This is a genomic window from Hyphomicrobium sp. (genome assembly GCF_041659645.1).
Taxonomy (GTDB): Bacteria; Pseudomonadota; Alphaproteobacteria; order Rhizobiales; family Hyphomicrobiaceae; genus Hyphomicrobium_B.
In genome coordinates, this window is sequence record NZ_JBAZXX010000003.1 from 681,717 (window position 1) to 739,387 (window position 57,671).

The following is a 57,671-nucleotide window of genomic DNA, read 5'->3' on the forward strand; positions in this document are numbered from 1 at the left end:
TGAGAAAGTGCGGCCCCGTGTCTATCAGATGGCCTTTGCGAAGACAAAGTCCTGAAATCAAATAGTAGATGCCCTTTTGTCGGGCACATCGTCTGATCCATGCTCGAACGCGGGGGCTACGAGCTGTTCCAAATGACTGAATTCGCCACCACAAATCGGAAGCGCGCCAAGTTTGGGCTTGTGGGGCTGGGGCTCGCGGCCGCCTTAGGCCTCGCCGCCGTTGCGGTGTTCAGCGCCGGCGTCCCGGCGCTGGCCGACGATTCGCCGCCCATCGTCGGGAGCGGCTTGCCGGTGCCGCGATTCGTCAGCCTCAAGTCCGATCGGGTGAACCTCAGGAACGGCCCCGGCACCGATTATCCGACGGGTTGGGTGTATCGGCGCGCAGGATTGCCGGTCGAGGTCATCAAGGAATTCGAAACGTGGCGGCAGGTGCGCGATTCCGATGGCGCGACGGGCTGGGTTCTGCAGTCGCTGCTATCCGGGCGGCGGACGGGGCTGGTGCTGCCGTGGGAGCGGAAATCGGGGTCTACGCCGCCGCTCGTGCCGATCATGGCCAGCGACAGCGGGCGCTCGGGCGTTGTCGCTAATGTCGAAGCTGGAGTGATCGCTGATTTGCACTCATGTGACGGACGCTGGTGCCGCGTGACCGTCGACCAGTATAGCGGCTACGTGGAGCAGAAGAAGCTCTGGGGCGTCTACGAAGGCGAGACGTTCAAATAATACGGCGATCAAGCTTGATCGCTAGTTGGATATATTGCGCTCAAATCTTAGCGAGGCGCACGACGACATCGACGTGGGTGATCTTCATGCCTTCGGGTGGTTCGGGAAGGCCTTCGACCGAGATCGCGTCGCCGGAAATGTCCATCAGCTCGCCGTGCGGTTCGAGCAAAAAGTGATTGTGGTTCGAGGTGTTGGTGTCGAAGTAGGCCTTCGAGCCTTCGATCGCCAATTCGCGCAGCAGCCCGGCGCGTTTGAATTGGTGCAGCGTATTATAGACGGTTGCTAGCGAGACATGCTCTCCGAGGCCCGCGACCTCGGCATGAAGCTGCTCTGCGGTGACGTGGCGGTCGCCGCTTTCGAACAATAGCCGACCGAGCGTCATGCGCTGCCTGGTCGGGCGCAAACCCGACTTTCGGAGCAGCTCGGAGGTGGTCATCGGCGCTTCAATTTCCATCGCGATCGGGGATTTCTCGGACATTTCCGTTTGCAGAACCGTGTTGACGCCCCCACGTTGAACCGACGGCATTTTGCCTGCGACGCAACGTGCTTATCGGTGCGACTATAGTCTCTTGCTCGAAAACCCGCAACTTGCGTCGAAAACGAGCTTTAAGCCTGCGGGAGGCCCTGGTACACGCACCGGCTGGCCGTGCTAGGCGACGAGGCGGGCGTGTGTTAGGACGCGCTGATCTTGAGCGCCGGAGCTTCTTGTGAGGGAGCTCGCCTCCATCGGCCATGAAACGAGGGGATACATGGCGGAACGCCGTTCTAGCTACGAATTCGACGATCTACTTGCCTGCGGCCGCGGGGAGCTTTTCGGGCCGGGAAATGCCCAATTGCCGCTGCCTCCGATGCTTATGGTGGACCGAATTGCGCAGATTTCGGAAACCGGCGGCGCGCACGGCAAAGGACTGATCGTCGCCGAACTGAAGGTGGCTGGGAACGAGCGCCTCGATTGGCTGTTTGCCTGCCATTTCAAGGGCGATCCGGTGATGCCGGGCTGCCTTGGTCTCGATGCGCTGTGGCAGCTGACCGGTTTTTTTCTGGGCTGGCTTGGACTTACGGGGCAGGGCCGGGCATCGGGCGCGGGCGAAGTGAAGTTCATGCGTGAAGTGACGCCGGACGTAAAGCAGCTCGAATATGTCATAGACATCAAGCGGGTCATTGCCCGAAAGCTCAAGCTCGCCGAGGCGGACGGTGTCCTGAAAGCCGACGGCGAAGTGATATACACAGCCAAGGACCTGAGGGTCCTACTCAAGTCGAGCGAAGGTCCTTAAGCGTTTGCGCATAGGGCCCGCTGCCAAAGGCGGGTGGGCAGCAGGAACCGCGGGAGTGAAGGAGCGCATGCGGCGCGTAGTTGTGACTGGAATGGGCGTTGTTTCCTCGATCGGGAACAACACTCAGGAAGTTCTTGCTTCGCTGAGAGAAGCGAAGTCCGGCATTTCTCGTGCCGAGAGATATGCTGAGCTTGGATTCAAGTGCCAGGTCCATGGTGCTCCCGCTATCGACTGGGAGGTCATGGTGCCGCGCAAGCCAAAGCGGTTCATGGGCGCGGGCGTCGGCTGGAACTGGATTGCGATGGATCAGGCCATTCGCGATGCGGGCCTTGAGCCGTCGGACGTGGTGAATGAGCGCACCGGCGTGATTGTCGGCTCCGGAGGGCCGTCGACGCGGGCCATTGTGGATGCGGCGGAGACGACGCTCAGATCCGGCGGCCCGAAGAAGATCGGGCCGTTCGAGGTGCCGAAAGGTATGTGTTCGGGTCCATCGGCGGCGCTCGCGACCGCGTTCCAGATCAAGGGCGTGAACTATTCGATCGCGTCGGCTTGCGCCACGAGTTCTCATTGCATCGGCAATGCCGCCGAGATGATCCAATGGGGCAAGCAGGACGTGATGTTCGCTGGCGGCTGCGAGGAACTCGACTGGACGCTTTCAGACCTGTTCGACGCCATGGGCGCCATGTCGACGCACTTCAATGACACGCCCACACGGGCCAGCAGGCCGTTCGACAAGGACCGTGACGGGTTCGTCATCGCGGGCGGCGCCGGTGTCGTGGTGCTTGAAGAACTTGAGCATGCCAAGGCACGGGGTGCCAAGATTTATGGCGAGTTGAAGGGCTATGCCGCGACGTCGGACGGCTACGATATGGTCGCACCGTCGGGCGAAGGCGCGGAACGTTGCATGCGGCTGGCGCTCCAGGGCTTCGACGGCAACGGCTTGCCGGCCATCGACTACATCAATCCGCACGGGACGAGCACGCCGGTGGGCGATGCCAAGGAGATCGAGGCGATCCGCGCCGTCTTCGGGGACAAAATTCCGACGATCTCGGCTACCAAATCCTTAACCGGACACTCTCTTGGGGCCATCGGCGTCCAGGAAGCGATTTTCTCGCTTCTGATGATGAACAACGGCTTTATCTGCGAAAGCGCCAATATCGACGAACTTGACCCAGCCTTCGCGGATGTGCCAATCGCTCGCAGTCGTATCGACAACGCAAGCCTTAACTGTGTGATGTCGAACAGCTTCGGTTTCGGCGGCACCAATGCCACTCTCATCTTCTGCCGGCATGATGCCTGATTAACCGAAGCTTTCCTGGTCGCCGCTAGGAGTGCGTAGCGGCGGACGGTCGAGGGCTATGAGAGTATATAAACGCGGTGCTGGTTGGTTTGACGTACGCGGGCGTACATTTGGTGACAAAACGAGGCTTCCTATGACCGACTTCGATATCGCTAAGCCAGGTCCGATCATGGCCGGCAAGCGGGGCCTCGTTATGGGTGTCGCCAATGATCGCTCGATCGCGTGGGGCATTGCCCGCGTTCTTGCGGGACAGGGCGCCGAACTCGCATTCACGTATCAAGGCGGCGCATTTGGCCGCCGCGCCGCGCCGCTGGCGCAGTCGATCGGGTCGAAGATCATCGAGGAATGCAATGTTCTCGATATCGAAAGCGTCGACCGCGTTTTCGACCGCATCAAGAGCGAATGGGGCAGCATCGATTTCATCGTCCATGCGCTTGCCTATTCCGATCCGAAAGAGCTGGCCGGCCGCTACGCCGACACCACGCGCGAGAACTTCATCAATTCGATGGTGATCTCATGCTTCTCGTTCACCGAAATCGCGAAGCGGGCCGCAGCACTGATGCCGAACGGCGGTTCGCTCATCACGCTGTCTTATGGCGGCGCGACGCGCTGGGTTCCGTCCTACAACGTCATGGGCGTTGCGAAAGCCGCGCTCGAAGCCTCTGTGCGTTATCTCGCGGCCGATCTCGGCCCGCAGGGCATTCGCGTCAATGCGCTGTCGGCTGGACCGATGCGCACGCTTTCCGGCGCTGGTGTTTCGGATGCGCGCGTGATCTTCAATTTCCAGCGCGATAACTCGCCGCTGCAGCGGACGCCGACGCTCGACGATGTTGCGGGTTCGGCGCTTTATCTGCTCTCGCCGATGTCGGGAGCGGTGACGGGCGAAGTTCATTTCGTCGATTGCGGCTATAACACCGTGTCGATGCCGTCGCTCCAAAGCCTCAAGGAGCAGGACGCCGAGGCCAAGCCCGCGGCTAGCGCTTCGCCTTCCGCCGCGGCGGAGTAATGCGCGGAGCCTGTTGACGTCCACAATTGGGCGTCGCAAACACTCCGGGCATGATCGGGGTGTTTGATTCAGGGCTGGGCGGATTGACGGTGCTTCGCGCACTCGTCGAGCGATTCAAGACCGTCGATTTCGTCTATCTCGCCGATCACGCGCACGTTCCCTACGGCAATCAGCCTTCCGAAGACATCGTCGGTTACACGCGCGCGTGCGTCGAAGAGCTGTTTTCGCGCGGAGCGAAGCTGACGCTTCTCGGCTGCAATACGGCGACGGCGGTGGCGCTCCGGCGGCTGCAGCAGGACTGGCTGCCGCAAAGCCGCTGGGTCGCAGGTCACAACGTCCTCGGCATCGTCGCGCCGACGGTCGAGGGCGCGACGCAGACTCCGTGGGCGGTGACGTCGCCGCAATATCCGCAGAAATACAATACCGACACGATCGCCGTCTTCGGGACGACGCGGACGATCACGTCGGGCGTCTATCCGGAAGAGATCCGCAAGCGCTGTCCGAAGGTGACGGTGGTGCAGCAGATCTGCTCAGAGCTTGCGGGGGCGATCGAGAACAAGCGGCCGGAAGCCGAACTCGACGCGCTTGTTCGCGAGGGTGTCGAAGCCATGCTTGCGAACAACGGAGAGATGCCACCGCATCGCGCCATTCTCGGGTGTACGCATTTTCCTCTCGTCGAGCATCTGTTTCGGAAATATCTGCCGCCGTTCACGCGCATTCTTTCGCAGCCGGAGGTCGTCGCCGATAGCTTCGAGGATTATCTGGCGCGGCGATCGAATTATCTGAACCGCGATGAACGCGGAAAACTAACGCTGCTGACGACGGGCGACCCGGACGACGTGAGCGAAAAAGCCCGTGTGTTCTGGCCGGACGTACCGGCGTTTGCCAAGGCCTGACGCGCGGCTGCAACGCTCACGCATCATCGCGCGCTTTTTCCCATTGATCCGTTGGCGGATGAGACGCCCCGCTGTTAGCGTCGTGCTCGTGAGACGCTGGCAAGTCGGGGCGCGTGCCCCCAAGGGGACAGGAGAACTACCGGATGACAAGAAAGCTTTCGTTTGCCGCCGCAACACTTGCAGCGGGGCTGTTGTTGGCAAGCGCGTCGGGTATGGCGACGACGGCGGGCCCGCTCGGTGCCCTCAAAGGCGTCGGCGCCGCGCAATCCAATGTCGAGAAAACGCACGGCTGGCATCGGACCTGCCGCAGGGGGCTCAACGGTTATCATAAGCATGTGCCGGGCGTCGGCCGCGTGCAGTGCACGGCGCACAAGTGCTGGACGAACAGCTGGGGCGTCCGTCGCTGCCGGTGGTTCTGAACTCCCATCATCAGGCGATGGTCGGGATGACGGTGTGAGATGACGTGTCGATTGATCAAAAAAAGCCGCCGGATCGGGTGATCCGGCGGCTTTGCTATTTCAGCGCTGAGGCGGCGTCTTAGCTGCGTTCACGACGGGGACCGCCGCGACCGCGATCGCCACCGCGGCCACCTTCACGGCGGGGCGGACGGCTCTCGAAGACTTCTTCCGGCTCGCCTTCGGCGCGCGGGATTTCCAGACCGGTCGTCTGGTCGACGATCTTCATCGACAGACGGGTCTTGCCGCGATCATCGAAGCCGAGAAGTTTGACGTAAACTTCCTGGCCTTCCTTCACGACTTCGCCGACCGTTTCAGGACGGCCCTGTGAGAGCTGCGAAATGTGGACGAGGCCGTCCTTCGATCCGAAGAAGTTCACGAACGCGCCGAACTCCATGATCTTCACGACCTTGCCCTTGTAGATCAATCCGATCTCGGGTTCCGACGTGATGCCACGAATGCGTGCGAGCGCCTTGTCGATCGACTCGCGGTTGGCGGAGGCGATCTTCACGGTGCCGTCGTCTTCGATGTCGATCTTGGCGCCCGATTCCGCGACGATCTCGCGGATGACGGAACCGCCCGAACCGATGACTTCGCGAATCTTGTCGACCGGGATCTTGATCGTCTCGATGCGCGGAGCGTACTCGCCGAGTTCCTGACGGGCGCCGGTGAGCGCCTTCGACATTTCGCCGAGAATGTGCAGACGCCCGTCCTTAGCCTGGTCGAGCGCGATGCGCATGATCTCTTCGGTGATGCCGGTGATCTTGATGTCCATCTGCAGCGACGTGACACCCTTGTCGGTGCCTGCCACCTTGAAGTCCATGTCGCCGAGGTGATCTTCATCGCCCAAGATGTCGGAGAGAACGACGTAGTCGTCGCCTTCCTTGATCAGGCCCATCGCGATGCCGGCGACAGGTGACTTCAGCGGTACGCCGGCGTCCATCAGTGCGAGCGAGGTGCCGCAGACAGTTGCCATCGACGACGAACCGTTCGACTCGGTGATTTCCGAGACGACGCGGAGCGTATAGGGAAACTCTTCCTGCGACGGCAGCATCGGACGGATGGCGCGCCAAGCAAGCTTGCCGTGGCCGATTTCGCGGCGTCCGGGCGAACCCATGCGGCCAACTTCGCCGACCGAGTATGGCGGGAAGTTGTAATGCAGAAGGAAGCGCTCTTTCTTCGTGCCTTCGAGGCTGTCGATGTACTGCTCGTCTTCGCCGGTGCCGAGTGTCGCGACGACGAGGGCCTGCGTTTCACCGCGCGTGAATAGCGCAGAGCCGTGCGTGCGCGGCAGGACGTGAACTTCCGAGAGGATCGGGCGAACCGTCTTCAAATCGCGTCCGTCGATGCGCCGTTTCGTCTTCAAGACGTCGCCGCGCATGATGTCCATCTCGAGCCCCTTGAAGGCGTCGCCGAGAAGAACCTTTTCGTTCGGGTCGTCGGCCGGAATAGCGATACCCGCGCCGATTGCCTTCTTGGCCGCGGCAACGAGATCCTGGCGCTTGCCCTTTTCCTTGGTCGAGAAAGCTTCCTTGAGGGTGCTTTCGGCGATCTTCTTGACGTCGGCCGCGTACTTCGCCTTGTCGGGGATTTTGATGTCCCACGGCTCTTTCGCGGCCTTCTCGGCGAGCTTGATGATCGCCTGGATGACGGGCTGCATGTGCGTGTGGCCGAACATCACGGCTTCAAGCATCTGCGACTCGGGAAGCTCCTTGGCTTCCGATTCGACCATCATCACCGCATCGTTCGTGCCGGCGACGACGAGATCGAGGACGCTGTCCTTCATCTCATCGACCATCGGGTTCAAGACGAACTCGCCGTTGATGATGCCGACGCGTGCACCGGCGATCGGTCCGAGGAACGGCAGGCCCGAGAGCGTGAGAGCAGCCGACGCGGCCACCAAGCCCAAAATGTCGGGATCGTTTTCGAGGTCGTGCGACAGGACCGTTACGACAACCTGGGTTTCGTTCTTGAAGCCTTCGACGAAGAGCGGGCGGATCGGGCGATCGATCAGGCGCGACGTCAGCGTTTCCTTCTCGGTCGGGCGGCCTTCGCGCTTGAAGTAGCCGCCTGGGATCTTGCCGGCGGCGTAGGTGCGTTCCTGGTAGTTGACCGTGAGGGGGAAGAAATCGATGCCCGGCTTGGCGGAGCGTGCGCCGACGACGGTCGCAAGAACGGTCGTGTCGCCGTACTGCGCCATGACGGCAGCGTCTGCCTGGCGCGCATAATGGCCGGTTTCGAGTTTCAGCTTTCGGCCACCCCAGTCAATTTCGACGCGATGGATGTCAAACATGTTTGATCTTTCGCTTTTGCTTTTCTGTTCGGTCGGTCAGCTCATCGGCCTCATGCCGCATGAGCGCATATCGCGCCGGCACCGATCGTGGCGCCGACGTCTCGGTCGTTCATTGAGTCGTGCGACTGGCCATTGGGCCCGTCCTGTCTTGAGCGCTGAAACGAGCGCGCACTAGCGGCGGATGCCGTTCTTCTCGATGATTTTCTGGTAGCGAGCGTTGTCCTTGGCCTTGACGTAATCAAGGAGCTGGCGGCGCTGGCTGACCATCTTCAGAAGGCCGCGACGCGAGTGGTTGTCTTTCTTGTGCTCTTTGAAGTGATCGGTCAGCTCGTTGATGCGGTGCGTGAGCACGGCGATCTGAACTTCCGGCGATCCGGTGTCGTTGTCTTTGGTGGCGTTGTCTTTGATGACAGCCGTCTTGGCCTCACGGCGGTGAGGTGCGATCTGCGACATCTGTTGCTCCTTTCGAATTGGAGTTTGAAATGAAGCGGCCACGGCCGGGATGTCGTCCAGCGGGGTCGCAAACGAAAGCCGCGCGGGAACGAGGCCCGCGCGGGTGGGGTACTTATACACGAACTCCCGCCAAACGCGAGGCGGATTTCCCGTGAAATTTCGTCATTTTCTTCAATGCATTAAGCAAATTCAGCCCAGATTGAAGACCCGCGTCGGGTGCAGTGCGCCCTTGGCCAATTCTCCGAGTGCGATCAGGCGACCCTTGGACGTCGCATAGGCGGGGCCGGTCAAAATCGGGGCATCGCGGCCACGAATGAGGACAGTCTGCCCGCGCGCGAGCGTTGCGGCGTCAGTTTGCGAGACCAGAAGCTCCGGGAGGTCGACGAGTGCGGATTCGACCGGCAGGAGCAATTTGGTGATTTCGTCGGGATCTTCCGATTGCGCGGCGGCAAGCAGCGTTTCCATGCTGACCGCACGGGCTTCGTCGAACGGTCCGACTTCGGTCCGGCGTAGGGCGATGACGTGGCCGTAGCACCCCATCAGGCGGCCCATATCGCGCGCCAGAGCCCGCACATAGGTGCCCTTGCCGCAACGAGCTTCGAACACGCTTGTTGCTTCGTCGGGCATGTCAACGAGAGCCAGCTTTTCGATGAAAACCGGCCGTGGCTCAATCACAACGGTCTCGCCTCCGCGAGCAAGGTCATAGGCGCGTTCGCCATCGATCTTGATTGCGGAATAGGCTGGCGGCGCCTGCATGATCTCGCCGTGGAAGCGCGGCAACAGCGCTTCGATGTCGGCTTGCCCGGGACGCTTATCGCTGGTTTTCGCGACGTCGCCTTCGGTGTCGTCCGTCTCCGTTTCGGCGCCCCAACGGACGGTGAAGCGATAAGCTTTCTCGCCGTCGACCGCGAACGAAACGGTTTTCGTCGCTTCGCCGAGCGCGATCGGCAGGATGCCGGTTGCGAGTGGGTCGAGCGTGCCGGAGTGTCCGGCTTTTTGCGCGTTAAACGCGCGCCGCACCGCGCCGACGGCTTGCGTCGATGTGATGTTGATCGGCTTATCGAGAACGAGCCAGCCGTGAACGGCGTTGCCTTTTTTGCGTCGTGCCATGTTATTTTTTCTGTGTGTCCTGACGTACTCTATCGCTGTCCAGAAGACGGTCGATACGGGTCGCTTCCTCGAACGTCGCGTCTTCCTTGAAGCGAAGATCTGGGGCGTAGCGAAGGTTCAGCGTGTGCGCAACTTCGGTGCGGATGTATTTCTTGTTTCGCGTCAGCGCCTCGATGACAGGCTTCAGGTCGTCGCCGCCGAGCGGCATGACGTAGACCGTCGCGAGCTTGAGGTCCGGCGAGAGCCGCACTTCGGGAATCGTGACGACGTGCGCCGCTAAAACATCATCGTGAATCTCTCCGCGCGCGAGCAATTCCGAAAGTTTGTGCCTGATGAGTTCGCCAATTCGCAGCATGCGTTGCGATGGCGCTTTCGCGGATATTGTCTTTGATTTCGATCGCACGGCTAAAATCCTCGTTCACACATCGCCGTCGGCCCGCAGCGACAGCGTTTCTGATAAATCGGCGAAGGCGCGCATGTCATCCATCGAGTGAAACGCCCGCAGCGGTACGATGACCGCGTTTCGTGGCGTCAAACACAAGAATACGTGGCGCGGGGTTTCAATGACGCGGGCGATGTTGCTCCATTCGACAGTTCTCGGCGGGCGGCCATCTCTGACGCTGAAATCGGCCTCCGACACGTCGATTTCGGTTTCACTGGGCGGAAGTTCGGCGCGGGAGACGCGCCAGTAGGCGAGCAGCGTCAACGCAAGCGTTACGATGCCATAGGCGAGCGCTGCCGCGATGATGACCGAGATGATTTCGTAATATGCTGTGAGCGTCTCCGGCGTCACCTCGCGGACTTGGTCTTCGAACATCGCGAGGATCATTCCCGTTACGAAGAACGTAGCGAGGAAAGCGAGCGTACCGGATCGGGAGAATTCGCGTGGGAGATGCTCGAACGCTGCGATGTCATCGCGCGTCAGGTTAAACGAGAGCTTCAGTGGCAGCCTGGTCGTTGCGTTCATTCTGTTCCGACCGCCGCGGGATGGGACCGCGCGAGGCCTCTTCAATTCGAGTTTGATAACGCATTCGCCTCAGCACGCGGCTGAAGCAAAGAAAGAACCGCGCGGAGCCAATCCGCGCGGAACCATCAGTGAGGTCTTAGAGGCTTCTCGCAATCGTCTCGACCTGGAAGCATTCGATCTGGTCGCCTTCGCGAATGTCCTGGTAGTTCGCGAAGGACATGCCGCATTCCTGACCCGAGACGACTTCCTTGACGTCATCCTTGAAGCGCTTGAGGATCGCAAGCGTGCCTTCGTGAATGACGACGTTGTCGCGCAACAGGCGGACCTTGGCGCCGCGTTCGACCTTGCCTTCGGTGACGACGCAACCGGCGACCTTGCCAGCCTTCGTGATGGTGAAGACCTGCTTGATCGTGGCGTAGCCGAGGAAGATTTCGCGCTTCGTCGGCGCGAGAAGGCCCGACATCGCCGCTTTCACTTCATCCACGAGATCGTAGATGATGTTGTAATAGCGGATCTCGACGCCCTGGACTTCAGCGGCCTGCTTCGCCTGCGCGTTGGCACGGACGTTGAAGCCGATGACGACGGCCTTGGCGGCGGCGGCGAGCGCAATATCGGACTCGGTGATGCCACCGACGCCGGAATGCACGAGGCGGGCTTCAACCTCGTCGTTGCCGACTTTCTTCAAAGCTCCGACGATCGCTTCAAGCGAACCCTGCACGTCGCCCTTGACGACGAGCGGGAATTCCTTGCGGCCAGCGTCCTTGAGCTGCTGCATCATCTGCTCGAGCGTGCTCTTCGTTCCTGCCGATCCAAGCGTCTCGCGGCGCTTTCTGACGCGATAATCCGTGATTTCGCGGGCACGAGCATCGTTCTCGACGACGGCGAATTGGTCGCCGGCTTCGGGGGCCGAGTCGAAGCCGAGAACTTCGGCCGGAACCGAGGGACCGGCCGCCGGAATGTTCGCGCCACGATCGTCAAGCAGCGCTCTGACGCGTCCCCAGGCCATGCCGGCAACGATGATGTCGCCGACTTTCAGCGTTCCGCGCTGAACGAGCACGGTGCCGACCGGACCGCGGCCACGCTCAAGCTTCGCTTCGATGACGACGCCGTCAGCGGTGCGGTTGGTGTTGGCCTTGAGGTCGAGGATTTCGGCCTGCAAGTGGATCGCTTCCAAGAGCTTATCGAGGTTGGTGCGCTTCAACGCCGATACCGACACTTCGAGCGTATCGCCGCCCATGCTCTCGACGACGATCTCGTGCGAGAGGAGTTCGGTACGGACGCGGTTGGGATCAGCTTGCGGCTTGTCGATCTTGTTGATCGCAACGATGATCGGCACTCCAGCGGCCTTGGCGTGATTGATCGCCTCGACCGTCTGCGGCATGACACCGTCGTCGGCTGCAACGACGAGAATGACAATGTCCGTCACCTTGGCGCCGCGGGCGCGCATGGCCGTGAAGGCTTCGTGGCCGGGCGTATCGATGAACGTGATCTTGCTGCCGTCGGGAGCGGTTACCTGATAGGCGCCGATGTGCTGCGTGATGCCGCCGGCTTCGCCGGAGACGACGTTCGCCGAACGAATGGCATCGAGCAACGACGTCTTGCCGTGGTCGACGTGGCCCATGATCGTGACGACGGGCGCGCGCGATTCCAGAGTGGCGTCTTCGGCATCCTTGTCGCCGACGAACCCGATTTCGACGTCGGCTTCCGACACGCGCTTCGAGACATGGCCGAATTCCTGGACGATGAGCTCGGCCGTATCGGCATCGAGAACATCGGTGATTTTGTGCATCGCGCCTTGCTGCATCAGGTACTTGATGAGGTCGACGGCCCGCTCGGCCATACGGTTCGAGAGTTCCTGAATCGTGATGGCTTCAGGAATGGTCACTTCGCGAGCGATCTTTTCACGCGGCTGCTGAATGCCCATGGCCTTCAGCTTTTCCTTCTCGCGCTTGCGCTTCAGAGAAGCGAGCGAGCGGACCTGGGCTTCGCGATCGAAGTTCGTGATCGTCAGCTTCTGGCGCTGGCGGCCATCGTCGTTGGCCTTGACGGCCGGGCGCGCCACCTTGACGCCGCCGGGTCCGCGCTTGCGGGCATCGTCTTCTTCGACCTGCACGCGGGCGACAATCGGGCGCACGGGACGTGAGGGCTTTTCGATCGTCGAAGCGTCGGGCGCGGTCGGCGATGCGCCGCGCCGGGCGGGAATAGGAAGCTCGATCTCGCGCGGACGTCCGGCTTCACGCGGCATAAATGCCGTGTTTCCAGACGGGCGCGGGGCTCTGTTGAATTGCGGACGGGCGCCGTCACCACGCGGAGCCGGGGCTTGACCGGAATCGCGTCCTGAATCGCGGCGGGCATCACGCGGCGGGCCGTTGTCGCGCCCAGCAGGCCGGTATGCCGGAGAGCTGGCGGGACGTGCGGCGGCAGGCGGCGGAGTCGAGGTTTCGGCCGGAGCACGAATTGGTGCGGCGGGCGCTACAGCGGGCGCTGCTGCGGCAACAGTTACTGCGGGTTCGCTGTGCGCAGGTTGTGGCTCGGGCGGGCGAGCGACCGGTTCAAAGCGAACCTGCTCGACCACTTCGGGAACACGGTTGGCATCTTCAGCGCGCGCGGCGGCAAGCGCGCGATCACGAGCGGCGCGCTCTTCGTTCGAGAGGACGCGGCCCGGCGTGCGATCGGCGGACGAATGATGAGATGGCGGCGGCGGCGGAATGCGCGTCGACTGCTGAGTTTTCTCGATCGTCACCGTGGCGGCGACAGGAGGGGCTGCTTCGCCTTCCGGACCAAGCTTACGAGTCTTTTTCTTTTCGACGACAACAGACTTGGAACGCCCATGGCTGAAGTTCTGCCGCACGTGGCCAGACTCGACCGTTCGCTGCAGCGATAGTGGCTTTCGCGCTCCGACCCGGATGGTCTTATCGGTCTGGTCGTTCGAATCCGTCATGCGTTATCCGTTCAGCCTTCAGCTAGAAAATTCAGAAAATTCGTTCGCCGCCCCGGGGGCGGCTTCAATCATGGAGTGCCGGTAGCGCGCAAGCCGCTCCGCTTCCTCCAGAAACCGATCCGACAGTCCTCCGGGTGTAAGCGCAGCATGTACCACACTTCCGCGCCCAATGGCCAAGCTCATTTGCGCGATCGTCAGAACATTGACGATGGCGGCGGGCTTGCCCCGATCGGCCTGAATTGCCTTGTATTTTCGATCAATTTTCGAACGACCGTCGACGGCCGCATCGGCGCCATGCAGCACGGCGCGAACCGGCCCTTTCTCAAGAGCCGCGAAAACCTTCTCGAAACCGGCCACCGCCAGTCCCGCCTTGTTGGCCAGGGAAAATGCTCCGGTCACACGCTTAACGATAAGACCATCAACCCGATCGGCAAGGTCTGCCGGGGCTTCGGCCTTCATCTTGAGACTTTTTGAAAAGGCCTGCGTTGCGACGGCCTTTTCCACTAACTTCCTGTCGCAGCCAACCCAAACGCCGCGTCCGGGCAGACGCCGGTCGAGGTCGGGGACGATGATACCGTCAGGCGACAGGACGAACCGGATCAGCTCTCGCGCGTCACGGTTTTCCCGCGTGACGGCGCACAAGCGCTCGGGGCCGACGCCGGAAGTCACTTCCGGTTCGTCCTGCATGAGCCGATCTTGCCGCTTTGCCATCACGCGTGTTTGTCGCCTTTCCGGTCATCACCGTCAGCCTTCGGCGCCGACGCCACCGGCGTCAGCATCGACTGCTTCAGGTTCGCCCTCGGCGGGCTTTTCGAGGTCTTCCGCCTTGATCCAGCCAAGTTGGACGCGGGCCGCCATGATCATGTTCTCGGCATCGGTGCGCGAAAGCTCGAAGCCGTCGAGATAGCCCTTGTGACGGACAGCCTCGGAATCCTTCTCTTTTTTGCGCTCGGTCCAGCCGACGAGTTCGTCGGTGGCGCAGTCAGCAAAATCTTCTACGGTTTTGACACCGTTCTCGCCGAGCGCGACCATCATCGCGGTGGTGATGCCGGGGATCTCAGCCATTTCGTCGGCAACGCCGAGTTCGCGGCGCTTGGTGTCGCGTTCCGTCTCTTGCTGCTCAAGATGTTCGCGGGCACGGCTCTGGATCTGTTCGGCCGTGTCCTCGTCGAAACCTTCGATGTGGGCGATTTCCGCGAGATCGACGTACGCGACTTCTTCGACGGTTGCGAAGCCTTCGGTGACGAGAAGCTGGGCGATAACCTCGTCGACGTCGAGCGAATCCATGAGCAACTGCGTGCGCTCGGCGAATTCCTTCTGGCGGCGCTCGCTTTCTTCCTGCTCAGTCAAAATATCGATATCCCATCCGGTCAATTGCGATGCGAGGCGCACGTTCTGGCCGCGGCGGCCGATGGCAAGCGAGAGCTGCGCTTCCGGAACGACGACCTCGATGCGGTTTGAATCTTCGTCGAGCACGACTTTCGTGACTTCGGCGGGCGCCAGAGCGTTGACGATGAAGCTCGCGGCATCCGGGTTCCACTGGATGATGTCGACCTTCTCGCCCTGCAGTTCGTTGACGACGGCCTGGACGCGCGCGCCTCGCATACCGACACAGGCGCCGACCGGATCGATCGAGGAATCTTTCGAGATAACGGCGATTTTCGCGCGGCTGCCGGGATCGCGAGCGACCGACTTGATTTCGACGACGCCGTCGTAGATCTCAGGAACTTCGGCGCGGAACAGCATCGACATGAATTCCGGGCGCGCACGCGTCAGAAAAATCTGCGGACCGCGTTGCTCGCGGCGAACTTCGTAGATGTAGGCGCGGATGCGGTCGCCCAAGCGGACGTTCTCACGCGGGATCATCTCGTCGCGGCGAATGATGCCTTCGGCGCGGCCAAGATCGACGATGACGTTGCCGTATTCGACGCGCTTCACGGTGCCGTTGATAACGTCGCTGGTGCGGTCCTTGTACTCGGCGAACTGGCGGTCACGCTCAGCCTCGCGCACCTTCTGCACGATGACTTGCTTGGCGTTCTGCGCGGCGACGCGGCCGAATTCGAGGGGGGGAAGTGTCTCGGCGATCATGTCGCCGGCTTTCGCATCCGGGTTGCGCTTCTTGGCGTCCGCGACGTTGATCTGCGTGGCGTCGCTTTCGACCTGTTCGACGACGGCGAGCACGCGCGTCAGCTTAGCCTCGCCCGTTTTGGGATCGATTTCGCAGCGGATGTCGTTTTCCGCTCCATAGCGCGACTTCGCAGCCTTCTGGATCGCATCTTCCATCGCCTCGATGACGATCTTTTTGTCGATCGTCTTTTCGCGGGCGACGGCGTCTGCGATTTGCAGAAGCTCAAGCCGGTTGGCACTGATGCCTGCCATGGCCATGTGATCAATCCTCCAGATCGTCTTCGTCGAGTTCGGCGCCGTCGCCGGGCCGGGTGGAATGGCGCTCTTTGGCGCGTTGAAGTGCTTCGCGAACGAGTTCGTCCGTCAGTACGAGCTTGGCGTCCGAAACCAGGTTGACGGGAAGCCCCAAGTGCTGAATGCCGTGTTCGCCGGTGTCGGCCTTGATGCGTACTTCGCCGTCCTCGAAGCCTTCGAGAATGCCTTTGAAGCGTTTGCGCCCGTCGATCGCTTCGCTCAGCTCGATCTTGGCTTCGTGGCCGGCCCAGTCTTCGAAGTCGCTTGGGCGAACGAGCGGGCGATCGATGCCGGGCGAGGAAATTTCAAGACGGTAAGCGCCGGAAATCGGGTTCGCGACATCAAGAACCGGCGAGATGCCTTTCGAGATCGCTTCGCAATCGTCGACCGTGATCGATCCGTCGGGGCGTTCCGTCATCAACTGCACGCTGCGGTCGCGGCCTTCGCCCTGGATTTTCACCCGCACCAAGCGAAACCCCAAGTCGACGAGAACCGGCTCGACAATTGCGGCGATTTCAGCTGCAACGCCGGTCTCGCGCAAAAAGCGCGTCGTGTCGGCGCTCTCAGTCGCGGTGGAAGCCGTGTCGTTGGCGGTCGTTTCTTGCAAAGGCGTTTCCGAGCTTAAAGTCCGTCCGGAGCGGGCCTTGCGGTCCACTCTCCAATCCGTCCGTCGTGTTATTGGAATAGCAGCTAAATAGGCGAGTTTCGCCGGTTGCGCAAGGCTCGAGGATGATCAAGCGCGCAGAAATCTCAAATAATAGCGTTTACGACCTTCGCGTACGGCCTTCGCCTCGTAGCGCGTCTCCGGCCAATCGGATGGACGGATGCGCCAGTCGTCGGGGCTGGCCGCCTGCCAAATAAAGCGCGGCTCCAGCGCAAAAGCTTCAAGCATTGAGCGGGCATAATCGCCGATATCGGTGCCGATCCGAAGCTCGGCGCCGGGCCGCATGACGTTGGCCAGAAGTATCAGCAACGACGAATTAACGAGGCGGCGTTTGCGATGTTTCCGCTTCGGCCAGGGATCGGGAAACAGGATGAAGGCGCGATTAAAGGAATTTGGCGCCGCCGACCGGAGGATCTCACGGACATCGCCCATATGCAGGCGGATGTTCTTCAGGTCTTCGGTCGTTATGGCGGTCAAGACCTTGATGACACCGTCTTCGAAGGGCTCGCAGCCGATCAGTGCGACGTCGGGATTGTGGCGTGCCTGCCAGAGCAAATGCTCGCCGCCGCCAAAACCGATTTCGAGCCAAGTCTGTTTGAAACCCTCAGGCGGCGTTGCGGGATCGAACGTGAGACGGGGCAGATCATCGCGAAGGAGCGCGGATTGTCGAGGGCTCGGCTTGCGGCCTCGCCGCCGTCCGAATGATCTCAGCTCGTGTTCGCCGTCGGACATTAATGCGCTTCATCAAAAGAAAACGGCCGCTGTCGCGGCCGCTTTATAGGCCAGTGATCGCGGGAAGCCGTTAGGAAATGGCTTTAGCGATCTTGGAGGCGAGGTCGGTCCGTTCCCATGAAAAGCCGCCGTCTGCCTCTGCCGGGCGACCGAAGTGGCCATAGGCTGACGTGCGCGAATAGATCGGCTTGTTGAGGTCGAGCTGATTGCGGATGCCGCGCGGCGTCAGATCCATGACCTCGCCGAGAGCCTTCTCGATGACGGCTTCGTCGACTTTGCCGGTGCCGTAGGTGTCGACGTAGATCGACAGCGGCTTGGCGACGCCAATGGCATATGAAAGCTGGATCGTGCAGCGGTCGGCGATGCCAGAGGCAACGACGTTTTTCGCCAGATAGCGAGCGGCATAGGCTGCCGAGCGGTCAACCTTCGTCGGGTCTTTGCCGGAGAATGCGCCGCCGCCGTGGGGTGCCGCTCCGCCGTAGGTGTCGACGATGATCTTGCGGCCGGTAAGGCCGGTGTCGCCATCGGGGCCGCCGATGAAGAACTTGCCCGTCGGGTTGATGTGCCAGATGACGTCCTTGTCGATCCAACCTTCGGGAAGCGCCTTGCGCACGTAGGGCTCAATGATGTCGCGAACCTGTCGCGAACTCAAATCTTCTACGATATGCTGGTGGGAAACGACGATCTGTGTGACGCCGACGGGTTTTCCGTCTTCGTAGCGGACCGTGACCTGGCTCTTGGCGTCGGGGCCGAGCATCGCGGCGTCGCCGACTTTGCCTTTGCGGGCGGCGGCAAGATCGAACAGGATTTTGTGAGCGTAGTAGATCGGGGCCGGCATCAATTCCGGCGTTTCGTTGCAGGCGTAACCGAACATGATGCCCTGGTCGCCCGCACCTTCTTCCTGGTTCGTCGGCTGCAAGGCGTCGACACCGGCCGCGATGTCCGCCGACTGCGAGTGCAACAAAACTTCGATGTTGCAGTTGGCCCAGTGGAAGCCGTCCTGCTCGTAGCCGATGTCCTTGATGGCTTTGCGCGTCAGGTCTTCAATCGCGGCGACGGTGACGCTCTTGGGGCCACGCGATTCACCCGCGATGATAACGCGATTGGTCGTCGCCAGCGTTTCGCAGGCGGCGCGGATGCTCCACGGATCGATGCCTTCCTTAGCGCCTTCGCGATAGAACGCGTCGACGACCTCATCGGAAATGCGATCGCAGACTTTGTCGGGATGGCCTTCGGAGACGGATTCACTCGTGAATAGGAAGGACTTGCGCGCCACTTTGGCCCCCATGGTGAGAAATTTAGTCCGGTAATTGCTGCTTTAGCTCAATGCGGACTTCGACAATTCCGGTCGGTGAAAAGCGCCGGTTTGTCGCAATCTTGTTGGATTCGGTCAAGCGACGGCGTGCTTGCGCGGACGAAACAGCCCGCGACCTAGCGCCCCTTTCCGCTAAATTCGCCAAAACCGGCGCTGTCACAAAATTGATAGATTCAGCTCTCTTCGCCGGCGAGAGCGCGTACGAGATCGACGATCGAACGGCGGACCTTGGGATCGCTGACGCGGGCAAAAGCCTTGTTCAACTCAAGGCCTTCGCGGGTGCTGAGAAAATCGACGACATAGCTTTCGTCGGGCTGCTCGGCGAAGCCGGGGATGGTGGCGCCGGCACTTTGGGCGCCCGACGGCGCTTCGTCATAAAAGAACTGGACGGGAACGCCGAGGACCCTCGCGAGGTCGAAGAGGCGGCTGGCGCCGATGCGGTTGACGCCCTTCTCGTATTTCTGAACCTGCTGGAACGTCAGCCCCAGGTGCTCGCCGAGCTTTTCCTGGCTCATGCCCAGGAGCATGCGTCGCAGCCTTACGCGCGAGCCGACATGAACATCCATGGGGTTGGCGCGGCGAGATCCCTTCGGAGACTCTTCGCTCTGGTCTTCTCGGATAGATATTTGGTCCACCATCACTCGTACAGCCAGCAGTTCCATAGATAAAGGGTCTGCACTTCGTAGGTGCACGCGCGCGAGGCGTCAATGACCGACCGCTTCCGCGACAAGTTGACGTCAAGACTTTGATTAACGGCCGTTTTTGCGGAGCGCGACGGTCAACCCCGCATAAAGTGCTAGAATAATCACGAGCATCCAGTCGCCAAGCCTGGCGTAGAGCGGAGGCGGTACGGCTTTCGGCAGTCGGCTGTCGATCTGCCCGCGGACGTCGATGCCGAGCGATGTGAGGACGCGCCCGAATGGGTCGACGACCGCCGAGATTCCGTTATTGGCGGCCCTGACCAGCGGCGCGCCTTCCTCGATGGCGCGGACGCGGGCTTGGTGGAAATGCTGATAGGGGCCGGTCGTTTCGCCAAACCAGCCGTCGTTCGTGACGTTGATCATGACGCCGGGATGTTCTGAGCCTTGAACGACGTTGCCGGGAAAAAGCGCCTCGTAGCAGACGAGACCGAGCGCTGGCGGCAAGCCGGGAATAATCATCAGCTGGCGCGGTTCCTTGCCGGTGCCGAACGAGCCGCGTCCGTGTGCGAGCCGTTCGATGCCGATCGATGAAAGCGTCGCTTCGAAGGGCATATACTCGCCGAACGGCACCAGATGCGTTTTGTCGTAGGTCGCGATCGGCTGGGCCTTCTCATTCAGGACCAGGATGCTGTTGAGCGTTTTCGTCTCGGGGGTGAAGGGCGCGCCGGGCGCCAGCGCCGGGTCATGGCGAAGAGCGCCGGTGATCAACGTCGTGCCGGCCGGCAGAATGTTTGCAAGGATGTCGAGGGCGATGGGCGACTCGAGCGGAAAGAACGGCATCGCCGCTTCGGGCCAGATGAGGTGGGTAATTCCGGCGAGAGAATCCGACTGGCCCGCGGGGTTCGTCAGCGACAGCGCGATGTGGTCGTCAAAGATCCGGCGCTGATATTCGGCCATCCACTTTTCGCGCTGGGGAACGCTCGGCTGCACGATCCGAAGTTTCACATTCGGAACGAACTCTTGCGGCGTTTGCAGCCGCCAAGTGCCATAGGTCCAGAGGCCGCCCATCGGCAGGGCCGCGAGCAGCAGCGCGAAGGCTATGAGGCGCGGCGTGGTGGTCCGGCCGGAACAATCGCCGAGGGTCACGAGCGGCGCGGAAAATACGAACAGCGCAATTGCTGTCAGGCCATAGGCGCCGACGAGGGCGGCGCTTTGCATCAACGGCAGCGGGTACGTCAACGCGTATCCGGGAAGGTCCCATGGGAAGCCTGTCAGGATATGGCCGCGCAGCCATTCGACGATGGACAGCGCAATCGCGAATACAAACAGGCGCGAAAGGCCTTCGCTCCAAAAAGCCCGTGCAGCCGCGGCGCCAACGCCCCAGAAAAGCGCAAGTCCGGCAGGCAGCAGCGTGATCGCAAAGGGCAAGAGCCAAGCGAATTTATCGGCTTCAACGAGGAACGCTTCGCCGACCCAGAACAGGTTGAAAAAGAAATAGCCGAAGCCGAACAGCCAGCCGGTGCCGAAGGCGCGGCGTAGCGTCGGGCTGGCATCGATCAGCCAGACGAAAACGGGCAGCGTCAGAAAGAGGATGGGCGTCACGAACATCGGCGCAAATGCCAACGCCGAGAGGCTTCCCGCTGCGATAGCGAGAAGCGCCCGGCGCCAGCCGCTCAGCGCCATGACCGTCGCCCTCGCCCGCGCAATCAGGGCCAGGTTCGCTGGTGCGATTGCGGATGCGGCGTCCATCACGCCTTCGGCGTTTCAGGCAACGATTTGGTGTTGGTCACGGGCGGACGCGGCGGGTGGATCTTCAGCTTCTTGACGCGGCGGGGGTCGGCATCGAGGACTTCGAATTCGACGCCCGTCGGATGGCGGATCAATTCGCCGCGTGCGGGAACGCGGCCGAGCATCGAGAAGATGAGGCCGCCGATCGTGTCGACCTCTGTCTCCTCGTCGTCTGGTACGAGCTTCATGCCCAAATGGCTTTCGAGTTCTTCGATCGGCGTGCGCGCGACGGCGATAATGCCGAGCTTCGGATCGACGATGATGTTGATCTCGTCGTCGTCATCGTGCTCATCCTCGATGTTGCCGACGACTTGTTCGATCAAGTCTTCGATGGTGACGAGCCCATCCGTGCCGCCGTATTCATCGACGACGAGCGCCATGTGAATGCGCGTCGACTGCATCCGGATCAGGAGGTCGACGGCCGGCATAGACGGCGGCACGTAAAGAATCTGCCGGCGAATTTTGACGGTGGTGATCGGCTTGTTCAGATCGATGCTGCGGAGATCGAAGATATTCATCGCCGGCGGTTGGGCGTCGAGATCCTCGGCGATCTTCGGCGGTTGGCCGGTCGCTTCGGCCACCAGCCAACGCAGCACATCCTTGATGTGGATCATGCCGCGCGGATCGTCGAGCGTTTCGCGGAAAAGCGGAATGCGCGACACGCCAGCTTCGTTGAAGGTCTGGAGCAGTTCCGAGATCGGCTCGTTTTCGTCGAGCGCGGTGATATCGGCGCGGGGCACCATCAGGGAGACGACGCGGCTCGACCCGAACTGCAGCAGACGCTCCAGCATTTTGCGTTCGGCGTCGGTGAAGTGGGCGGTGCCGCCGGTCTTGAGCGCGCCTTCGAGCGCGTCGCGGACATTGGGGGGCACCACGAGGCCGAGCTTTGCGCGAAGCGCGTGGAGCCAGCCGAGGGAGCTAAAGGCCCGGGTCTCGTCAGCTAATGCGTCGGATAGAGGTTTATCGTGTGTGTTGTCAGTCATGGCCATGGGTCGGAACCCGGTCACTCACTTCTGCCGGTTTCCAGCTCGCCCGTATATGGATTTGCGATGCCTAATTTGGAAAGTACTTCTATTTCAATGGCTTCCATGCGCTCTGCATCCGTTGCCGTGTCATGATCATAGCCTAAAAGATGCAGCACGCCATGGACGACCAAATGCTGCACATGATGCTCGACCGGGATACTTTGCTCGACGGCTTCCCGCTGGACGGTTTCGAGACCCAGGATGATATCGCCGATCTGACCCTCCGGCGCTCCGTCTCCGGCCGGAAAAGATAAGACATTCGTGGGCTTAGGCTTGCCGCGAAACCTTCCGTTGAGGTCGCTGACGGTCGCGTCGGACGATAATGCAACAGAAACGAACCCGGTAACGGGGCCGTCGGCGGCCGACACGGCGGCCCGGGCGGCGGTCTCGATCAAATGATCGAGACCGGCTACATGCGACCAATCACCATCGTCCTCGACGATTTCAACCTCGAAGATGGGCGCAGCCACATTTAGAGACGCAGACATAGGGTCACTTCGGTTTTTCGTAGGCGTCGACGATCTTGGCGACGAGGTCGCGCCGGACGATGTCGGCGGCCACGAATTTGACGACCGAGATGTCTTCGACCTCCTTGAGAAGGTCGACGGCTTCGACGAGCCCCGACTTCATGCCGGGCGGCAAGTCGATCTGAGACGGATCGCCCGTTATGACCATTTTCGAACCCTCGCCGATGCGAGTTAGAAACATCTTCATCTGCATGCTGGTCGTGTTCTGCGCTTCATCGAGAATGACGAAGGCATTGGCCAGCGTGCGGCCGCGCATGAAGGCCAGCGGCGCGATTTCGATGATGCCGGTTTCGATATCCCGCTCAACTTTTTCAGCGGGCAGAACATCGTAGAGGGCGTCGTAAAGCGGGCGGAGATAGGGATCGACCTTTTCGCGCATATCGCCAGGGAGAAAGCCCAGACGCTCACCCGCTTCGACGGCCGGGCGAGACAGGATAATGCGCTCGACGAGGCCTTTCTCAAGGCAGTGCGCGGCGAAGGCAACAGCGATGTACGTTTTGCCCGTGCCGGCCGGCCCGACGCCGAACACAAGGTCTTTCTTCTGAATGGCGCGCATATACTCGCTTTGCGTCGGCGTGCGTGCCTTGACGACTTTGCGGCGCGTGGCGATCTGGGCTTGATTTTCAGCGACCGTGTCTTCGGCGCGGGCATGGCGGATGAGGCCGTCGATATCGCCGGCACCGATCGTTTCACCCTTGCGGATGCGAGCGTACAAGCGTTCCAGGACGTTTCTCGCGATGTCGCAGGCGGGTGGCGGGCCCGTCAGAATGACGACGTTGCCGTGGGCGTGAGCATCGATGCCCAATCGGTCTTCAATCAGTGCAAGGTGGCTATCGTATTCCCCAAGCAGCTGCGTCAGCAGCCGATTGTCTTCGAAGGGTACAACGACGCGAGCGGGTTCAAGTTCGGCCTTGCTTGGCCGTCTCGATGCCGACGCGGAGGACCCGCGGAATGCTGCCAATCCTGACACTCCTTTGCTTGCGGTTTTCTACCTGTAGCGCTCAAAATCGAATCGGATCGTGGAGCTAACGCTAGCATGCGCAATAAGGGTTCGGCACAGCCAGGTGTGGTTAACGCACAGCAAGTCTTCGCAACCCCTATTACTCGATTATGCCGCCGCGATGACGCCCGACTGGACGACACCCGAGAGGCTGAGGCGGCGCACGTCCGTCACTGCCACATTCGCCATCCGGCCAACCAGATCGCCATCGGCGGCCGCATGGACGAGCTGTAGATAGGGTGTCCTGCCGACAAATTCACCGGGCTGGCGGCCGCGGCGTTCGAACAGCACCGGGACGACGTCGCCCAGGCATCGGGAATTGAAGTCCGACTGCTGCTCGTCCAGCAGCGCCTGGAGGCGTTGGAGACGTTCGGATTTGACGTCCTCGGGGACCTGATCTTCGAGGCTGGAGGCCGGCGTTCCGGGACGGGGGCTGTACTTGAACGAAAACGCCTGAGCAAAACCGACGGCTCTCACGAGCGCGAGCGTATCCTCGGCGTCCTGATCGGTTTCCCCGGGGAAGCCGACGATGAAATCGCTCGACAGGGCGATGTCGGGCCTTGCGGCCCGGACGCGGGCGATGAGGTCGATGTATTCGGCGGCGGTGTGCTTGCGGTTCATGGCGGCGAGCATGCGGTCGGAGCCCGATTGCACCGGCAAATGCAGGAAGGGCATCAACTGGGGAACATCGGCGTGGGCGGCGATCAGATCGTCGTCCATGTCGCGCGGATGGCTGGTCATGTAGCGGATGCGCTCGACGCCATCGATATTCGCCAGACTGCGGATCAGTTCGGCAAGCCCGACAGAACGACCACCTGGGCCTTCGCCGTGATAGGCATTGACGTTCTGGCCAAGCAGAACAAGCTCTCTGGCGCCGGCCGCGGTCAACTCCCGGGCTTCGGCTTCGAGCTTCGCAAGCGGGCGGGAAAATTCGGCGCCGCGCGTGTAGGGCACGACGCAGAACGTGCAGAATTTATCGCAGCCCTCCTGCACGGTGAGAAACGCTGACGGCGACGAAACGCGGCGCGGCGTTTTCATGCGCTCGAATTTTTCGTCCCCCGGGAACTCGGTTTCGACGATGCGTTCTTTGGTCGTTTCGGTGCGGGCGATCAACTCTGGCAGGCGATGATAGCTTTGCGGGCCGATGACGAGATTGACGGCCGGCTGGCGTGTCGTGATCTCGCGGCCTTCCGCCTGGGCGACGCAGCCTGCAACGGCAATCACCGTTTCCTTGCCGTCGCGTTTGCGGGCGTCTTTCACGTCGCGGATGCGGCCAAGATCGGAATAGACCTTTTCAGCGGCTTTCTCGCGGATGTGGCAAGTGTTGAGGATGACGAGATCGGCTTGGGCAATGTCGGTCGTTTCGCGATAGCCATCGCGCGACAGCGCTTCCGCCATACGCTCGCTGTCGTAGACGTTCATCTGGCAACCGAAGGTCTTCAGAAAATAGGCTTTGGTATTGGGGCGCTGCACGTCGTTTGGCCGGTCAATCAAGGGTTTTCATTCGGGTGTCCCGAGGGGATGCGCATAGCACACAATAGGCCGATTATGTCCATTTCTCGCTGCGCGTCTGGGGGACGTTGAGCTTCTGGCGGCGGATTTCCTGGCTCGGTTCGACGGGGATGAGGGCCGGGTCGCCGGGGCGGCCGCGTAGGATGCCGAGAACTGCCGAACGAACAATCCTCTCCGTCTGCATGGCCAGATCCTTGCGGTCCTTGAACTCGGAGAGCGGTACCGGCGGGCTGACCTTGATCGTGACCGTGATCGGGCCGGTTTTGAGTACGCCCCAGGCATGCGAGGTCATTTCCATGTCGCCATACCAGCCGATGCGCGGGCGGTCGGCGCGGGTCAGCGGGACGCCGCGGACGTGGGTGTAGACGACGGCGGCGGTCTGGACGACGACATCGGGGTTCGACATCGCGCCCTGAGACGCGCCCTGTCCGGCAGCAGCGCCAAACAGCGACGTCTTGAAGGGCAGCACACGATTGCCGTCGCTCGACGTACCTTCGGCGAAGAGGACAATGGTATCGCCCTGCTTGAGGCGTCCGACGATTTCGGTGGCGGCGTCGCCCGTCGCCTGCCGGCGTGTCCGATCGACGAAGACTGAGCGCTGCAGGCGCGCTAGCGCCGAGACGAATGGCCAACTGCCGACTTCAAGCTTGGCGACGAACGATACAGGCGCCAGTGCTGAAAGCACGGGGATGTCGAGCCAGGAGGTGTGATTGCAGACAAGCAGCACCGGCTTATCCTGGACGACGGCGCCTTCGATCTTCAGCGTGATGCCGAGGATGCGGCAGACGTTGCGATGATACCAATTGGGAAAGCGGCGAGCGGCGCTGGGCGAAACCTTGAGCAAAACGGCCTGAATCGGCATTAACGGCACGGTGAAGCCGAAGAAGCTCGCGAGGACGGCCGAAGCGCGGAGCGATCCCGTTGCCATTGCGTGCGCTAGCCTTTCCGGCCGGACGACTTCTTCTTCGCAATTGGCACGCCGTAGAGTTCGAGGCGATGGCCGACAAGCTCGAAGCCGAGATCGCGGGCGACGCGTTCCTGCAGGGCCTCGATGGCGGAGTTCGAGAACTCGATCACACGCCCGCTGTCGAGGTCGACCAAATGATCGTGATGCTCTCGCGGGGCGGGCTCGTAGCGGCCGCGGCCGTGACCGAAGTCGTGGCGCTCGAGGATGCCTTTTTCAGAAAAGAGCTTCAGCGTCCGGTAGACGGTGGAGAGGGAAATTCTTGAATCGATGGCATGGGCGCGCCGATGGACTTCCTCGACGTCCGGGTGATCGGTGGCGGACGACAAGACTTGCGCAATGACGCGCCGCTGACCCGTCATTCGCAGGCCGCACTCGGCGCACCGCAATTCGATGGATGTTTCGGACTTCGCCGGAGGTGCGGTCATGACGATCAAGCTTTGGCTGAAGGCGAATCCTCGCCGGGCGAGTATGGCGGCCTTATAGGCAGTGGCAAGCCTTCGCGTCTATATCGGCGCTACGGTGCAGCCGGATCTAGATTTAGAACAAGTGTCAATGCATCGATGGGCGTGCCGCCAGGCCGCTCGTAATAGCGCTTCCTGCGACCGGCTTCGGTAAATCCGAGTTTGCGATAAAGCGCGAGCCCGGCTGGGTTGTCCTCTGCAACTTCGAGGAAGATGCGCTTGGCGCCGCCGCGGCGGGCGGCTCGGGTTAAGCCTTCGAGGAGGCCGGTTGCAAGGCCGACGCGCTGCCAATCGGGCGAAACGCCGATCGAGAGGATTTCCGCTTCATCGGCGGCAAGCTGGCCAATCACGAAGGCAATCACGGATTTCTTCTGGCCACCGGCGACAGCGATCAGCGAGGTAGCAGCGGGATGTTCGAGGAGGCTCCTGACCGCTTCGGTATCCCAGGCCGGAGTGAAAAGCTTGGCGTGAAGCGCGGCGATCTCGTCCGCCCGATCGGGTGACGCCCAGAGCATGCTCGCGTGCTTTACGTTCCGAAATGGCGTCACGTTCGTCATGCGCCGGCTCCGACGAACGGGCTCGGGGCCGGGGGCTTGGCGTCGGGTGGCCTGAGATAGAGCGGCCGGAGGACGTCCGTCACGGGAAGCTCGCAGGCGGGGAACAACACATCGAGCGCATCTGGCAGTAGATCCGGCAGAATCGCGGTCGCCTCGACGCCTTCGCGTTCGGCTGCCGCCGCGAGTTCGACGGCTCCGGAGCCCGCAATGACGATCGGGCCGGGTCCGAGCGCAGTCACTGCGTCGGCAATCAGCAGGCACTGCGGCGCGACGAGACTTTGCAGCGAATGACGATCGAAGACTTCAAGATAGATCTCGCCGCGCCGGGCGTCGGTAGCGATGGCGACGCGGCGGGTCGGCGCGGCCGGTATTCGCGGGCTCATCGCCATCAGCCTGAGGCTCGAGATGGCGACGAATTGCGCGCCCGTCGCGAGAGCAAGCGCGCGTGCCGCCGAAACGGCAATTCGCGTGCCCGTAAATGTCCCGGGTCCGAATGGCACCGCGATGCGGTCGAGCGATTTGAATTGCAGGCCCGCTTCGGCCATGACCATTTCGATCATGGGCATCAATCGCTCGGAATGGCCTTTTTGCATGCCTTCGAATGCGAACGAAATGCCGGGGGTGAGCGAACGAAGCCCCCGGCCCGCCGCAACCGAGCAAGCATCAAAACAGGTATCAAGCGAAAGAATATTCATTCCAGGCGCTGGTTTTAAACGATCGAAGCCATTTCGTCGAAGCTAAATCGCGGTGACCGCGGATAAATACCCGCCGGATCGCCATATCCCAAATTACATAGGAAATTCGACTTTATCTCGGTACCGGCGAAGAACTCAGCGTCAACGGCGGCATTGTTGAAGCCGGACATCGGGCCGCAGTCGAGCCCAATGGCGCGAGCGGCGAGAATGAAATAGCCGCCTTGCAGGGTGCCATTCCGAAATGCTGTGGTATCGGCGTGTTCTTTTTTCCCAACAAACCAGCTTTTGGCATCCGCCGCCGGATAAAGACGAGGCAGATATTCGTAGAAATTCAGGTCGTAAGCGATAATTGCGGTCGCCGGCGCCGCCATGGTCTTTTCGACATTTCCGGGGCTGAGATGGGGTTTCAGGCGCGCTTTCGCTTCCGGCGATTTCACATAGACAATCCGGGCCGGGGAGCAATTGACGCTGGTCGGCGCCCATTTCATGTGTTCGACGATCTGTTTCAGTAGTGCGTCGGGCACCTCTCGGGATTGCCATTTATTGTTGGTCCGCGCCTGGTCGAACAATTGGTCGAGCGCCGCACGATCGAGGGGTTCCGTCATTTTCGAATCCTGTGTGGTTTTCTGAGCCCAGAAACAAAGAACCCCGCCAAGGCGGGGTTCAATGGAATATGTTTTGTACTCTAGGCCGCCTGCACCGCCTGCACTTCCGGACAGAAGTGCTTCAGGAGGTTTTCGATCCCGTTTCGGAGCGTGGCGGTCGAACTCGGGCAGCCAGAGCAGGCGCCGCGCATGTGCAGATAGACCACGCCCTCGCGGAAGCCGGAGAATGTGATGTCGCCGCCATCTTGGGCGACAGCCGGGCGCACGCGGGTTTCAAGCAGTTCCTTGATCGTCGCGACTATCGATTCGTCTTGCGGATCGTAGTTCTCGGCGGCGCTGTCGTTAGCGTCTTCTTCGTCCGTCGCCGGGGCGCCGGACATGTAATGCTCCATGATGGCGCCGAGGATCATCGGCTTCAGATGCTGCCACTCGATGGAGCCTTTGGTCACCGAAATGAAGTCGGAGCCGAGAAACACGCCGTCGACGCCATCGATGGCAAAAAGGCGCGTCGCCAGAGGGGATGCCGCAGCGTCGGTTTTGGTGCGGAAATCGGCGGTGCCGTCCGCGAGGACGTCGCGCCCCGGAATGAACTTCAGCGTCGCCGGGTTCGGCGTAGCTTCGGTCTGAATGAACATGCTGCCTCACTTCGTGTTCGATGCTCGCGCAAGCGCTGCCCGCCCGCCGATGGTTAGAAGCCTTCTAACATAGGCTATATGGGTATGCCTATCGCCCGTGTCGAGGTTATCGAGCCAGGACTGTTCGTGGGGCAATTTAGGCCAATGCCTTGATTTCCGCGAGCGAAAGTTGGCCGGGCACGACCGTGACAGGCACGGCAAATCCGCCTCCCGTGCGCCCGGCCGCGAGGGACGCGACAAGCGGTCCCGGTCCCTTGGCGTCAATCGAGGCGCCGAGCACGAGGATGGATATGTCTTCGTCCTCGTCGATCAGCTTGTTGACCTCTTCGGCCGTGCGGCCTTCGCGGATGACGTCCTCGGCCTCGACGGCCTCGAAACCGGCGTGTGTCAGCTTGCGGCGAAAGAGACGAAACATCGCCTTCGCCTTCGTCGTCTCTTCTTCGATCTGGACCTGACGGACGCCGGCCCAGTTCTGGAACTCGCTCGTTTCGATGACGTAGAGCATGACGATCAGGCCCGACGACCGCTGCACGCGGCTCGCGGCGTAATAGAGCGCGCTTTCGACTTCCTGGCTCTCGTCAACGACGATCAGGAATTTGCGGCGATGGCCTTCTTCGAATGGGCGGCGCGGTTTCATGGGCGCGATGCTGCCATTCCTCGTGCGCGCCCGCAATGGCCGCAGACCAACGCATCATATGCAACTTTGTGGGAGGCGATCAGCTTCGAATGAAGCCGACGATGTCCTTGACCTTATTCATGATGGGCGACGCGATTTCTCTCGCGCGCGCGGAGCCGTCACCCAAGATGCGATCGATTTCGGCGGGGTCGGCCGTCAGACGCTTGATCTCGTTCGCGATGGGCTCGATGCGGGCGACGAGGGCGTCCGCCAGGACCTTCTTGAAAGCCGAGAACTGCTGGCCGCCGTATTCGGCCAGAACGGCTTCGACGGGTTTATCGACGAGCGTCGCGTAGATACCGATCAGGTTCTCCGCTTCTGGGCGGCCCGCGAATCCGGTTTCGTCGCTTGGCAACGGTTCGGTATCGGTCTTCGCCTTCTGGACCTTTTTCGCGATCGTGTCGGCGTCGTCGGTCATATTGATGCGCGAAAGATCGGAGGGATCGGATTTCGACATCTTCTTCGTACCGTCGCGCAGGCTCATGACTCGCGTCGAGGAGCCCGTGATGACGGGCTCGGGCTGCGGGAAGAAAATGCCGTCGGCGAAACCATTCTCGATGATTGAAGACGCAAAGTCGTTGTTGAACTTTTGCGCGATGTCGCGGGCGAGTTCCAAGTGCTGCTTCTGGTCTTCGCCGACGGGAACGTGCGTGGCGCGGTAAGCGAGAATGTCGGCGGCCATCAGGTTCGGATAGGCGTACAGTCCGACGGACGCCTGCTCTTTATCCTTGCCGGCTTTCTCCTTGAACTGCGTCATGCGGTTGAGCCAACCAAGGCGGGTGACGCAATTGAAGATCCACGCGAGTTCCGCGTGGGCTGAGACCTGCGACTGGTTGAAGAGGATGCTCTTCTTCGGATCGAGACCGGCTGCGATGTAGGCCGCCGTCACCTGACGTATCGCGGTTCTGAGTTCGGCTGGATCCTGCGCGACCGTGATCGCGTGGAGATCAACGACACAGTAGATGCACTCGTGCGTCTCCTGCATTTTGATCCAGTTGACCATCGCGCCGAGATAGTTGCCGAGATGCAGGCTGCCTGTCGGCTGCATGCCGGAGAAAACGCGCGGCGTGATTTTCATGGTCTGCTACCAGTGTTGAAACGAAATGAGGCGGCGTTATCGCGTGCAGGCGGCCGCGGCGCAAGGGTGTAGCATTTTCCTGGTGCTAGCGGCGCGTCAGCCTGCCGAGTTGGCCGATCGACATGACGCCGGTTGCGAGGATAAGCGCGGCAAAGACCCCAAGTCCGACGCCGATTTCACAGGCGAGGATCGACGCCTTAACGAAGAAGCCGCTGCCGTGCTCGTAATAGGGCGAAAGCCAATGGCTGGTCCCGAGCAGGGCGGCAACCATCACGGCGCTTGCAAGCAGGATCAGGGGCAGATTGCGTTTTAACCGGGCGTCGGCGACGAAATCGCGTCGGCGATTCAAAGTCGACCACAGAAGGTAAGCATTGAGCCAACCGCCGAGAGCCGTCGCGATGGCGATGCCGAGCTGGGGCAGCATTCCGAGGTGGCGCAGCAGGAAAAAGAGGGCGATGGAGCCGATCGTGTTGGCCGTCAGGCTGATCACGGCGTAGCGCATCGGGGTTTTGGTATCTTCACGCGCGTAGTAGGCGGGCGAGAAGACTTTGATCATCACGAACGCCGGAAGGCCGAGAGCGAACATCGCCAGCACCGACGCGGTGACATATGTGTCTTTCGGTCCGAACGCGCCCCGCTCGAACAGGACACGCACGATATCGGTGGGGATCACAGCGAGCGCCAGCGCTGCAGGGATCGTCAGCAGGAGGGCGAATTCGAGCGAGCGGTTCTGGCTGTCCATGACGCCCGCCGTATTTCCCGCCCTGAGTTGGCGGGCGACGTCGGGCAGCAACACGATACCGACCGCGATGCCGACGATGGCAAGCGGCAGCTCGTAAACCCGGTCGGCATAGTAAAGGTGCGAGACGGCGCCCGGTTGCAGCGAGGCGATGATCGTGCCGATGGCAATGTTGAGCTGAGTCACGCCGCCGGAAATGACGCCCGGTATGCCGAGCCTCACAAGGCGACGAACGTCTTCGGTCAGGCGCGGCCGCCGGATGCCGATGGACATGCCCGCGCGGCGCATGCCCCACATCAAGAGCGCGAGCTGGAAGAAGCCAGCGGCGAACACGCCCCAGGCCTGGATGACGCCGGCTTGGGGCTCGGCGTTATAGCCGAGCCACATCGAATACAGCGTCGCGATCATCATGACGCCGTTGAGAACGATCGAGACCGATGCGCTTTCTGCGAAGCGGCCGACCGAGTTCAAAGCCCCCGACATCAGCGCGACGATCGACATGCACAGCAGGTAAGGCATCGTGATGCGCGTCAGCAGCACGGACAATTCGAATTTCTCAGGGGCGACGTCGAAGCCCGGCGCCAGTCCGTACATCAGGAACGGCATCGCCAGTTCCGATACGATCACGACAATCAGCAAAACGAACAGGAGGCCCGACATGGCGTCTTCGGCGAACTTGCGGGCGGCTTCGGGGCCGTCGCCCTCAAGCTTCTTGGCAAAGATCGGCACGAAGGCGGAGTTGAAAGCGCCTTCTCCGAACAGACGACGAAACAGATTTGGAAAGCGGAAGGCGACGACGAACGCGTCCGCGACCCAGCCCGAGCCGAGCGTGGCTGCGATCAGGATATCGCGCATGAAACCGAATACACGGCTGAGCAGCGTCAGGCCGCCGACGGTGGCGAACGATTTATAAAGTTTCATGGCGTGAACGGCTTGAAGGTTCGCATTGCGCCTCAGAATGAAGACTCGCCCTCATAGACCGGCTTGAAGCGGTGAACATCCGGCAATTTGATGTCGGGCGGGCTCCCTTGTTGGACGTGGCTGCGAAGTCACGGCCTTGCCGTGGGATTACGGAAACGCAATCTCCGGCATCACGCGCGGGCGGCTTCGGAGGCGGCTTTGGCGCGCGCCGGATCGAGGATCGCTCTGAGGCGGGTCCGCAGAGCGCCCTGACGTGCCTCGTTCACGATCTGCTTGCCGACGAGATCCGTCACGTAGAACACGTCGACAGCTTTTTCGCCGAATGTCGTTACGTGCGCCGAGGTGATGTCGAGGGAGAGGTCGGAGAGAGCCGACGTCAGTTCGAACAAGAGGCCGGGGCGATCGCGGCCGGAAACTTCGAGAACGGTCAAGCGATCGGATAAGGCATTGTTGATGACGACCTCCGGCTCGACCGTGAAGGCTTCGAATTCGCGCGTTCCGATCCGCTTTTTCTTGAGAAGGGTGGAAAGCCGCTCCTTGCCGTTCAGCAGGCGCTGGATGGTGTCGATGATGCGATGAGAGCGACGAAGCTCGTCTTCATCCTCGGTAAATTCTCGGTTGAGAAGGAAGGTGTCGAGCGCGTAACCGTCGCGCGTGGTCGTGATGTGGGCGCCGGCGATATTGGCGCCCGCCGCAGCACAGGCGCCGGCGAACAGCGACAAGAGCCGCGCATGGTTCGGCGCGAAGACGGTTAGCTCGGTTATGGCGGTAAAGGAATCGGTTTTGATGTTGGTCGAGAACTTGGTGCGAGACGTCAACGCGTCGCGGACGACGTTCGCGTGCGCGACCTGGGTCGCGAGATCGGTGCGGAGCCAATAATTCGGATAGTGCCGGTCGATGAAGTCGTCGACGCTGCTCGCGGGCCAACCGGTCAGCGCCTGGCGTAACGCCGCCTGGGCGAGGTTGATGCGCTCATCGCGCGGGATTAGCGTATGGCCGCCGGCCACGAGCGGCTCGGTCTCGTGATAGAGCGTGCGCAGAAGCTGGCCCTTCCAGCCGTTCCAGACGCCGGGTCCGACGGCGCGGATGTCGGCGCAGGTCAATAGCAGAAGCAGTTTCAATCGCTCCGGGCTCTGCACGATGTCGGCGAAAGCGCGGATCGTATCGGGATCGGAAATATCGCGAGAATGCGCGAAGTTGCTCATCGTCAGGTGCTCTTCGAGAAGCCACGCGATGAGGTCGGTCTCAGACGGCGTCAATCCAAGACGCGGGCACAGCTTGCGCGCGATGCGGGCGCCGACGAGCGAGTGGCTCTCCTTCCGGCCTTTGCCGATGTCGTGGATGAAGGCTGCGACGAGGAGCGCGCGGCGGTTCTGGATCGAAGAAAAGATGGACGTCGCCAGCGGCAGTTCGGACGCAAAGTCGCCGCGCTCGATCGCGACGATGTTGCCGAGCGTGCGCAAGAGATGCTCGTCGACCGTGTAGTGATGATACATGTTGAACTGCATCATCGCCACGATGCGCCCGAACTCGGGCAGGAAGCGGCCGAGGACGCCGGCATCGTTCATGTGCCGGAGCGAGGCTTCGGGATTTCCCTTCGCGGTTAGCAGAGAGAGAAAAATCGCATTTGCTTCGGGGTCGTGGCGGAGCTTGTCGTCGACAAGGCGAAGTGAGCCGCGAAGCAGGCGGATGGCGTCGGGATGGAGATAGGCGCCGGTGTTCGCGGCTTGCGCGAAGAAGCGAATGAGATTGACGGGATCGCGCGCGAAAACCTCTGCGTCCGAGACATTCAGACGATCGTTATCGATGCGGAAATCTGTTTTTTCGCGCACTTCGCGGCGTGTTTTCCAGCTGAGGGGACTCAACAGGCTCTTGTAGCCGGGCGACGTCTTGAGCTGCTGCATTTCGAGCGCGCCGCATAGGATCGTCGTCAGGTCGCCGACGTCCTTGGCGATCAGGAAGTAGTGTTTCATGAAGCGCTCGACGGCGCGAAGCCCCTCGCGAGAGGTATAGCCGAGGTTCTTCGCCATTGCGGGCTGGACTTCGAAGGACAAGACCTCTTCGGCACGTCCCGTGAGGAAGTGGAGGAAGCAGCGCACGCGCCAGAGAAAATCTTCGCAACGGCGGAATGTCTGAACTTCTTCGGGGGTGAAAATTCCGGCCTCCACGGCCGCCGCACCGACTTCCTGGTTGAAGATATATTTCGATAGCCATTGCAGCGTATGGAGATCGCGCAAGCCGCCTTTGCCGTCCTTGATGTTGGGCTCGACCTTGTAGCGGCTTTCGCCCGCGCGGCGCGTGCGGTCGTCGCGCTCGGCCATCTTGGCGTCGATGAATTGGCGCGCGGTGCCCGCCACGACTTCGGACCGAAAGCGGTCTTCGAATTCGGCGAAGAGCTGGCTATCTCCGAGAATAAGACGGGAATCGAGAAGCGCAGTTCGTATCGTGATATCGGCCTGGCCGAGTTTCAGGCATTGCTCGATCGTGCGCGTCGCGTGACCGACTTTGAAGCCCAGATCCCACAGCAGATAGAGCATGTATTCGGCGACGCTCTCGCCCCAGGGCGTCTGTTTGTAGGGAAGCAGGAACAGCAGATCGATATCGGAGCCCGGAGCCAAGAGACCGCGCCCGTAGCCGCCCGTCGCGACGATGGCCATGCGTTCGGCATCCGACGGGTTCGTCGCGCGATAGACGTGGGTGACGGTGTAATCGTAGATCAGCCGGATCAGTTCGTCTTGGAATAGGCTCAAGCCCGCGGCGCAACGCCGTCCGTTGCCGTCGACGTCGAGGGCCGTGCGTGCGGCCTCCCTCGCGTTTTTCAGGAGCGCCTTGAGGCTTTCGAGGACCTTCGGGCGGGCGTCGCCGGGCGTGGCGTTGCTGTCGTTAAAATGCGCCGTCAACTCGCGGCGCGCCGCGAGCCGGTCGAAGTAGGGCGGCGGGATGAGGACGTTCGCTATATCGTTGGTCAAGGCTTCGTCTTCTTCAGGGTTTCGGCCAGAGCCTTGAGTTCATAGAGCTTCTCGAGCGCCGCCTTCGGCGACAGATCATCAGGATGCATGGCGAGCAGCAGCTTTTCAACGGCAGATGGTAAATCGCTTGTTGCTGCGCCTCTCGGCCGCGCCGCCGAGAATAGCGGGAGATCGTCAATACTTTCGTCGCCGAGCCGGGGGCGGCGGTCGGTTTTTTCGAGACGCGCAAGGACTTGACGCGCTCGTGTGACGACAGGTTCCGGCAAGCCGGCGAGCTTTGCGACCTGGATGCCGTAAGAGCGGTCGGCGGCCCCGGGCTTAACTTTATGCAGGAAAACGATGCTGTCGTGCCATTCCGCGACGTCCATCGTGACGTTCGCTATGCCGTCGAGGCGCCGCGCGAGGGCCGTCAGCTCGTGATAGTGGGTTGCGAACAACGCCCGCGCTTTCGTTACGCCGTGGAGATATTCGACCGTTGCCCATGCGATCGAAAGTCCGTCGAAGGTTGCGGTGCCGCGGCCGATTTCATCGAGGATAACGAGGGATCGCTCGGTCGCCTGATTGAGGATGGCGGCGGTTTCGACCATCTCGACCATAAATGTCGAGCGGCCGCGCGCCAGATCGTCGGACGCGCCGACGCGTGAAAATAGCCGGTCGACGACTCCGATGTGGGCTGAGCGGGCCGGCACGTAAGAGCCCATTTGCGCCATCACGGCGATGAGCGCGTTCTGCCGCAGGAATGTCGATTTACCAGCCATGTTCGGGCCGGTCACGAGCCAAATGCGGGCGTTGGGGAGTGCGTCGGCGGTTTGAGGTTCGACGGCCGATCCGCTGTGTCCGAGGATGCAATCGTTCTCGATGAAAGCCGCGCCGCCTTGTTTCGCAAGCGCCTGCTGGACGACGGGGTGGCGGCCGCCACGAACATCGAAGACGGAGCCTTCGTCGATCACCGGCCGCACGTAGCCCTGCTCCAGGGCGAGCGCCGCGAGTGCGGTATAGACGTCGAGTTCGGCGAGTGCTGCTGCGGCGGCTGAGAGCTGGTCGGTTGCGGCAGTGATGTCCTGTGTCAGCGACGCAAAGATTTCCTGCTCAAGGTTGAGCGCGCGTTCGCTCGCGGATGCAATCTGACCCTCGATTTCGAGCAACTCGGCCGTTGCGAAGCGCACACCGTTGGCCATCGTCTGGCGGTGACGGAAGCGCTCGGACAGCGGCGGCGACATCATCGGCTTGGCGTTGAGCTGCGTCACCTCGATGTAGAAGCCAAGAATGTTGTTGTGGCGCACGCGCAGTGTTTTTATGCCCGTTTCTTCGATGTAACGGGATTCAAGCTCGGCCATGACGCGGCGGCTATCGTTGCGCAACACGCGGGCTGCGTCGAGGTCGGCGTTGAAGCCTTCACGGATGAATCCGCCGTCGCGCCGGAGAAGCGGCGGATCATCGACGAGCGCATTTTTGAGCGCGCTCGCGAGAGCGGAGGGAACGGCTTCCAGGCGCGAGCGAATAGACTGAAGTTCCGGCGGCAACGGCAGTGGGTCCGCGCCGGTGGCCAACATGCTCGCGGCGTTGGATGCGGTTTCTACCGCGTCGCGCACGGCGGCGAGATCGCGAGGACCGCCGCGTCCGAATGTCAATCGCGGTAAGGCGCGGGCGAGGTCGGGCGTTCCACGCAAACACGAGCGAATATCGTCGATAAGCCGGCGATTTCCTAATAGGGCGGACACGGCGTCGAGTCGCGCTTCGATGGCGGCCGGTTCCTTGAGGGGGCTCGCGATCCGTGATTGAAGCTCACGCGCGCCGCCACCCGTTATGGTGCGGTCCATCGCGGCCAGCAGCGTCGCGTTTTTATCGCTCGACGACGATTTCACGAGTTCGAGGCTGGCGCGGCTTGCGGCGTCGATGAAGAGAGATGCGCCACCGGCGCGACGCGGCGCCCGGATGAGCGGTTTCCTGCCCATCTGCGTCAGGTCGATATATTTCAGGACCGCGCCGATAGCCGCGAGTTCGCCGCGCGAAAAGGCACCGAAGCCGGCAAGATCGGAGACGCCCAAGCAGTCCTTCAGATCGCGGGCTCCGGCGGCGCTGTCGAAATAAGCCGAGGGAAGCGGCGTCGTCTTGCCGCCCGAATAGTCGACCGTCCGGGCGAACGTCTCATCGCCGATAAGATTGTCGGGGGCGAGAACTTCGCTTGACGCTAAGCGGATCAGCTCGCCCGAGAGATCGATGCCTGAAACCTCCGAGACTTCGAACTCGCCGGTCGAGATGTCGATGGAGGCGAGCGTGGCGCGCGATTCCGGTGTTGCGATGCCAAGTTCGACCGGTGTCGCGAGAAAGACGGCCGTCAGGTAGTTGCGAGCCTTGGCGTCGAGAAGGGCTTCTTCGGTGAGCGTGCCGGGCGTTACGAGACGGACGACGTCGCGCTTTACGACCGCCTTGGGTCCGCGCTTTCGGGCTTCGGCCGGGTCTTCGAGCTGTTCGCAAACCGCGACGCGATGGCCCTGCTTGATTAACCGTTGCAGATATTCGTCGGCGCGATGCACGGGCACGCCGCACATTGGGATGTCTTGGCCCCGATGTTTGCCGCGTTTCGTCAATACGATGGAGAGTGCTTCCGACGCCGTCACGGCATCGTCAAAGAATAGCTCGTAGAAATCGCCCATCCGATACCAGAGCAGACTGTCGGGATTTGCGGCCTTGATTTCGAGATATTGCGCCATTGACGGCGTCGCGTCGGCGGCGGCCGCGGAATCCGCGCCACTCTGCGACACTTCGGCAGCAGCCTCTGGCGCTGATTCGGGATGCCTGCCCTTGCGCGGCTCGTCGGTTCTGGACATCAAGAGATTACGTTTCAAATTGCCCCGTTCGGCTTCACGAATGGCGCGACGGGAAACGCCCCGCCGATCCCCGCCCAAGCGTCGGATATGCATAGGTTGCTGTTCCGGCTCCCGCAACCTATCGTGCCCGCCCTTATCCCCCGATGTATGCTTTGGCAATACTGCCGGAGCAGACGGAATCCTGAACGGTCAACACCATGCCCTCCCTTCACCGCGCCGCCCAAGTGACGGCTCAAGAAGCGCTTGCATTTCATGCCAACGGCAAGCCCGGCAAGCTCGAAATTACACCGACGAAGCCGTTGGCGACGCAGCGCGATCTCGCGCTCGCTTATTCTCCGGGCGTTGCAATTCCGGTGCAGGCGATCGCGGAAAATCCGCGTGACGCATACGCCTATACCAGTAAGGGCAATTTCGTCGCCGTCGTGTCGAATGGCACAGCGATCCTCGGGCTTGGCAATCTGGGGGCCCTGGCCTCGAAGCCGGTGATGGAAGGCAAAGCGGCGCTGTTCAAGCGTTTCGCCGACATCGACGCGATCGATCTTCTCGTCGATACGCCGGACCCGGACGCGTTCATCAACTGTGTTCGCTATCTCGGGCCGTCGTTCGGCGGCATGAACCTCGAAGATATCAAGTCACCCGATTGCTTCATCATCGAAGAGAAGCTCAAAGCCCTGCTCGACATTCCAGTTTTTCATGACGATCAGCACGGAACCGCAATCGTCGTCGCGGCCGGAGTGCTGAACGGTTTGCGCGTCGTCGAGAAAAACATCGACGATGTGAAGCTCGTTTGCGCAGGTGCTGGCGCAGCGGCGCTGGCGTGCCTCAATCTTCTCGTCAAGATCGGCATCAGGCGCGAGAACATCACCGTTTGCGACGTCGTCGGCGTCGTTTACGAGGGCCGCAAAGAACTGATGGATCCTTACAAGGCGCCTTTCGCACAGAAGACGAATGCCCGGACGCTGGCGGACGTCATCGGCGGCGCGGATATTTTCCTCGGGCTCTCGGCAGCCGGTGTTCTGTCGAAAGATCACGTCGCCGCGATGGGACCGAAGCCGCTTATTTTCGCGATGGCCAATCCCGATCCGGAGATCACGCCGGAAGATGTGAAATCCGTTCGCTCCGACGCGGTGATGGCGACGGGGCGCTCTGACTATCCCAACCAGATCAACAATGTCTTGTGCTTCCCATTCATCTTCCGCGGCGCGCTCGACGTTCACGCGACGACGATCAACGATTCGATGAAGATCGCAGCTGCGGAAGCGATTGCAGCGCTGGCGCGGGCCGAGGTTCCTGATCAGGTCGCGGCGGCCTTTCTCGGCGAGCGTCCGACATTCGGTCCGGGCTATATCATTCCAGCGCCATTCGACCCGCGTCTCCTGCCACACGTTTCCGCGGCGGTTGCGAAAGCGGCGATGGATTCCGGCGTCGCGCGCAGTCCCATCGTCGATATGGATGGCTACGTTGCGCGTCTCAACGCGCGCCTCGATCCGGTCGTGGGGTGGCTGCAAACGACATTCGATTCCGTTCGCAACGATCCGAAGCGCGTCGTTTTCGCCGAGGGCGAGGAGCCGGCCGTCATCCGGGCGGCGAATACGTTCTTCCAGCAGGGCTTCGGCCAACCGATCCTGATCGGCCGGAAGAAGGTCGTGACGGATCACTTCCGCGAGCTCGGCATTCCGCTTCGGCCGGAGTTCGAATTGATCGACACAAGCGAGTCGCCGTTTGTCGAAGAGTTTTCGGAATTTCTTTATTCGCGGCTGCAGCGGCGGGGATATTTGAAGCGCGATTGCGAGCGCGTCGTCACCAACGAGCGCAACGTGTTTTCGGCGTTGATGGTGACGCACGGTCATGCCGATGCGATGGTTTCAGGCGTGACGCGGAACTGGACGAGCGTTTATTCCGATGTTCACCGGGTGATGGACGAGAAGCCCGGCCGACATGCCATCGGCGTGTCGCTGGTTCTCAATCGCGGGCGCGCGGTTCTCATCGCGGATACAAGTATTCACGATCTGCCGAACGGCGAGCAACTTGCGAATATCGCTGTCGAGGCGGCGCGAGCGGCCCGTAATTTCGGGATCGAGCCGCGTGTGGCATTACTCGCGTATTCGACGTTCGGACAGCCAAAGGGCGAACGGTCGGAGCAGGTGCGCCAGGCCGTACGCATTCTCGACGAGCGTCTTGTCGATTTCGAGTACGACGGCGACATGGCGGCTGACGTGGCGCTCAACCGAACATTAATGGGGCACTATCCGTTCTGCCGCCTGTCGGACACGGCCAACGTGCTGGTGATGCCCGCGTTTCACGCCGCATCGATCTCGACGAAGATGATCAAGGAGCTTGCCGGGGCGACGCTCATCGGGCCCGTTATCGTCGGGCTATCGCATTCGGTGCAGATTTGCTCATTCGGCGCGACGGATGCGGACATCGTCAACATGGCGGCGCTGGCCGCTTACGGCGCCGGCAAAGACTAGCGGCGTTTTTCGCAGCGAATGAAGCACAGGACGCTCAAGCGTCGACGGCGATCCGGCTTTTGGTTTCGGCCGGGGCGCCGTAGTGCTCGAAATAGCGCGGATCTATATTCGCGACCGGCATGATCACGAGGACGTCGGTGGTGCCGAACTGTTTGTCGATCACGGCGCCGTCGCCGAAATAGGCGCCGAGCCTCAGGTAGGCCTTGATCAGGGGCGGCATGGCTTTCAGTGCAGCCTTCTGGTCAATGTCTGACGCCGGCATCAGGTTCATCGAGACGGCGAGCGGTTCACGCGCACTGCAGCGCCATTCCTGGGGCGCCGGGGCTTTGTGATAAAGATAGCTCAAAGCCATCCTATGATCTTCGATGTCGATGCCTTCAAAGCTCGCGCAGCCGATCATCACGTCGATGCGGTTTTCGCGAACGTAGGTCCAAAGCCCGTGCCACAGCAGCTCGACCGAGCGCTTGCTGCGATAGGGAGCGAGAACACATGAGCGGCCGAGTTCCATGAACCGGTGCGTCGCCGACTTGCTCTTCAGGAGCGGGGCGATTTCGTACTCGCTTGCCGAGTAAAATCCGGGGCCACGCTCGGCAACTTCCTGGCGAAGAATGCGATAGGTGCCGACGACTTTCGGCCGCTCGGGGCGCCCGGCCCGGCCCGGCATCGTCTTGTCGAGATCTACCACGAGAAGATGATCGCAGAGGGCGTCGTAGGCGTCTTCGTCGCGGCGGCGGAATTGCGCAAGGCGGGTCGGGACGGCCGACATTTCTTCGAAGAAGACTTGATAGCGTAAGCGCTGCGCGAGCTTGATTTCCGACCAGGAGCGAGCCAACCGGACTTCGAGATTGCCGACGCGGCCGTAGACCTTGGGCTCGATATCGCGGTTTAACGCCTTCAGCCGACGAGCCGGTACGCTCAGGGCCTCAATGGCTGCGAGGCCCGGCGGAAGTTTCCCGGCCCGGCTTGGCCAACGTCTGCTGCGGTCTGCAATTGCCTGCCACATCGGATGGAAACCCCCAGAGTGCACCAACGTAGGCGGCTACCACGATTCCGTGACAGTTTTTAGATCGAATATTGATTTGCTCAGGCCGCCGGCGGCGCCATGCGGACGTTTTGTGCCGTCCATCGCAGCAGCATATCGTGGAGTTCGCGGGCATCGAAGGGCTTGGCGAGGTAGTCATCCATTCCGGCGGCCCTGCAGCGTTCGCGGTCCTCGGCGAAGGCGGTGGCGGTCAGGGCGATGATCGGGGGGCAGGAGAGGCTCTGGTCCTTGCGTTCGCCATACAGGGCCTTGATCGATTTCGTCGCGATCAGGCCGTCGATGTCGGGCATCAGGATGTCCATCAGGATGAGGTCGAATGACGGGCGTCTGCGTTCGAGCGTTTCCCATATCGCGGCTATGGCGGACCGGCCGGTGTCGACGACCGTCGCCTTGCCGCCCGCACGCTCGATGATCTTGCAGGCAAGCAGGGCGTTGATCTGGTTGTCCTCGGCAACGAGGACCCTGAACGGGTGGTAGGCGCCGCGCCGCCGAATGGCGTCCGGCCCATCGGATGGATCGCGGAGGCCGTGGTCTGGCATAGGCATGCCTGACCCGACGTTCGCCGGGGCGGCGGCCACACGTAATTCCAGCTCGGCGGTGAAAACCGCTCCTTTGTCCAGGCCTGCAGAGGCGGTGATCTCGCCGGACATCGCCTGAGCTATTCTTTTTGCGATCGCTAGTCCAAGGCCGCTTCCGCCTGGGTTCCGGTCGATGGAACTCGCGTCCTGCTCGAACTCGTCGAAGAGGCGGCGCGCGGAATCCGGCGGAAAGCCGATGCCGGAATCGGAAACTTCGATCGCGATGCGCGCGGCCCGCGGATTTGCGGCGCGATCGGAGGAGATATCAATCGCGACAGCGACGCCGCCCTTGTCCGTGAATTTGATGGCATTCGATAGCAAGTTGAGAAAAATCTGGCGCACGCGGATCTCGTCGCCCACGACCCATTCGGGCACCGCGTCAGTGATATCGCATGTCAAAAGCAGGTTCTTGGCCGTGGCTTCCGGCGTCATGAGCAGCATCATCTGGGCGATGCAATTCCTCAGCGAAAAGACCTCGTTCGCCAATTCGAGCCTGCCCGCTTCGATCTTGGAAAAATCGAGGATGCCATCGAGCAAGCCGAGCAGAGAACGGGCGGAATCTTCGACGACGCGCACATAGGTTCGCTGTTCGGGATCGAGCTCGGTATCGCGAAGCAAACTGATCATGCCGATGATGCCGTTCATCGGCGTTCTGATCTCGTGGCTCATTGTGGCAAGGAAACGCGATTTTTCCCGATTTGCCGTTTCGGCGCGGTCACGGTCGCCGCGGAGCGCTTCTTCGATTTCCCGTTCGATGGTGACGTCATGTCCGACGCTTTGAATCTCGATGCCACCGCCGTCCGCTGTAACCTCCGTGTCCTCCCATGCGATCCATCTCTTGCCTCGGCGCGTCGGCAGCAGTTCAAGCGTTCTGCAACCTGTGGCGGAGGCGTCGACGGCCGCTTCTGTAAGGAGCGCATGGGGACGATAATACGAACCGAGGACATCACCGCTGCGGATGCCGAAGGCATCGAGGAACGCCGAATTGGCGAAGACCAGGCGACCGTCGCTTGCCCGACGGACGATGAAGTCCCTTTGCGAATCCAAAAGCTGGCGATAACGGATCGCGTTGTCGGACAGTCGCCAGCGGGCATCTTTTAGGTCTTCGAGCCGGTGGCTATCGAGACCGCTCGGCGGGGCGCTCTGCGCTATCCGTCGCCCGGACACCGGCGGCACGATGAATCCGCACAAAGCACCGGCGGCAAGTAGGCCCAGGCCAGTGAGAGCGGCAACGATACCGCCGCCGAACGCCACTCCACTCGAGACAATGCCGATCGCGATCAAAAGTGTACCAACGATAGCCGCGATTGCCGCGCAAAAGCGCACAACCCAGGCTGCCGGCCTTTTATCTTCGCGCGATGACGGTACGTTCATGCGTACCTCGACGGATCGCGAGTAAATGGTTTTTCGCAACAATGCTGTGGCCCCTGAATGCGGGGCGACAGTCATCCAGTGCTCTTTTACAGAATCTAAATAGACGTGGTTAAGCGCCGATCCGCAGCCATCAAATCTTTTTCGACCGGCTGCAATGTCGGTCACATCGCCTTTACAGTCGCCGCAAGTCGGCGTCCGTCAATTTGCGCGCTGCTTCCTCGATCATCAGCGGGACGCCGTTGCGGATCGGAAACGCCAAGCCGGCCGCCTTGCTTAAGAGCTCGCGGGCTTTCGCATCGTAAACGAGGCGAGTCTTGGTCAAGGGGCAGACGAGAAGCTCAAGCAGTTTCGGATCGACGGCGTTGGCGTCGTCTTGGGGGCTGTCGTCGAGATTTTCGCTCATCGCATGCCCTCCGGCGCTATTGAAGCGTCGTGCCGCTGTTGCCGTTCGAAGCCAGATCGATTTCCGCGAGCGCAACGAGCACTTCGGCGCGCGACTGCAAATCCTTGGCTTCGAGAAGCGCCTGTTTTTCCTCGGGGCCGTAAGGGCACATCACCGAAAGAGCGTTGATCAGGAATTCGTTCGATGCCCGCTGGATCGTTGCCCAATCCGTCTTCAGGCGATTGGCCTCAAGGTAAGTCCGCAGGACGCGAAGGAGGTTCTGGCGATCGACCTGCTCTTCGCCGAGACCCTCGGTCAAATCGCTCGCGAATTTGTCGTAGCTGACGCTCATGATGCGGTAGGGCATGTCGGTTTCGGCTTCGCCGACGCATTGAAACCGTGTGACGCCCGTCAGCGTGATGATCAACCGTCCGTCGTCGAGTTCCTGGTAGGACGTTATTCGGCCGGCGCAGCCGACGGAGCGCAACTCGGCCGTTTTTTCGATGGGGCTTTCCTGATCGTCGTCTCCGGCTACGAGCGGTTGCAGGATGCCGATGATCCGCGCGCCCGACATCACATGGTCGATCATGTCGACATAGCGCGGTTCGAAAATGTTGAGCGGCAGGGTCGCGCGCGGCAGCAGGATGGCGCCGCGGAGAGGAAAAACGGGAATCCTTGGCGGCAGATCGGCCGGACGGCGATAGCGTTCCGTGAGGGTCAAATGGGATCGTCTCCGCTAGGCGTCGAAAAGATCAACTGAATAGGATGGATGATAGCCGCCGCCGCCCTTCGGCAACCAACGGCTCTTTCTGGCCCCAGGCGTCGAAGAATTGCAGAAGCTGCTTGCGGGCAGCCTCATCGTTCCATTTCCGGTCTATCCTGACGAGATCGAGTAGAAGTTCAAGGGCGTCCTGACGTTCATCGGATGCCCCAAGACCGACGGCGAGATCGAGGCGGGCTTGGAAGTCCTTGGGATTTTCGGCGACGCGTTTCTTCAACTCGTCGAGTTCGCCGGTGTCGGCGCTTCTTTCGGCGAGCTGAAGAGCGGCCTCGATGCTCTTAACCACCGGCATCTCGCGTTTGTCGGGTGGGACGAGGGCCAGCGTTTGCTTGGCGCGCGCCACGTCGCCGCTCTTCATGTAACAGGATGCGAGACCGGCCAGCGCTTCGGCATTGGTGCGATCTTCCTGCAGAATGCTGGCGAAGATTTCGGCGGCGCTCTGCAAATCGTCTTGTTCGAGCAGGTCTTCGCCGGTTTTCAAAAGCTCCGCAATTCCGACTTCGGCGTCGTCGGCAACGAGGCGGTCGATGAACGCCTTGATCGTGCTTTCGGGCTGTACGCCGACAAATCCGTCGACCGGCTGACCATCGCGAAAAGCATAGACGGTGGGGAGCGATTGAATGCGAAGTTGGGCCGAGATCGCCTGGTTCTCGTCGACGTTGACCTTCACGAGACGGACCTTGCCGCGATAGCCGCGGACCAGTTTCTCGATGAGTGGCGTCAACTGTTTGCACGGTCCGCACCACGGCGCCCAGAAATCGACGACGACCGGCACCGTGTTCGACGCATCGAGAACGTCAACCTTGAAGGTCGCGGTCGTCGAGTCCTTGACGACGTCGGTTCCTCCGAAAGCGCCAATCTCCGTGTCTTTTGCACCGAATTCCATCGAGCCTGTCTCCTCCCCGCTCAAGTCTTCAAGACGCGGTCAATTCCATGACGCAGGGTTCATGGCCGGTGGCCCGAATGAACCGCAAAAGGTCGTCGCGCGCAATGTTTGTCGTCGCTGTGTTTTCAAGAGGATGACAGTTCATCGAGGTGCCGGCCATCAGCGCCTCATCGACGACGATTTTCACTCGGTTTTCAGTATCGTTGATCACCGCAAATGCCGTTACCGAACCGGGCGAGACGCCGAGCGTTTCCATCAGCAACTCGGGCCTGCCGAACGAGAAACGTCCGGCCCCCAATTTTTTCGACAGGCCTTTGAGGTCGACGCGTGTCTCGGCTTTGGCGATCACGAGGAAAAGCGCGCCCTTGTCATCCTTGAGGAACAGATTTTTCGTATGGGCGCCGGGGAGCGGAATTTCGACCTTGTCGCTTTCGGCGACGGTAAAGACGGCCGGATGGTCGATCGTTTCGGTTTGAATTCCGAGGTCAGCCAGGGCCGAGAACAGCTGTTGTCGCGTGAGGGGCATCGGCTGGTCGCTTTCTCCGTTTTCGCTGCTCCGCCGCCGGATGCATACCCCGGCGGACCTCCGATATATAAGGCCGATGGCCATTTTTGCCGCCATGACGCAGGGGCTTGCATTGGCCGGGCACTTGCGCCATAAGGCGGGTCTTCCGCCGCCGCAAGGCGGCGTTAGTATCTGGACATGCGGGTGTAGCTCAGGGGTAGAGCACGACCTTGCCAAGGTCGGGGTCGAGGGTTCGAATCCCTTCGCCCGCTCCAGTACATCAGGGACGCTACCCCGGTCCCCCAAAACAGATCAAAACAATCCGTGTCAGAAGTATCTGGCAACAGGACAACCCAGCTTCGAATGGCTTGCCGTTTGTCGGCGCGAGGCGCCGCGCATTCGCTGGCGCCGCCTGCCGTTGGCGCGACATTTTACGGCGCCCGAGCGCCGCCGCGATTGGGACTCGCTGCCGCCATAGCGAGGGAGAATAAATACGGTGGGCTGGGCTTGAAAGGGTGCAACTCAATTGAAACGCTTCGTGCAGTCTCTCCAGGCGGCATTCGCTTGTGCAATTCTGGTGGTGCTCATCTTCAGCATTCCAATGGTCATGGCTTCCACGCCGATCCACTTCGATATCGCATTCATGAGCCCGGCTCATCTTATCGCGGGGCAGCAGGGTGCGGGCGGTACAGCTTCGCTCGTCTCGCCATGATTAGCTCTGGAGCATTATAGAGCGCCCGCCGACGCTCAAAACGAAACCGGCCCCTCGCGGGGCCGGCATCGGGCATTTGTCAGTAGTAGCAATAGGAATGACGGCGGCGATAATAGTAGTCGTCGCAGAGATAACCTTCGTCATAAGCGTAGTCGTCGTAGCCGCCGTAGTAGAAACCTGGGCCCCAGCCGTAACCATAGTAGCGACCGCCCCAACCACCACGACCGCGATGGCCGTAGCCGCCATGCCCATAGCCTCCGCCGTGACGTCCGTATCCGCCAGCGAAATGCCCGCCTCGGAAACCGCCGCCGCCAAAGTGGCCTCCGCGGAAGCCACCGCCACCGTGAAATCCGCCACCACCGCCGTGGAAGCCACCGCCGCCACCGCCGTTCCGGGCTTCAGCGCCTGCGGAAAAGCCGACGACGGCCAGCGCCGCTATCGCGCCTGTCAGCGCTTTTTTCCAATTTTCCATTTTGAGCTCCATACCGTAATCGAATCGCGATTTTTTCGAGTCCGCCGACCATAGTAACGTGGTGTCATAAACGTCGTTTCCAATGGAAACCTGCCAATTGCGCATAGCAGGCAGAAGCCATTCGCCATCCGGATTCGACTGCAACGAAGGATCAGATTCCGAGCGCGAAACGTTTAGGCGATCCCTAAAAAACTCCGAACACGGGGCATCGTCCCTCCCGCAGGATTTCGCGCAAACCCATGCGTGTCCGGCCGGATAGGAGCGATGCCTAGATGACGCTCCCGGGCCGTTGCGGTGCTTGTGCCGCTCAGGTGTCTGGATCGACGTGTACGTCCGTCGATCTGAATATAAGCTGAATACGTCGTGCCCATCCCACGGTCGCGGAAGATGGTGGAAACCCTTGCCACGTCGTTCGCGGAGGTGCTTGGTCCGTCCGACGCCTAATTATGGGTACTAAAGTCATGGCGGTGTCGCTTGAACGCCATGAATGAAAATCATACCACAGACGTCGGCTCGCGAGGGCCGCTCGACGATCCGCCTCTATCGCCCTATTGCTCCCCCGGCACCGAACCTTTTCGATTCAGAAACGAGGACTGCCAGCGCCATGACCGCAGCCATGAGAACTTTCATCGTTCGTCCGATCGCGGTTCTCGCGATCATTGTTGCGGCCCTGTCGATGGCAGGCTGCGGGATCAACACCATTCCGACGAAGGAGCAGCAAGCAAAAGCTGCCTGGAGCGAGGTGCTGAACCAGTACAAGCGCCGGTCGGATCTCGTTCCCAATCTCGTCGAGACGGTGAAGGGCTTCGCGGATCAGGAAAAGAGCGTGCTGATCGATGTCACGAAAGCGCGCGAGCAGACGACGAACATTCAGCTGCCCGCCGATATCCTGACCAATCCTGATGCGATGAAGAAATTCCAGGATGCGCAGGCAGGGCTCTCGGGCGCGCTTGGACGATTGATGGCGGTGGTCGAACGCTATCCGGATATCAAGTCGGGTCAGAACTTCCTGGCGTTGCAGAGCGAGCTTTCGGGTACCGAGAACCGTATCGCCATCGCGCGCCGCGACTACATCCAGGCGGTGCAGGCCTACAACACCGAGATCGTGACCTTCCCGGGCCGGCTCTGGAAGATGGCGCTGTATCCGCAGGCGAAGGAAATGGCGACGTTCGACATTTCGCCTGAAGAGCAGAAGGTTCCGAAGGTCGATTTCAGCAAGCCTTAGGCGGCGGACGCATCAACTTTTGCCGGGAGCCTATCAGATGGCTGGGGCTTTGAACGCGGCTCGGTCTTCGATATCGCGCAGCGGGCCGCGTGCGCTGCTGCGCGTGATGATGGCTATGCTGTCCGCCACGCTTTCGGGCCTGTTCGTTCCGGCCTTCGCGGATCCGGTTTATCCGGAGCTTGCGGGACGCATCACGGATGAAGCGGCGCTGTTGACGCCCGCCGAGAAGACCGACATCGAAAGCGATCTTGCTTCCCTCGAGCAGACATCGACGGACCAGCTCGCGATCGTCACGGTCAAATCGCTCCAGGGTTATTCGATCGAAGATTACGGCATCGGTCTCGCGCGAAAGTGGGGGATCGGTCAGAAGGGCAAGGACAACGGCATCCTGCTGATCGTCGCTCCGAACGATCGTAAAGTCAGGATCGAAGTCGGACGGCGGCTTGAGCCGTTCATGACCGACACGATGTCGGCGCTTATCATTCAGAATGCCATCCTGCCGAAGTTCCGACGCGGCGATTTCGCGGGCGGCATCAAGGACGGCGTGCGCGATATCAAGTCGGTGGTGCTTGGAGACGCCGAAGAAGTGAAGCAGCGCGCAGCCGGTTCGCGCACGCCGCAGGACGATCCGACGGTGATCATCCATCTCGTCATCTTTTTCCTGATCGTGGCCTTCATCATCTGGGTCAATTATCGCAATGCGCAGGCGATGCAGGCCGGGATGCCGGGCACCCAGCAGCGCCGGCGGCGTGGCGGCGTTGTCATCATTCCAGGCGGCTCCGGGGATTGGGGCGGCGGTTGGTCGAGTGGCGGCGGCGATAGCGGGGGCGGCGGCTGGTCGGGAGGCGGCGGCGACTTCGGTGGCGGCGGCGCTTCGGGGGGCTGGTAGCAATGACGATAGCAACGCAAGCAGGTGGCCCGGAACGATGAGCTTCATCAGCGCCAAAGACGCGGAGCGGATTTCCGCGGCCATTACCAAGGCCGAACGCAACACGTCGGGCGAGATCGTCGCCGTCGTTGCGGATCAGAGCAGCCGCTATCAGCATGTTCCGTTCATGTGGGCGGCGCTGCTGGCGCTGATCATCCCGTGGCCGCTCATCCACTTCACCTGGATGAAGGTGCAGTGGATCTTCCTCATTCAGTTGCTCGTCTTCCTCGCGCTGCTGGCGCTTGCGTGGCATCCGAAGGTGCGGATGTCGCTTATTCCGAAGTCGATCCTTCGCGCCAATACGCGGCGGCGAGCGAGCGAGCAGTTCCTTGCGCAGAACCTGCACACGACGACGGGGCGGACGGGCGTTTTGATCTTCGTGTCGATTGCGGAGAAGCGCGTCGAGATCATCGCCGATAGCGGCATCGATGCGCAGGTCGAGAAAGGTATCTGGCAGAAGATCGTCGACGATTTCACAGCCGACATCGGCGCGGGCCGTGCGGTCGAAGGTTTCGAGCGGGCGATAGGGCGCATCGGGGAGCTTCTGGCACAGCATTTCCCGCCGAGGGATATCGATCCGAACGAGCTTCCCGACCATCTTATCGTCTTGCGAAACTGATTATCTGACGACGTTTTCGAAGCGGCTCGAAAGAGGGGGAAGGCATGTCGACCTTGGGTATCGGCGAGGGGGCTGGGCATGCCGCCATCGTCGAAGAAAGCGCGGTTGCTCGCGCGCCGCTTCGCGCTCGCGTGTCCTGGATGCTCTATGACTGGGCCGTGCAACCGCACTACACATTGGTGCAGACGTTTCTATTCGGACCCTATTTCGCGAATGCCATCGTGCAGAATTCCGTCTGCGGAACGATGATTGCGGAAGGCAGCGAGAAGGCTGCTTGCGGCCAGGCGCTTTGGGGATATGCGGCGGCTGTCGCGGGGCTCGTGATTGCGATCATCAGCCCGCTGCTGGGCGCGGCAGCTGACGGGCGTGGTTCGCGCAAGCCCTGGATGGCCGCGCTTTCGCTATTATTTTTAGCGGGGCTTTCGAGCCTCTGGCTCGGGGCGCCCGACGCGAACATGACGACGATCCTCATCGTTCTCGGGGGCTTCGTCGCGGCGACGATCGCTGCCGAACTTATGAGTGTTTTCTCGAACGCCATCATGACCGGGCTCGTGCCGAAGGCGGAGCTGGGCGTCCTTTCCGGCACCGGATGGGCCGTCGGGTATTTCGGCGGTCTCGTGAGTTTGGCGCTCGTCGCGGGGCTTCTCGTGCCGATGCCGGGCGAACCGAAAACACTGCTCGGACTCGATCCGCTGCTCACGCTCGACACCGCGACGCATCAGGGCGATCGCATCACCGGGCCGTTCGCCGCGATCTGGTTCGCGATTTTTATTGTTCCGTTTTTCCTTTTCGTCCCGGATCGGCGTCGCGCGGCGACAGGACATCCCGCGCGTTCGGCGGCGGCGGAGCTTTGGGACACGATCAAATCGCTACCGTCGATGCCGAGCCTGTTGATCTTCCTCATCGCGCGCATGCTCTATACCGACGGTCTGACTGCGATCTTCGCGTTCGGCGGCATCTACGGCGCGTCGGTGTTCGGATGGGGGCCGTTGGAACTCGGAATATTCGGCATTGTCCTGACGCTCGTCGGCGCGTTCGGCGCGTTGTTCGGTGGCTGGCTCGATGACAGCGTCGGACCCAAGAGGGTCATTATCGTCGCGCTCGTGGCCTTGTTCGTGGGCGCGATCGGCATTCTGTCGGTCGACAAATCGCATATTTTCTTCACGACGGAGGTGGCGGCGAAAGCCATCGGCTCGAAGCCGTTCTCGTCGGCCGGAGAGCAGACGTTTTTGGCGTTCGCGATTTTGGTCGGCATCGTTTCGGCGCCGGTGCAGGCCGCCAGCCGGTCGCTGCTGGCGCGGATCGCGCCCGCCGACAAGATCACGCAGTTTTTCGGGCTCTTCGCGTTTTCGGGCAAAGTCACGGCGTTTCTGGCGCCGTTCTTCGTCGCGCTCATCACGCAGGAGACCGGCAGCCAGCGTATGGGCATGTCGGCGGTTCTCGCGTTCCTTGCGATTGGCGTCGTGATGATGCTGTTCGTCAGAACGCGACCGGCTCCATAAGCGTCGATCGGTTTAGTGGCGGAAGTGGCGAATGCCGGTGAAGACCATCGCCAAGCCGCGCTCGTCGGCTGCCTTGATGACTTCGTCGTCACGCATCGAACCGCCCGGCTGAATGACTGCCGTGACACCCGCTTCAGCGGCCGTGATCAAACCATCGGCAAACGGAAAGAACGCGTCCGAGGCGACGACCGATCCGACCGTCAGGGATTGGTCGAGGCCCAGTGCCTTGGCAGCTTCGGCGGCTTTCCACGCCGCGATGCGGGATGACTCGACCCGGCTCATCTGGCCCGCGCCGACGCCGACGGTCGCCTGGTTCTTCGCATATACGATGGCGTTGGATTTGACGTGCTTTGCGACCTTGAACGCGAAGCGAAGATCTTTCCGCTCGGCGTCCGTTGGGGCGCGTTTCGAGACGACCTCCAAGTCGAGATCGTCGGCGTTGCTGGCGTCACGCGATTGCACGAGGAATCCGCCTGCAACAGATTTGAAATTGAGGCCTGGCGCGCGGGAGTCGGCGAGCGCCCCGGTCAGCAACAAGCGAAGGTTTTTCTTGCTCGCAAAGATGGCTTTCGCTTCTTCCGTCGCGTCGGGTGCGATGACGACTTCGGTGAAGATCTTGGCCATTTCCTCGGCGGTCGCGGCGTCGATTGTTTTGTTGAGGGCGATGATGCCGCCAAAGGCGCTGACCGGATCGCAGGCGAGAGCGCTGCGATAAGCTTCAGCAAGCGACGCTGCAACCGCGACACCGCACGGGTTGGCATGCTTGATGATCGCGACAGCGGGCAATCGCGGATCGAATTCTGAAACGAGTTCGAAGGCGGCATCCGTGTCGTTGATGTTGTTGTACGAGAGTTCTTTGCCCTGAAGCTGCTTCGCCGTCGCGACGCCAACGCGGGCTTCAGCGGAGAGATAGAGCGCGGCCGTTTGATGGGCGTTCTCGCCGTAGCGGAGCGCTTGTCCGAGGTGGCCGCCGAAGGCCCGCCATTCCGGCGCGGTGGCGTTGAGTTCGCGCGCAAACCAATTGCTGATGGCGGCGTCGTAAGCGGCGGTTCGGGCGAAGGCCTTCGCAGCGAGGGATTTTCGCAATGCAAGCGTCGTTGCGCCGTCATTCGCCGCAATTTCGGCGAGCACGCGGTCGTAGTCGGCGGGTTCGACGACGACGGTGACGCTGTCGTGGTTTTTTGAAGCGCCGCGGATCATCGCCGGACCACCGACGTCGATGTTCTCGACGCAGTCATCATATGATGCGCCTTTGGCGACAGTCGCTTCGAACGGATAGAGGTTCACGACGAGGAGGTCGATCGGCAGAATATCGTGTTCGCGCGCAGCCGCATCGTGCACATCATTGCCGCGAATGGCGAGAAGGCCGCCGTGGACTTTCGGATGCAGCGTCTTCACGCGGCCGTCCATCATTTCCGGGAATCCGGTCAGCTCGGAGACATCCATGACGGCAAGGCCGGCAGCCTTCAATGCAGCCGCGGTGCCACCCGTCGAGACCAGCTCGATGCCGCGCGCCTTCAAGGCAGTCGCGAATTCGATCAATCCGGTTTTGTCGGAGACCGAAAGTAGAGCCCGGCGTATCTGTTGCTCAGCCATGTTCACCCCAGCTTTTTCGATGTGGCGGTTATCACGGTGCGCCCGGCGTGGCCATCCCGCCGAGGGATGAGCGTGCGATTGTGACGCGCAAACGTGGGGCCGCGTCAGACCTTGCTGATTTCCGGCTTTTCGGCCTGGACGAGCCAATGGACGGACGTCTCGCCGAACGTGGTGCCACGGAGCACGATCTGCAGGCTCGGCCTGGGGCCTGCGCTGTCGACGAAAAACAGGCTTTCCTCGATCGACATCTGCGCTGTGTCGTCCGCCGCGAAGAGCCACGTCTCGCCGTCGGGAAGGGTGATCCGGCACCGGCGATGTCCGGCGGAGCGGCAGCGGCAATCGGGATGGAGGTGGAAATGGATGGCGTAGGGCAAATCCTGCTTCAGGCGCAGCGTGCCTTTCGGCGGTTCCAGAATGTCGACGCCTTCGAGCCTATCGCCTTTGGGCGAAAGCGCCAAGCGACGGCTATGAATGAGGCCGAAGCGCTTCATGTAGCCGTCATGGGAGGCAGACAGTTCCGCCTGGCTGGGGCCATCGACGAATTCCGACGTTACCGTGTCGGGGCCGCGGATTGGCAGGCCGTCGACCATCGATTCCAACTGATCATGGCGGATGAGCCGGGACGATGACGTTTCCGCGAGACACAGTGTGTTGTGACTCGTCGTGGAGCGTGCGACCGAATCCCAGTCGCGGTCGGCAGGACCCGGGAAGCCGCCATTGGCGAAGATCAAATACTGGCGCGAGGTCATTTCGAATGAGAGGGCACCGGCTTGTGCCTCGGTCGAAAGTTCGAGCGGCGGCGGCGAGCCGATATCGGCTATGACGACCGTCGAGCCGCGATCGAGCCGGGCATACCCGGATGGCCGCGCGATCGGCATGATGTCGAAATCGCCGCTGGCATAGCCGAGCACGGTGGCCAGGGCGGCGGGCGAGCCGGTGCTGACGCCGTTGAAGCGTGCGAGCATGCCATCACCGATCCGCATGAAACGCAGGAATTTCAGCGATTTTCTGATACTGGCGGCGATCTCTTCAGGTGCAGCGAGTGCGCGCGAGCCGAAGCACTGGCCGAGCGGCAGCAAATCGAGGATGAGATCGGAAAGAACGCTGGCGCTGCGGCTGATGTGGCCGCCGTCGTCGAGAATCTGCCGCTTCAACTCGACGACGAGCGCGGCTTCGGCCTCTTTCAGTTGCTTATCGTGGCCGGAGATGGAAAGTCCGGACAGGACGAGCGCGATGAGACAGATCATGCGCGGCATGCCGTCGGGTGCGTTTCGCCAAGTCGTACGCAGTGCCACGATCTGCTGGCCGATGCTCGACATGATTTGCGTATAAGCGCGCGCGTCCAAGCCTTCGAGAATCATATTGGCTTGCGAGATCCAGGAGATCAGCCGCCGTCCAATGACCTCGGGTTCATAGGCAACGCCGTGCGACATCTTCTTGAGGGCGATCCATTCGAGGACGAGATCACGCGCGACGGCTGCCGCTTCTTCTTCTTCGGTCGCGGCGAGGTGACGGAGCCAACCGAAGCCATGGAGTTCGCGTTCCCAGGCGACGCTCGGCGGTGTTATGCGGAAAGCCGAAGCGCCCTTGAGATCGGCGATTTGCGAAGCCATCCCGAAGTGACCGTGCGCAACTTCGGTCCAGAAGCTCGGATCGGCGGCGCGCAGTTCCTGTGGGACGATCAGGATCTGGTCGGCGCCGTTACCGGCATAGCGCCAGCGGAGAAATGGGGAGGATAAGGTCAACGTCACGGCGCGCCGCCGCAACCGCTCAACCGAGAGCGAGCGGATTTTCAGGCGTTCCGAAACATTGAGACCCAAGGCCCGGCTCCGTCCAGCGATGGCCTTGCCACCTCAAAAAAGGACTAGACCCCGACCCCAGTCAAAACAAGGCGGGCATGCGTCACACGCCGGTTGGTCAACAGGACTTCACAAGAGAGGCTGCGAAAAAGCCGTCAAGGCCCTGCAGGCCTTCAGGTAAATCAGCGAAATGCATCGGCAGGGTTCGAAGGTCGCCATCGCGCGTGCGCCACGACATCGGAACCGTTTCCTGGTCCAGCATGACGGGGCGTCGCGTGAATTCGGTGTGGCGGTCGAGGAAGGCCGCAACTTGCATCTCGCCCTCTTCGGGTTCCAGCGAGCAGGTGCAGTAAACGAGGACGCCGCCCGGCTTCACCAGCACGGCTGCGCGTTCGAGGAGATTCTTTTGGAGCGCGGCGAGGGCCGGAATGTCTTCGGGCCGTTTCAGATACAAGATATCGGGGTGCCGGCGGATCGTGCCGGTCGACGTGCATGGCGCGTCGAGGAGAATGGCGTCGAACTGTTTTTCCGAAGCAAACGTGAGAGCGTCGGATACAGCAATGGTTGCCGTGAGACCCAGGCGCGATAGATTTTCGTTGAGGCGCCCGAGCCGTCCAGCCGATTTGTCGACGGCGGTGACATCGGCGCCGGCAGCCGCGAGTTGCGCCGTCTTGCCACCGGGGGCAGCGCATAGGTCAAGCACGGACAATCCTGCGACGTCGCCCAGAAGTTTGACGGGAAGCGCCGCGGCGGCGTCTTGAACCCACCAAGCGCCCTCGTTGTAACCGGGAAGCTCTTCGACGCGTCCGGCCTGGGCGCAGCGGATCGAGCCGGTGGGGAGAACGACAGCGCCGATCCGCTCGGCCCACTGTTCGGGATCGGATTTGACCGTCAGGTCGAGGGCTGGTTCGGTGAGCGATGCGCGCGCGATCTGGCGTGCCTCGGCCGGACCGTAGGCTTCATTCCAGCGCGAAAGGAGCCAATCGGGAATCGTCAGCGTGACATTGTCGAGGGAGGCGAGACGTCCGTGCCCGCTTTCGCTAACGCGGCGGAGCACGGCGTTCGCGAGATTCGCGAACCGCTTGGCGGCACTATCTGCGCGGCACTGATCGACGGCGAGCGATATCACGGCGTGTGGCGGCGTTTGCAGCAACAGAAGCTGCGCGGCTGCGGCGAGCAAAATTTCGTCGAGGCGGCCCATGCGCTCAGGCAGCGGTTTGGCGAGATACGTGCTGAGGACGGCATGCAGTGAACCGCGATGTCTCAGAACCGTCGTCGCGATAAGGCGGGCGAAGGCGCGGTCGCGGCCGGGAAGATCGCGCGACGCGGCGGCTCGTGCGAAGGCATCATCGAAAGGACGGTGCTCAACTAGGACCGTATAGATCGCGGAGACGGCGACATCGCGGGTTTTAAGGCCTTCGATACCCGGAGGAGGCGCCCGGTCCGCAGGTCTCGCGGACGATGCATGCTTGGCGCGCGCCTGAGCGGGCCGTGGCGCGGAGCCTTTGGGATTTGCTTTGTTTTGCACGTCAGCCCCAGGGGCTCGGAGGCTTGTTATAGTTCTGTCCGCCAATCCAAACTTCGCCCGCAGAGCCGCTGCCTCTTGTCGCCGGGTCGGGCGCGTTTGTCTTTGTGGCGTTGCCGCCGACGCCCATCTCGCGGGCGAGTGCTTCCAGCGCGGCAATGCGGTTCTCGACGTTGGGATGCGTGGAGAACAGGTTGTCGACGCCGTGACCGTTCAGCGGATTGATGATGAACATGTGAGCTGCGGCAGGAATAGCTTCGGCCTCCTCATTGGGAATTTGGCGGGCGAGACGATCGATTTTTCGCAGCGCCGACGCGAGCCAAATCGGGTTGCCGCAGATCATCGCGCCCATGCGGTCGGCTTGATATTCCCGCGAGCGGCTGATTGCCATCTGAACGAGACCCGCGGCCATCGGTGCGACGATGATGGCGGCGATCGTGCCGATCATGCCGAGTCCGCCACGATCATTGCCTCGGCCGCCGCCGAAGATCATGCCGAATTGCATATATTGCGCGAACATCGATACAGCGCCGCCGATGGTTGCGGCGACGGCCATGGTCAGCGTATCGCGGTTTTTTACGTGCGCGAGTTCGTGCGCGATCACGCCCGATAATTCCTGCCTGTCGAGAGCTTCGAGCAGTCCCGTCGAGGCGCAGACCGCCGCATGAGACGGACTGCGTCCAGTGGCGAAGGCATTCGGCTGCGGGTTGTTCATGATGTAGACGCGCGGCATCGGAAGCTCGGCGCGGCGCGCGAGATCACGGACAATTCCGACGAGTTGAGGCGCGGTTGCGTCGGTCACTTCCTGGGCCCCGAACATATGCAGGACGACGCTGTCGGACTTCCAAAGGCTGAACGCATTCGTGGCCAGGGCGATGAAGAACGCGAACACAAGGCCGGTCTTGCCGCCGACTGCGGCGCCGAGCACAAGGAAGATGGCGGTCAGCGCGGCCAGCAACAGCGCGGTTTTGGCGTAGTTCATCGGCATGGGGTCACTCGCGACACATGGTTCGTAATCTGGTCTACAACCTTACAGCCGCGTATATATGGTATCCAAACCGATCATAAAGGTTGCGCGCCGAAAAAGGTAGCGATTGCCA

General features: G+C 61.5%; 52 protein-coding genes and 1 tRNA gene. 13 read left to right on the plus strand and 40 right to left on the minus strand.

The window, feature by feature from the left end:
* Nucleotides 1-132: 132 nt before the first annotated feature.
* The gene (locus WC811_RS13245; protein WP_372645283.1) at nt 133-720 is read left to right on the plus strand and encodes an SH3 domain-containing protein; all 588 of its coding nucleotides are present in this window, start codon (nt 133-135) and stop codon (nt 718-720) included.
* Nucleotides 721-760: 40 nt separating this feature from the next.
* On the opposite strand, the gene irrA is transcribed toward WC811_RS13245, so the two are convergent.
* Complete coding sequence (irrA, locus tag WC811_RS13250; RefSeq protein ID WP_372645285.1) at nt 761-1,198, minus strand: iron response transcriptional regulator IrrA; 438 nt, start codon at nt 1,196-1,198, stop codon at nt 761-763.
* Nucleotides 1,199-1,469: 271 nt separating this feature from the next.
* Between irrA and fabA the strand changes: the two genes are divergently transcribed.
* From fabA to WC811_RS13275, 5 genes are all read left to right on the plus strand, one after another.
* Nucleotides 1,470-1,994 (plus strand): 3-hydroxyacyl-[acyl-carrier-protein] dehydratase FabA, encoded by a 525-nt coding sequence (fabA, locus tag WC811_RS13255; protein WP_372645287.1) that lies wholly within the window; start codon nt 1,470-1,472, stop codon nt 1,992-1,994.
* A 67-nt stretch (nt 1,995-2,061) separates the two neighbouring features.
* The gene (gene fabB, locus WC811_RS13260; RefSeq protein WP_372645289.1) at nt 2,062-3,294 is read left to right on the plus strand and encodes a beta-ketoacyl-ACP synthase I; all 1,233 of its coding nucleotides are present in this window, start codon (nt 2,062-2,064) and stop codon (nt 3,292-3,294) included.
* Between the two features lie 133 nt (nt 3,295-3,427).
* Complete coding sequence (gene fabI / locus WC811_RS13265) at nt 3,428-4,300, plus strand: enoyl-ACP reductase FabI (protein ID WP_372645291.1); 873 nt, start codon at nt 3,428-3,430, stop codon at nt 4,298-4,300.
* A gap of 50 nt (nt 4,301-4,350) precedes the next feature.
* Nucleotides 4,351-5,196, plus strand: coding sequence for a glutamate racemase (locus WC811_RS13270; protein WP_372645295.1), 846 nt, complete (start codon nt 4,351-4,353; stop codon nt 5,194-5,196).
* A 143-nt stretch (nt 5,197-5,339) separates the two neighbouring features.
* Nucleotides 5,340-5,615 carry a hypothetical protein gene (locus WC811_RS13275; protein WP_372645297.1) on the plus strand — a complete coding sequence of 92 codons (276 nt, stop codon included), beginning with the start codon at nt 5,340-5,342 and terminating at the stop codon, nt 5,613-5,615.
* A gap of 118 nt (nt 5,616-5,733) precedes the next feature.
* On the opposite strand, the gene pnp is transcribed toward WC811_RS13275, so the two are convergent.
* The 28 genes from pnp to mutS form a co-directional block, all read right to left on the minus strand.
* On the minus strand, nt 5,734-7,944 hold the full coding sequence (pnp, locus tag WC811_RS13280) for a polyribonucleotide nucleotidyltransferase (RefSeq protein ID WP_372645299.1): 2,211 nt from the start codon (nt 7,942-7,944) through the stop codon (nt 5,734-5,736).
* Between the two features lie 171 nt (nt 7,945-8,115).
* Nucleotides 8,116-8,397 carry a 30S ribosomal protein S15 gene (rpsO, locus tag WC811_RS13285; RefSeq protein ID WP_372645301.1) on the minus strand — a complete coding sequence of 94 codons (282 nt, stop codon included), beginning with the start codon at nt 8,395-8,397 and terminating at the stop codon, nt 8,116-8,118.
* A 189-nt stretch (nt 8,398-8,586) separates the two neighbouring features.
* Complete coding sequence (gene truB, locus WC811_RS13290) at nt 8,587-9,507, minus strand: tRNA pseudouridine(55) synthase TruB (protein ID WP_372645303.1); 921 nt, start codon at nt 9,505-9,507, stop codon at nt 8,587-8,589.
* Between the two features lies 1 nt (nt 9,508).
* Nucleotides 9,509-9,862 carry a 30S ribosome-binding factor RbfA gene (rbfA, locus tag WC811_RS13295; RefSeq protein ID WP_372645782.1) on the minus strand — a complete coding sequence of 118 codons (354 nt, stop codon included), beginning with the start codon at nt 9,860-9,862 and terminating at the stop codon, nt 9,509-9,511.
* A 63-nt stretch (nt 9,863-9,925) separates the two neighbouring features.
* Nucleotides 9,926-10,474 carry a YcxB family protein gene (locus WC811_RS13300; protein ID WP_372645305.1) on the minus strand — a complete coding sequence of 183 codons (549 nt, stop codon included), beginning with the start codon at nt 10,472-10,474 and terminating at the stop codon, nt 9,926-9,928.
* Nucleotides 10,475-10,610: 136 nt separating this feature from the next.
* Entirely contained in the window at nt 10,611-13,415 is a 2,805-nt protein-coding gene (gene infB / locus WC811_RS13305) for a translation initiation factor IF-2 (RefSeq protein ID WP_372645307.1), read from the minus strand.
* Nucleotides 13,416-13,433: 18 nt separating this feature from the next.
* Nucleotides 13,434-14,126, minus strand: a complete 693-nt coding sequence (locus WC811_RS13310) for an RNA-binding protein (protein WP_372645309.1) — start codon at nt 14,124-14,126, stop codon at nt 13,434-13,436.
* A gap of 33 nt (nt 14,127-14,159) precedes the next feature.
* On the minus strand, nt 14,160-15,800 hold the full coding sequence (nusA, locus tag WC811_RS13315) for a transcription termination factor NusA (protein ID WP_372645311.1): 1,641 nt from the start codon (nt 15,798-15,800) through the stop codon (nt 14,160-14,162).
* A 4-nt stretch (nt 15,801-15,804) separates the two neighbouring features.
* The gene (gene rimP, locus WC811_RS13320; protein ID WP_372645313.1) at nt 15,805-16,443 is read right to left on the minus strand and encodes a ribosome maturation factor RimP; all 639 of its coding nucleotides are present in this window, start codon (nt 16,441-16,443) and stop codon (nt 15,805-15,807) included.
* 126 nt (nt 16,444-16,569) lie between these two features.
* Nucleotides 16,570-17,232, minus strand: coding sequence for a tRNA (guanosine(46)-N7)-methyltransferase TrmB (gene trmB / locus WC811_RS13325; protein ID WP_372645317.1), 663 nt, complete (start codon nt 17,230-17,232; stop codon nt 16,570-16,572).
* A gap of 70 nt (nt 17,233-17,302) precedes the next feature.
* On the minus strand, nt 17,303-18,508 hold the full coding sequence (metK, locus tag WC811_RS13330) for a methionine adenosyltransferase (RefSeq protein ID WP_372645320.1): 1,206 nt from the start codon (nt 18,506-18,508) through the stop codon (nt 17,303-17,305).
* Nucleotides 18,509-18,720: 212 nt separating this feature from the next.
* Entirely contained in the window at nt 18,721-19,113 is a 393-nt protein-coding gene (locus WC811_RS13335; protein ID WP_372645322.1) for a helix-turn-helix domain-containing protein, read from the minus strand.
* Nucleotides 19,114-19,296: 183 nt separating this feature from the next.
* Complete coding sequence (gene lnt / locus WC811_RS13340; RefSeq protein ID WP_372645324.1) at nt 19,297-20,937, minus strand: apolipoprotein N-acyltransferase; 1,641 nt, start codon at nt 20,935-20,937, stop codon at nt 19,297-19,299.
* Entirely contained in the window at nt 20,937-21,959 is a 1,023-nt protein-coding gene (locus WC811_RS13345; protein WP_372645326.1) for a hemolysin family protein, read from the minus strand. The genes lnt and WC811_RS13345 overlap by 1 nt, the downstream gene beginning before the upstream one ends.
* Before the next feature lie 20 nt (nt 21,960-21,979).
* Complete coding sequence (gene ybeY / locus WC811_RS13350) at nt 21,980-22,489, minus strand: rRNA maturation RNase YbeY (RefSeq protein ID WP_372645328.1); 510 nt, start codon at nt 22,487-22,489, stop codon at nt 21,980-21,982.
* A 4-nt stretch (nt 22,490-22,493) separates the two neighbouring features.
* Nucleotides 22,494-23,489, minus strand: coding sequence for a PhoH family protein (locus WC811_RS13355; RefSeq protein ID WP_372645330.1), 996 nt, complete (start codon nt 23,487-23,489; stop codon nt 22,494-22,496).
* Between the two features lie 147 nt (nt 23,490-23,636).
* Nucleotides 23,637-24,950: a tRNA (N6-isopentenyl adenosine(37)-C2)-methylthiotransferase MiaB gene (miaB, locus tag WC811_RS13360; RefSeq protein ID WP_372645784.1), complete on the minus strand. Its 1,314-nt coding sequence runs from the start codon at nt 24,948-24,950 to the stop codon at nt 23,637-23,639.
* A 124-nt stretch (nt 24,951-25,074) separates the two neighbouring features.
* On the minus strand, nt 25,075-25,968 hold the full coding sequence (locus WC811_RS13365; protein WP_372645332.1) for a lysophospholipid acyltransferase family protein: 894 nt from the start codon (nt 25,966-25,968) through the stop codon (nt 25,075-25,077).
* A gap of 8 nt (nt 25,969-25,976) precedes the next feature.
* Nucleotides 25,977-26,432: a Fur family transcriptional regulator gene (locus WC811_RS13370; RefSeq protein ID WP_372645334.1), complete on the minus strand. Its 456-nt coding sequence runs from the start codon at nt 26,430-26,432 to the stop codon at nt 25,977-25,979.
* An 89-nt stretch (nt 26,433-26,521) separates the two neighbouring features.
* On the minus strand, nt 26,522-27,025 hold the full coding sequence (gene rimI / locus WC811_RS13375) for a ribosomal protein S18-alanine N-acetyltransferase (RefSeq protein ID WP_372645336.1): 504 nt from the start codon (nt 27,023-27,025) through the stop codon (nt 26,522-26,524).
* A complete protein-coding gene (tsaB, locus tag WC811_RS13380) occupies nt 27,022-27,720 on the minus strand; it encodes a tRNA (adenosine(37)-N6)-threonylcarbamoyltransferase complex dimerization subunit type 1 TsaB (protein WP_372645338.1) in 699 nt (232 codons plus the stop codon). Before tsaB ends, rimI begins: the two co-directional genes overlap by 4 nt.
* Before the next feature lie 14 nt (nt 27,721-27,734).
* On the minus strand, nt 27,735-28,325 hold the full coding sequence (locus WC811_RS13385) for a malonic semialdehyde reductase (RefSeq protein WP_372645340.1): 591 nt from the start codon (nt 28,323-28,325) through the stop codon (nt 27,735-27,737).
* An 80-nt stretch (nt 28,326-28,405) separates the two neighbouring features.
* Complete coding sequence (locus tag WC811_RS13390) at nt 28,406-28,960, minus strand: NifU family protein (protein ID WP_372645343.1); 555 nt, start codon at nt 28,958-28,960, stop codon at nt 28,406-28,408.
* Between the two features lie 136 nt (nt 28,961-29,096).
* Nucleotides 29,097-29,597 (minus strand): universal stress protein, encoded by a 501-nt coding sequence (locus WC811_RS13395; protein WP_372645345.1) that lies wholly within the window; start codon nt 29,595-29,597, stop codon nt 29,097-29,099.
* A gap of 79 nt (nt 29,598-29,676) precedes the next feature.
* Nucleotides 29,677-30,714 carry a tryptophan--tRNA ligase gene (trpS, locus tag WC811_RS13400; RefSeq protein ID WP_372645347.1) on the minus strand — a complete coding sequence of 346 codons (1,038 nt, stop codon included), beginning with the start codon at nt 30,712-30,714 and terminating at the stop codon, nt 29,677-29,679.
* 85 nt (nt 30,715-30,799) lie between these two features.
* Complete coding sequence (murJ, locus tag WC811_RS13405; RefSeq protein WP_372645349.1) at nt 30,800-32,374, minus strand: murein biosynthesis integral membrane protein MurJ; 1,575 nt, start codon at nt 32,372-32,374, stop codon at nt 30,800-30,802.
* 170 nt (nt 32,375-32,544) lie between these two features.
* The gene (locus tag WC811_RS13410) at nt 32,545-35,343 is read right to left on the minus strand and encodes a [protein-PII] uridylyltransferase (RefSeq protein WP_372645351.1); all 2,799 of its coding nucleotides are present in this window, start codon (nt 35,341-35,343) and stop codon (nt 32,545-32,547) included.
* Nucleotides 35,340-38,174 carry a DNA mismatch repair protein MutS gene (mutS, locus tag WC811_RS13415; protein ID WP_372645353.1) on the minus strand — a complete coding sequence of 945 codons (2,835 nt, stop codon included), beginning with the start codon at nt 38,172-38,174 and terminating at the stop codon, nt 35,340-35,342. The genes WC811_RS13410 and mutS overlap by 4 nt, the downstream gene beginning before the upstream one ends.
* 197 nt (nt 38,175-38,371) lie before the next feature.
* Here mutS and WC811_RS13420 point away from each other — a divergent pair, with 197 nt between their 5' ends.
* A complete protein-coding gene (locus tag WC811_RS13420) occupies nt 38,372-40,645 on the plus strand; it encodes an NADP-dependent malic enzyme (RefSeq protein ID WP_372645355.1) in 2,274 nt (757 codons plus the stop codon).
* Between the two features lie 34 nt (nt 40,646-40,679).
* Here the strand turns inward: WC811_RS13420 and WC811_RS13425 are convergent, their stop codons facing one another.
* The 6 genes from WC811_RS13425 to WC811_RS13450 form a co-directional block, all read right to left on the minus strand.
* On the minus strand, nt 40,680-41,648 hold the full coding sequence (locus WC811_RS13425; RefSeq protein ID WP_372645357.1) for a GNAT family N-acetyltransferase: 969 nt from the start codon (nt 41,646-41,648) through the stop codon (nt 40,680-40,682).
* An 80-nt stretch (nt 41,649-41,728) separates the two neighbouring features.
* Nucleotides 41,729-43,639: an ATP-binding protein gene (locus WC811_RS13430; protein ID WP_372645359.1), complete on the minus strand. Its 1,911-nt coding sequence runs from the start codon at nt 43,637-43,639 to the stop codon at nt 41,729-41,731.
* A gap of 172 nt (nt 43,640-43,811) precedes the next feature.
* Nucleotides 43,812-44,042, minus strand: a complete 231-nt coding sequence (locus WC811_RS13435) for a Trm112 family protein (RefSeq protein WP_372645361.1) — start codon at nt 44,040-44,042, stop codon at nt 43,812-43,814.
* A 16-nt stretch (nt 44,043-44,058) separates the two neighbouring features.
* Nucleotides 44,059-44,742 (minus strand): LON peptidase substrate-binding domain-containing protein, encoded by a 684-nt coding sequence (locus WC811_RS13440; protein ID WP_372645363.1) that lies wholly within the window; start codon nt 44,740-44,742, stop codon nt 44,059-44,061.
* 31 nt (nt 44,743-44,773) lie between these two features.
* Nucleotides 44,774-45,688 carry a thioredoxin gene (gene trxA, locus WC811_RS13445; protein WP_372645365.1) on the minus strand — a complete coding sequence of 305 codons (915 nt, stop codon included), beginning with the start codon at nt 45,686-45,688 and terminating at the stop codon, nt 44,774-44,776.
* A gap of 28 nt (nt 45,689-45,716) precedes the next feature.
* Nucleotides 45,717-46,214 (minus strand): prolyl-tRNA synthetase associated domain-containing protein, encoded by a 498-nt coding sequence (locus WC811_RS13450; protein WP_372645367.1) that lies wholly within the window; start codon nt 46,212-46,214, stop codon nt 45,717-45,719.
* A 179-nt stretch (nt 46,215-46,393) separates the two neighbouring features.
* Between WC811_RS13450 and WC811_RS13455 the strand changes: the two genes are divergently transcribed.
* A tRNA-Gly gene (locus tag WC811_RS13455) sits at nt 46,394-46,468 on the plus strand.
* Nucleotides 46,469-46,731: 263 nt separating this feature from the next.
* Entirely contained in the window at nt 46,732-46,905 is a 174-nt protein-coding gene (locus WC811_RS13460) for a hypothetical protein (RefSeq protein WP_372645369.1), read from the plus strand.
* 79 nt (nt 46,906-46,984) lie between these two features.
* On the opposite strand, the gene WC811_RS13465 is transcribed toward WC811_RS13460, so the two are convergent.
* Nucleotides 46,985-47,377, minus strand: coding sequence for a hypothetical protein (locus WC811_RS13465; protein WP_372645371.1), 393 nt, complete (start codon nt 47,375-47,377; stop codon nt 46,985-46,987).
* A 604-nt stretch (nt 47,378-47,981) separates the two neighbouring features.
* On the opposite strand from WC811_RS13465, the gene WC811_RS13470 reads away from it, so the two are divergent.
* The 4 genes from WC811_RS13470 to WC811_RS13485 are packed head-to-tail and all read left to right on the plus strand — an operon-like array spanning nt 47,982 to nt 51,651.
* Nucleotides 47,982-48,602: a LemA family protein gene (locus tag WC811_RS13470; RefSeq protein ID WP_372645786.1), complete on the plus strand. Its 621-nt coding sequence runs from the start codon at nt 47,982-47,984 to the stop codon at nt 48,600-48,602.
* A gap of 37 nt (nt 48,603-48,639) precedes the next feature.
* Nucleotides 48,640-49,491: a YgcG family protein gene (locus WC811_RS13475; RefSeq protein ID WP_372645373.1), complete on the plus strand. Its 852-nt coding sequence runs from the start codon at nt 48,640-48,642 to the stop codon at nt 49,489-49,491.
* Between the two features lie 37 nt (nt 49,492-49,528).
* On the plus strand, nt 49,529-50,149 hold the full coding sequence (locus WC811_RS13480; RefSeq protein WP_372645375.1) for a TPM domain-containing protein: 621 nt from the start codon (nt 49,529-49,531) through the stop codon (nt 50,147-50,149).
* Between the two features lie 44 nt (nt 50,150-50,193).
* Nucleotides 50,194-51,651, plus strand: a complete 1,458-nt coding sequence (locus WC811_RS13485) for an MFS transporter (RefSeq protein ID WP_372645377.1) — start codon at nt 50,194-50,196, stop codon at nt 51,649-51,651.
* A gap of 12 nt (nt 51,652-51,663) precedes the next feature.
* On the opposite strand, the gene purH is transcribed toward WC811_RS13485, so the two are convergent.
* The 4 genes from purH to htpX form a co-directional block, all read right to left on the minus strand.
* On the minus strand, nt 51,664-53,247 hold the full coding sequence (purH, locus tag WC811_RS13490) for a bifunctional phosphoribosylaminoimidazolecarboxamide formyltransferase/IMP cyclohydrolase (protein ID WP_372645379.1): 1,584 nt from the start codon (nt 53,245-53,247) through the stop codon (nt 51,664-51,666).
* Nucleotides 53,248-53,351: 104 nt separating this feature from the next.
* Nucleotides 53,352-55,067, minus strand: a complete 1,716-nt coding sequence (locus tag WC811_RS13495) for a heparinase II/III family protein (RefSeq protein WP_372645381.1) — start codon at nt 55,065-55,067, stop codon at nt 53,352-53,354.
* A 97-nt stretch (nt 55,068-55,164) separates the two neighbouring features.
* Entirely contained in the window at nt 55,165-56,574 is a 1,410-nt protein-coding gene (locus tag WC811_RS13500; RefSeq protein ID WP_372645383.1) for an RsmB/NOP family class I SAM-dependent RNA methyltransferase, read from the minus strand.
* A gap of 1 nt (nt 56,575) precedes the next feature.
* Nucleotides 56,576-57,559, minus strand: a complete 984-nt coding sequence (gene htpX / locus WC811_RS13505; RefSeq protein WP_372645385.1) for a zinc metalloprotease HtpX — start codon at nt 57,557-57,559, stop codon at nt 56,576-56,578.
* Between the last annotated feature and the right edge of the window lie 112 nt (nt 57,560-57,671).

Bases quoted from the DNA above. Each gene is read 5' to 3' on its own strand.
- WC811_RS13245 (WP_372645283.1), top strand. From the start codon at position 133: ATGACTGAATTCGCCACCACAAATCGGAAGCGCGCCAAGTTTGGGCTT.
- irrA (WP_372645285.1), bottom strand. From the start codon at position 1,198: ATGTCCGAGAAATCCCCGATCGCGATGGAAATTGAAGCGCCGATGACC.
- fabA (WP_372645287.1), top strand. From the start codon at position 1,470: ATGGCGGAACGCCGTTCTAGCTACGAATTCGACGATCTACTTGCCTGC.
- fabB (WP_372645289.1), top strand. From the start codon at position 2,062: ATGCGGCGCGTAGTTGTGACTGGAATGGGCGTTGTTTCCTCGATCGGG.
- fabI (WP_372645291.1), top strand. From the start codon at position 3,428: ATGACCGACTTCGATATCGCTAAGCCAGGTCCGATCATGGCCGGCAAG.
- WC811_RS13270 (WP_372645295.1), top strand. From the start codon at position 4,351: ATGATCGGGGTGTTTGATTCAGGGCTGGGCGGATTGACGGTGCTTCGC.
- WC811_RS13275 (WP_372645297.1), top strand. From the start codon at position 5,340: ATGACAAGAAAGCTTTCGTTTGCCGCCGCAACACTTGCAGCGGGGCTG.
- pnp (WP_372645299.1), bottom strand. From the start codon at position 7,944: ATGTTTGACATCCATCGCGTCGAAATTGACTGGGGTGGCCGAAAGCTG.
- rpsO (WP_372645301.1), bottom strand. From the start codon at position 8,397: ATGTCGCAGATCGCACCTCACCGCCGTGAGGCCAAGACGGCTGTCATC.
- truB (WP_372645303.1), bottom strand. From the start codon at position 9,507: ATGGCACGACGCAAAAAAGGCAACGCCGTTCACGGCTGGCTCGTTCTC.
- rbfA (WP_372645782.1), bottom strand. From the start codon at position 9,862: ATGCTGCGAATTGGCGAACTCATCAGGCACAAACTTTCGGAATTGCTC.
- WC811_RS13300 (WP_372645305.1), bottom strand. From the start codon at position 10,474: ATGAACGCAACGACCAGGCTGCCACTGAAGCTCTCGTTTAACCTGACG.
- infB (WP_372645307.1), bottom strand. From the start codon at position 13,415: ATGACGGATTCGAACGACCAGACCGATAAGACCATCCGGGTCGGAGCG.
- WC811_RS13310 (WP_372645309.1), bottom strand. From the start codon at position 14,126: ATGGCAAAGCGGCAAGATCGGCTCATGCAGGACGAACCGGAAGTGACT.
- nusA (WP_372645311.1), bottom strand. From the start codon at position 15,800: ATGGCCATGGCAGGCATCAGTGCCAACCGGCTTGAGCTTCTGCAAATC.
- trmB (WP_372645317.1), bottom strand. From the start codon at position 17,232: ATGTCCGACGGCGAACACGAGCTGAGATCATTCGGACGGCGGCGAGGC.
- WC811_RS13335 (WP_372645322.1), bottom strand. From the start codon at position 19,113: ATGGATGTTCATGTCGGCTCGCGCGTAAGGCTGCGACGCATGCTCCTG.
- lnt (WP_372645324.1), bottom strand. From the start codon at position 20,937: ATGGACGCCGCATCCGCAATCGCACCAGCGAACCTGGCCCTGATTGCG.
- WC811_RS13345 (WP_372645326.1), bottom strand. From the start codon at position 21,959: ATGACTGACAACACACACGATAAACCTCTATCCGACGCATTAGCTGAC.
- ybeY (WP_372645328.1), bottom strand. From the start codon at position 22,489: ATGTCTGCGTCTCTAAATGTGGCTGCGCCCATCTTCGAGGTTGAAATC.
- miaB (WP_372645784.1), bottom strand. From the start codon at position 24,950: ATGAACGTCTACGACAGCGAGCGTATGGCGGAAGCGCTGTCGCGCGAT.
- WC811_RS13365 (WP_372645332.1), bottom strand. From the start codon at position 25,968: ATGGCAACGGGATCGCTCCGCGCTTCGGCCGTCCTCGCGAGCTTCTTC.
- WC811_RS13370 (WP_372645334.1), bottom strand. From the start codon at position 26,432: ATGACCGCACCTCCGGCGAAGTCCGAAACATCCATCGAATTGCGGTGC.
- rimI (WP_372645336.1), bottom strand. From the start codon at position 27,025: ATGACGAACGTGACGCCATTTCGGAACGTAAAGCACGCGAGCATGCTC.
- tsaB (WP_372645338.1), bottom strand. From the start codon at position 27,720: ATGAATATTCTTTCGCTTGATACCTGTTTTGATGCTTGCTCGGTTGCG.
- WC811_RS13385 (WP_372645340.1), bottom strand. From the start codon at position 28,325: ATGACGGAACCCCTCGATCGTGCGGCGCTCGACCAATTGTTCGACCAG.
- WC811_RS13390 (WP_372645343.1), bottom strand. From the start codon at position 28,960: ATGTTCATTCAGACCGAAGCTACGCCGAACCCGGCGACGCTGAAGTTC.
- WC811_RS13395 (WP_372645345.1), bottom strand. From the start codon at position 29,597: ATGAAACCGCGCCGCCCATTCGAAGAAGGCCATCGCCGCAAATTCCTG.
- trpS (WP_372645347.1), bottom strand. From the start codon at position 30,714: ATGAAAATCACGCCGCGCGTTTTCTCCGGCATGCAGCCGACAGGCAGC.
- murJ (WP_372645349.1), bottom strand. From the start codon at position 32,374: ATGAAACTTTATAAATCGTTCGCCACCGTCGGCGGCCTGACGCTGCTC.
- mutS (WP_372645353.1), bottom strand. From the start codon at position 38,174: ATGTCCAGAACCGACGAGCCGCGCAAGGGCAGGCATCCCGAATCAGCG.
- WC811_RS13420 (WP_372645355.1), top strand. From the start codon at position 38,372: ATGCCCTCCCTTCACCGCGCCGCCCAAGTGACGGCTCAAGAAGCGCTT.
- WC811_RS13425 (WP_372645357.1), bottom strand. From the start codon at position 41,648: ATGTGGCAGGCAATTGCAGACCGCAGCAGACGTTGGCCAAGCCGGGCC.
- WC811_RS13430 (WP_372645359.1), bottom strand. From the start codon at position 43,639: ATGAACGTACCGTCATCGCGCGAAGATAAAAGGCCGGCAGCCTGGGTT.
- WC811_RS13435 (WP_372645361.1), bottom strand. From the start codon at position 44,042: ATGAGCGAAAATCTCGACGACAGCCCCCAAGACGACGCCAACGCCGTC.
- trxA (WP_372645365.1), bottom strand. From the start codon at position 45,688: ATGGAATTCGGTGCAAAAGACACGGAGATTGGCGCTTTCGGAGGAACC.
- WC811_RS13450 (WP_372645367.1), bottom strand. From the start codon at position 46,214: ATGCCCCTCACGCGACAACAGCTGTTCTCGGCCCTGGCTGACCTCGGA.
- WC811_RS13465 (WP_372645371.1), bottom strand. From the start codon at position 47,377: ATGGAAAATTGGAAAAAAGCGCTGACAGGCGCGATAGCGGCGCTGGCC.
- WC811_RS13470 (WP_372645786.1), top strand. From the start codon at position 47,982: ATGACCGCAGCCATGAGAACTTTCATCGTTCGTCCGATCGCGGTTCTC.
- WC811_RS13475 (WP_372645373.1), top strand. From the start codon at position 48,640: ATGGCTGGGGCTTTGAACGCGGCTCGGTCTTCGATATCGCGCAGCGGG.
- WC811_RS13480 (WP_372645375.1), top strand. From the start codon at position 49,529: ATGAGCTTCATCAGCGCCAAAGACGCGGAGCGGATTTCCGCGGCCATT.
- WC811_RS13485 (WP_372645377.1), top strand. From the start codon at position 50,194: ATGTCGACCTTGGGTATCGGCGAGGGGGCTGGGCATGCCGCCATCGTC.
- purH (WP_372645379.1), bottom strand. From the start codon at position 53,247: ATGGCTGAGCAACAGATACGCCGGGCTCTACTTTCGGTCTCCGACAAA.
- htpX (WP_372645385.1), bottom strand. From the start codon at position 57,559: ATGCCGATGAACTACGCCAAAACCGCGCTGTTGCTGGCCGCGCTGACC.